We start from the raw sequence: 47,457 nt of genomic DNA on the forward strand, positions 1-47,457 counted from the left end.
CCTTGTCTTCGGCAAAATCAAGCTCAACCGGGTGGATCAGTTCAATGATCTTGTCAACCAATGTTTCGCGCCTGATGAGTATCCGGCCAAAATCATGCTTTAAATAAGCCAGTGCCCAGGTTTGATATGGCGTGTAGGTTACAGCCTTGCCGTGATGATGCCCGATATGTTTTGACTGGCATTCGGTGAACAGCATATAGCTATCGTTATTTTTATTTTTTATAGCGTATGATTCTTTTACACTAATGTCGAGATAGTCTTTGAAAATACTAAACTGCTCTAAATGAAAATCAATATGCCCGGTTTGCTCAATCCTGAATCTGTTTTTCAGGCTGTCCAGGATATCACCGAACTGGTCGGTAGCCGGGGGATACAAACCGGCGTTTTCAATAGTGGATTCCAAATGTTAAAGTTTAGTGTTGTATAATGCTAATACAATAATAACTTTTTTGCTTTGAAATTCAAAAATACAGCTGTTAATAATGATAAGGCTTCATTTTACCGCATGAACAAGCGCAATTAGCATCAGTAATCCCTAATTTCTTCAGGAAAAACTGGTAAAAGCCAATCCTGTCGTTCATCTTATACATGTTTTCGCCCTTATTGCATTCTACTTCGCCGTTCACAATATTAATGGTCATACCAAAACCAGGCGTGCGGCCTGCGGCTTTATCTTCTGCAGTGGGTTGCCATTTGCCTGTCATTACAGCATGCGCCGATGGTTTGTGGGTTTGAGGCGTCATCCAGAAATAGATGGCGGTTTTAAAAGCCATCACCGGGTCGGTTTCTACCATCTCGGGATTTTGGAGCAGTATTTTATCATCGCCTAAAATACAATCCGAAGCATAGCCGTAATTGCCGTTATAGCTCAATTGCATCGGCCCGCGGCCATAGTATTTTTTACCGGCCACAGGTGGGTATTCATCATTTTCGGCAACGTAAGGCAAGCTGGTATTGCTTTCGTGGATCAGCATTAGGCCATCGGTATATGTAGCATTCATGCCATGACGGGTTTCGTGCGCAATGTGCGCAAAAAAGGCAGCGAGTTCCTTTTTATTTACATCGGCACTGTATTCGGTGCAGAAATTGCCATAGTCAATGGTGTAGGTGCTATCTGGTTTGGCTTTGGCCCATTCTTCGTTCCAATCAACATCCTGGCGTACAACGGCCTTTTTGCCTGTTTTTTTATCGGTACGTATCAACTGGTAAACGGATGTTGCCCGGCGGGTTACTTTTATACTGATCATGCCGAGCTCATCGGCTGCTTTGATAAAGGCAGCATAAGTATAAAATTTATCACGTTGCGGAAAAAGATCATTAAATTGTTTTTCGCTTAATAAACTGGCCATGCTTACTTTAGGAGGGGCCGGTTTATCTGCCACCGCCTTGTTACTGTCGCTGCCACTGCTACTTTTACTGTTGCCGCCGCAGCTAAAGCCGGTTGAAAGCAGGATGATAAGCGATAAGGAGAGCAGCTTGGATGATAATATGATCGGTTTCATGAGTTTCACGCTAAGTATGTTTGATGATATCACGGATGCAAGTTTAAGCTAACATATTAAAAATTACACTTTATTGGCAAAAAATATGCTAAAGTGTTATGAAATACAAAATTTAAGATGATAGATTTGAAATAACACCAATCATGAAAAAAAGATTTATCGGGCTTGGTTTTAATTGCTTGATAATCAGAGTTGGCTTTTTTGTAGCCTGATTGTTGGCGGCTTATTTGTTAAATTAAGTATGAAAATATATACTAAAACGGGCGATAAAGGGTTTACCTCATTAATTGGCGGTACGCGCGTGCCCAAGCACCATATCCGCATTGAAAGCTATGGTACGGTTGATGAACTTAATTCGTACATCGGGCTTATTGGTGATCAGGATATTGATGCACATGATAAGGAGGTATTGAAGCAGATACAGGACAGGTTGTTTACAATTGGCTCTTCACTGGCAGCCGACCCTGAGCGGTCACGGATGATTATTCCGGACCTTCACATGAGTGATGTGGAAATGCTGGAAACGGAAATGGATACCATGAATGAAAGCCTGCCGGCGCTTAAACATTTTATTTTACCGGGTGGCAGTAATGTGATTTCATTTTGCCATATTGCAAGATGTGTTTGCCGCCGTGCCGAGAGGATAACCGTTCAGCTTGCCGAAGAAAGTACAGTTGATGAAAAAGTGAATATTTATCTGAACAGGTTGAGTGATTACCTGTTCACTTTGGCCCGCAAAATTGCTGATACTAATAAAATAGCTGAAAATCAGTGGATACCACGGGTTTAAAAAATTGAAAAAAAATATTGATATTCAATTTGAAAATGTTATACTTTTGCGAAAAAGTAAATTTTACTGATAATTATAAATATAAATAAAAACGATGTATTGGACACTTGAACTGGCATCGCACCTGGAAGATGCACCATGGCCCGCAACTAAAGATGAATTAATTGATTATGCTATCCGTTCAGGCGCTCCTGTTGAGGTTATCGAAAACCTTCAGGCACTTGAAGACGATGGCGAACCGTACGAAAACATAGAAGAGATCTGGCCGGATTATCCGACTAAAGACGACTTCTTCTTTAATGAAGACGAGTACTAAACACGATAATGAAACCCTTAGCAATGAGGGTTTTTTTTATTAACCGCTAATTTTGGAATGGTTTTGGTATGGGTAATTACACATTTACTTAACTACTAAAAACATAACAAAATGAGAGGTTTATTGTACATTATCGCTGTTATCCTGGTTATAGGATGGCTGTTTGGAGCATTTATACACCCATTTGGGGGTGGTTTGATTCACATACTATTAGTAATAGCTATCATAGCTGTACTTTTAGGTGTAATCAGACGGGCATAACAAATTTAACCTTGTATTGCAAATCAAAAAAGCCGCAGACTTTATAGCTGTGGCTTTTTGCTTAAAAGCAGTTCGGCAATGGCGATATCTTCGGGGAAGGTGATCTTGATGTTGCTATGATCGCCTTCGGTAAGTTTTATTTCGGCGCCATATTGCTCAACAACGCTTGCATCATCTGTAAACCGGGTATCAAATGGTTGTTCATAAGCTTTTCTTAATAGCGAAGCCCTAAAGGTTTGCGGGGTTTGCACCAGGTAAATCTCATCCCTGACCAGGCTTACCGAGCGGCCTTCTTTTATCTGGCGTATCGAATCGCGGCTTTTAACGGCCACTACCGCCGTGCCATGCTTGGCGGCGCATTGGTAAGCTTCATCAATAATATAGGATGCAGTAAGCGGCCGTACGGCATCCTGTACAGCAACCAGTGCTTCCTGCTCGGTAATCAGGTTAAGCCCGTTTTTGACCGAATGAAAACGGGTTTCTCCGCCCATAACCAACTGATGGGAAATGGTAAATGAATATTCCTGAATCAATTGCTGCCAGTAAGCATGGTAAGCTGCTGGTAAAACCAGTATAATGGCTGGTTTCGCCTCCGATTGCTCAAAGGCTTCAATGGTATGCATTAATACGGGTTTACCGTTAAGCAGTAAAAATTGTTTAGGTACCGCCGATCGCATCCGGCTGCCCGAACCTCCTGCTACTATGATAACGTAGTTTTTGTTTTGAGCTGTGAGATGTGAGATATGAGATGTGAGATTGGAGGCTGTCATGACTTTATTTGACTAATATCTAACAAAATTGCCTGCAAAAAAAATGAGATATGAAACCATGGTCTCATATCTCAAATCTTATATCTCAAATCTAAGAAGATTAGATGATCAGCATCGCATCACCGTAGCTGTAAAAACGATATTTTTCTTTTACTGCAATTTCGTATGCATTCATTACGTGTTCGTAACCGCCAAATGCCGAAATCATCATCAACAGTGTTGACTCAGGGGTATGGAAGTTGGTGATCATTGAGTTGGCAATGCTGAAATCATACGGCGGGAAGATGAACTTGCTGGTCCAGTCGTTAGCAGCTTTCAAAGTTTTGTTTGCCGATACAGCCGATTCAATGGCACGCATTGAAGTTGTGCCAACTGCACAGATCCGTGCTTTGCGTTCAATACCGCGGTTTACAATATCAGCTTGTTTTTGTTCAATGATAAATTGCTCCGAATCCATTTTGTGTTTGGTTAAATCCTCAACCTCAACCGGGCGGAAGGTGCCTAAACCAACGTGCAAAGTAACTTCCGCAAAATCAACACCTTTTAATTCAAGGCGTTTCATAAGCTCACGGCTGAAGTGTAAACCTGCAGTAGGAGCAGCAACGGCGCCTTCATGCTTAGCAAAAATGGTTTGGTAACGCTCTTTATCTTCGGCGGTAGCTTTGCGTTTAATGTATTTAGGCAGTGGTGTTTCGCCTAAAATTTCAACGTTACGACGGAATTCTTCGTCGGTACCGTCAAATAAAAAGCGGATGGTACGGCCGCGTGAAGTGGTGTTGTCAACAACTTCAGCAATCAGCAAATCGTCATCGCCAAAATATAATTTATTACCTACGCGTATTTTACGGGCCGGATCAACCAGTACATCCCATAAACGCAATTCTTTATTCAATTCGCGCAGCAAAAATACTTCGATGGTAGCACCGGTTTTTTCTTTGTTGCCATATAAACGGGCAGGGAAAACTTTAGTATTATTAAGGATCATTACATCCTTATCATCAAAATAATCCAGCACGTCTTTAAATATTTTATGCTCAATTTTGCCCGAATCTTTGTGTAAAACCATTAAACGTGATTCATCGCGGGTGGCAGAGGGTGTATGGGCGATAAGGGATTCAGGTAAGTTGAATTTAAATTGAGATAATTTCATGCTTGTTTTTATGAATTTTCAAGGGCGCAAATGTACGAATTTTTTTGTTAATTTAACAGATTTTTTTAAGAAGCAGTTTTATTACACTACCGTTATATTAATTGCAAAATACTGTAACTTAAATCATGTACTGTTGTCTAAAAAAATATTGGCAGGCGGCTTAACGTATCAGTAATAAAAACGCCCGTTATATTATTATTACCTCCACGCTTTAACCGTGCAATTAGGATTGATTAACAAGTAAGATCAAAATAAGTTATATGCTTTTTTTAAAACTTTTAAGGGAAAGTTTTTTGTTTGCCGGCGATGCCCTGCGGCAGAACAAAACACGTACGTTGCTGTCATTGCTTGGGGTAACCATTGGTATATTTACTATCATAGCTGTACAATCGGCAGTTGATACCCTGCGTAATAACCTGCAAAATAGTGTTAATAAGCTGGGTAATAACAGTATATATGTGCAAAAGTGGCCCTGGGTGGGCGGGAGCGATTTCCCCTGGTGGAAATACCTGCAAAGGCCTGAATCTGACCTTCGCGATTTTAACGAACTTTCGCGCCGTATCACAACCGCCGAGGCATTATCATACGAAATAAATATTGATAACCGCACCATAAAGTATAAAAGCAACACGGTTGAAGGCGCCCAGGTAGACGCTGCATCACAGGATCATGACAAAACCTGGAATTTTGATTTGGAGAGTGGTCGTTACTTTACCGAAATGGAATCAAAAACCGGTGCGCCTATAACCGATATCGGTTATGATATAGCCCAGGCCCTTTTCCCCGATGGCGATGCCGTAGGTAAGCAGATTAAGGTGATGGGGCGGTATGTGACCATTGTAGGCGTGTTTTCAAAACAGGGTAAGGATATGCTTGGTATCTCTACAGATAAGGAGGTGCTGCTGCCCATTAACTTTGCCCGCAACTTAATTGATATACAGAGTTCAAAATATGGTCCTTCAATTATTGTGCGTGGTAAGAAAGGCATCCCGACTGATGATGTTGAAAGCGAAATCAAAGGACTTATGCGTTCTATCAGGAGGCTGAGGCCCGGAGCCGATGATAATTTTTCGCTAAACCGTACAACCATGATCACCCAGCAGCTCGACGATCTTTTTAAAGTGGTTAACATTGCCGGTGCTATCATTGGCGGGTTCTCGATTTTAGTTGGTGGTTTTGGTATCGCTAATATCATGTTCGTATCGGTAAAGGAACGCACCAATATCATAGGGATACAAAAATCATTAGGGGCTAAAAACTATTTCATATTATTGCAGTTTTTAATTGAATCGGTTTTGCTTTGTTTTGTGGGCGGGATCATCGGGTTGTTTTTTGTATATCTGGCCACGTTTGCCGTAAAGGCCGCTTTAGATGTACAGGTAATACTTGATGCTGCTAACGTTACACGGGGCTTAAGCTATTCAATTATAATAGGGGTGATAGCTGGCATTATTCCCGCGTATTCGGCCTCGAGGCTGGACCCGGTAGAAGCTATCCGTACAAACTAATTGTAATATGAAAATAATTAAAGGATTTTGTTTTTTAGCGGCTTTAGCTGTTGCCGCTGCATGTAATCAACCTGCCAAACAACAGGATACTGCTAAAGTGGATACGACTGCTGCTGCCAAGCCTGCAGCCGAAGCCCAGGTTGCAGATACAGGTAACACCAGTGATGTTTTTAAGGCTTATATCGCTTTAAAAGATGAGTTTATTAAATCGGACCCCGCTGGCATAAAAACAGCTGCTACAGCTTTAGAAGGTAAGCTTTCGGATATAAAAGGTTGCAGCGAAACAGCTGCTGTGGCGCACAAGATAAGCAATGCAGCGGATATCAAAGCCCAGCGCGAAGCGTTTTTGGTATTAAGTAAAGATGTTATCGCTTTGGTAAAAGGCGCGAAATTCAAGTCGGCGCCAATTTATGTTGACTTTTGCCCGATGGCCGATGGGGGAAAAGGGGGGTACTGGCTTTCGTCAACAAAACCAATTGTAAACCCCTATTTTCCGGAGCACATGAAAGAGTGCGGAACTGTGAAGGAACAGATTAACTAAGACCGTTGATCCTTCTTGATTACACTGATTAAGTTTATGATATTTAAAGCGATAGGCGATCCCTGTCGCTTTTTTTATTTTGAACCATGATTTTCATGATTGAAGGATTTTATGATATTTTAAAGCGATTTGCATACTGATCGCTTCGCCGCCTGTAGACTTCGTCTATGGACGATTTATGTATGTGGTTGCAAACCAAATACATAGGCTATTGTGATATGATTTAATTAGTGTGTAGGGCTGGAGTTACAAACTCCTGGCATAGTTCACTCGAACTCATAGGCTTCGAATAACGGGGACTTCGAATAGCGGAGGTTTTTAAACCCTTAGCCTTTAACCTTTTACCTTTCGCCTCGATCCCAGATTGAACATCCTAACTCCGAAATTACACTGATTGCCTGATATGTTTTGCCAATTTGCTGTACAGTACTTCAGGAACAAAAGGTTTAGTCAAATAATCACACATACCCGCTTCCAGCGCTTGTTGGTAGGTTTCGGGCATGGCGTCGGCCGTGAGGGCTATGATGGGCAAGTCGGGCTGTGTTTGTTTAATCATCGCCGTTGCTTCAAAGCCGTCCATAACAGGCATCTGCAAGTCCATAATAATAAGATCATAAGAGTTTTGGTTAACCAGGTCGACAGCTATTTGCCCATTTGATGCTTCCTGAACCTGGGCATTCCAGCGCCTTAAAAATTTGCCGGCTATCATCAGGTTCATTTTGTTGTCATCAACAACTAAAATATTCATGCCCTGTAAGTTGTTGTCTGAAGCATTCGCCGCAACAGCAACCGGTTTCATGGCAGCGACCTCAGGAGCGAGGGTAAAGTTTATAGCAAAACTAAATGTGGTACCCTTACCCAGTTCGCTTGATACAGCAATTGTACCTTTATGCAGTTCAACCAGCCGTTTAGTAATAGCGAGGCCTAAACCGGTACCTCCATAGTCATTATCAATTACCTGTTGGTCCTGCATAAAAGGATCAAAAACAATGTTGAAGCTTTCGGGCGAAATGCCTATTCCTGTATCGGTAACCGCAAATTTAATATTAACGGTGTTTGGGGTTATCACATCCTTATCCAACCGGATAATAACTTTACCCGTATGTGTAAATTTAATGGCATTGCTGATCAGGTTATTAAGTACCTGGCTCAGCCGCATGGCATCGCCCATTAAATCTCCGGGAATGGTATCATCTGTTATCAATTCAAGCGTCATTTTTTTTTCGGCCGCCTTTGGCTCAAAAGATTGCTTTATTTTATGGATTAGCTGGTGAATGTTGAACCTTGAGTTATTCAGTTCCAGCTTGCCAGCCTCAATCTTATTATAATCTAAAATGTCATTGATAATGGCCAGCAGGTTTTCGCCCGAAAACTTGAGCGTATTGAGGTATTCCATCTGTTCGGGCCTTGGGTTTTCGTCAAGCAGCAGGTTGGTTGTACCAATAACCGCGTTCATCGGCGTACGGATCTCATGGCTCATGATGGATAAAAATTCCGACTTGAACTTAGACGACTTTTCGGCCATTTCTTTAGCCCATATTAGGTCCTGTCGTGCTTTCTCCTGGTCTGTTATGTCTTCGCCAAGCGCTGTGGTCTCCTTAAAAACGCCGTTTTCGTCATAAAAAACCGTATTTTGCCAGCTTATGATCCGTTGCTCGCCGTTACGGCAAATAATAGGGTTAATGTAATGCGGTAAAAAACTGTCATTTATAAACCAGCTCGTTAAAAAATCTTTCAGATCATCGGGAATAAAATTGTCCATCCAATTCATGCCAATGATCTCGGCCTGGGTATATCCTACCAGGTTTGCCAGGTATTTGTTGCAAAAGGTAACAATGCCACTGTCGTTAACCGTTATTGCTATCATATTAACAGTTTCTAATACCCGCCGGTATTTGCTTTCGACGTTTCTGAAATCAAGCTCAGCCTGTTTGCGTTCTGTAATATCCTGCAGGGTGCCTATAATTTTGCGCACACTTCCGTCTTCATTATAAAGGCGTTTGCCGGCTATAATACTCAGGTGTTTGATATTGCCACCGGGAGTTATAATGCGGTATTCATAGGATGAATCCATGTTGCTTAACTCGTTACGCAATAAGCTCCTGACAATAAACCTGTCGTTAGGATGTACATGCTTAAGCAGCAACTTTATAAAACAGCGCTGGCATGAAGAGGTATCCTGGTCAAGCTCATAAATGACATTCAGCTCCTCCGACCAGGACAGGCGACGCGACGCTACGTCATATTTCCAATTGCCTATTTTAGCAATGGCCTGGGCTTCCATCAGTTCAAGCTGGCTTAGTTTAACTGCTTTATCGGCAAGGCGGGCTTCGGTAATATCCTGGATAATGCCAAATGTGCGCGTAACTGTGGCTGACAGTAATTTTTTTTCGCCGCGTTGGATCCTGATATATTTTAAGTTACCCGCCGGTGTGATAAATTTATGCTCAAGTTGGTTTTGTGCTGTTGTACGGATGGATGCAAGATATTCAAAAACGTTCTCCCTGTCGTCAGGATGTACCAGGCTTATATAATATTGAAAGTGGTTCGTGCCGGTGGGGATATCTTCAATCCCGAGCAGATCATTGAGGTTGGCCGACCAAAATGTTTCCTTACTCTCATGGTCATACCACCAGTTGCCTATTTTAGCAATGTTTTGAGCTTCAAGTAACAAGCCTTCGTTTTCTTTAAGGGCCCGTTCATATTTCTTTTGCTCGGTTATATCCACTACTGAGGCCGAGATCCGGCCGGTATAACCTGTTGTTTTATCAAAAACAGGAGTAAAGTTAGCTGTAAAGGAATGTCCGCTGTCGTAATCAGATAAAAACTCTATTGATATGGGTTTGCGGTTTTCTATTACGTAGTTTAAAGCGCTGTCATACTTTTCGGCTTTTTGCGGGCCCACTACCTTATCGAGCGTTTTGCCAATCGCTATCCGCGGATCAACTACGCGCTCGGTCATTTCATTAAACCATACATTAATACAGGTTTTGTTTTCATCAAACTCAAAAATGATGTCATTTAACGAGTTAATGAGCGCGTTGAGATGATTACGACTTTCACGCAGCTTGGCGTCATTAACCATAAGGCTTTGGTTAAGCTTCATCACGTTATTAACAGCATTTTTTAGTTGGTATTGATAAGCCATCACCACTAAAAATGAGACATAGGCTATTACAGTGAAAACCAAAATAAGTACGATCAGCACTGCGGGCGAAATGGCGAGCCTGGGCGCGGTAAAATAGGCGGTTATAATAGCTGCAAGGTTAGCTTCGCAGATAATTATGAATTCCCTGCTTTTTTTGCAAAAAAGGGTTAACGCAATAAAAATGGTTATTGCGCTAAACAGGTACACATGTTCAAACCCGTTTTTGGCAAGTAAAATGCAGTTGTTTATGACCAGGAAAGACAAAACGGTGGCAAAGATCCCCGCTTTATAAAAAACCTTATTATTAATGAAAGAAAAAAATAGCGTGATAGCACACAAAAAACAGTTTATAGCCCTTAGCCAAAAAGGATCGTAAGAATTGTGGAAGCAAAGATAGTGTAACGAGGGACTTGCAATAAATAAGCCTATGAGTAAAAGGCGATAAACGGTAGCTTGGTTTTGGATCATTACCAATGAGTTACCTTTTAACGACATGTTTTGCAGTAATTTTTTAATCAATTATTAACGTCTATAAGCACAAATACAGGTTGTAAAATAATAAATTTGGCCGAAAATTTTTACAAACAGTAAATTATATTAGCGGTTATTAATACGCAGATTTATTTACATTTGTTGCAGATACAAATTTCTATGGCGGAAACAGCACAACTAAAAATTGGTGATAAAACATTTGAGCTCCCTGTAATTGAGGGCACTGAAGGTGAAAAGGCAATCGATATTTCTAAGCTTCGCGATCAAACCGGTTATGTAACACTTGATATCGGGTATAAAAATACAGGCGCTACCAAAAGCGCCATTACTTTTTTAGATGGCGAGCAGGGAATACTTAAATATCGTGGTTATCCAATTGAGCAATTAGCCGAAAAATCATCATTTATTGAAGTTGCTTATTTGCTGATCTATGGCGAGCTGCCATCTGCCGAAAAGCTAAAATCATTCCAGTACGAGCTAAGCCGCCACACTTTGGTGCATGAGGACATGAAAAAGTTTTTTGATGGCTTTCCGTCAAAATCGCACCCGATGGGGCAGCTGTCGTCATTGGTATCTGCATTATCGGCTTTTTATCCCGAATCATTAAAGCCATCCCAAACCACCGAAGAGCTTAACCAAAGCATTATTAAAATGCTTGCTAAAATGGCTACCGTGGTTTCATGGATCTATAAAAAATCATTAGGGCACCCTGTTATCTATCCTCAAAATAAATACGATTACGTTACCAACTTCCTGCACATGACCTTTGGTCAGCGTACAGAGGAGGTGGAGATCGATCCGGTGGTTATTGACGCTATGAACAAGCTGTTGATTTTACATGCCGATCATGAGCAAAACTGTTCTGCTTCCACCGTTCGTATCGTAGGTTCGTCTGATTCTAATATTTATGCTTCGGTATCTGCAGGCATTTCAGCGCTTTGGGGACCGCTACATGGCGGCGCCAACCAGGCTGTAATAGAAATGCTGGAGAAGATCAAAGAAGATGGTGGCGATACTGATAAATGGATTGCTAAGGCGAAAGACAAAAACGATCCTTTCCGTTTAATGGGTTTTGGCCACCGCGTTTATAAAAACTTTGATCCGCGTGCAAAGATCATTAAAAAAGCCTGCGACGATATTTTAGAAAAGCTGGGAGTTAATGACGAGGTATTGGAAATAGCCAAAAAACTGGAAGAGGTTGCCCTGAAAGATCCTTATTTTGTTGAGCGTAAACTTTATCCTAACGTTGATTTTTACTCCGGTATCATTTACCGCGCCTTAGGCTTCCCAACTGATATGTTCACTGTACTGTTTGCTCTTGGCCGTTTACCGGGATGGATTGCTCAATGGAAAGAAATGAAAGAAAACAAAGAACCTATCGGTCGTCCGCGCCAGATTTACGTTGGCGCCACCTCTAAAGAGTATGTGGAGATAGCAAAACGGTAAAATTTTTGGTTCATGGTTGATGGATCATAAGTAATAGAAGAAGAAAAGACTACATTAAATAAGGAAGCGATGGGGGATGACCTCATCGCTTTTTTTGACCGCTGATTTTTGATTTTGATTAATATGATTACGCTGATTTGCTAATCTTATTATTTGATAATACTAAACGAGGGAATCAGCGAAATCAGCGTGATCATTCGTCAAAAATTAAGGTTCAGATAAAGAAGCCCCGCAGGTTTTCACCGTGCGGGGCCATATAAATAAATCAATCAACTGCAGTGGTTAAGCTTAAAGCTTAGTAATAGTAAAAGTGTTGGCGTTGGCATTTAATACAATTTTGTACGTGCCGCCGGTTGTAATGGTGTAATTAGCTCCGCCTGGAGTGAGTGCACCTGGCGTACCGCCTAAGTTTAAATCCCAGCTGTGATTAAACCTGAATTTTATATCCTTGCCGCCAATTAAAGCAACGGTAACGCTCCATGTTTTGGTGGTAGCGTCATAAAGCATATCGGTATCAGTGCTCCAGCCGCCCGGAGTAGCATCGCCAATAATGCTCCAGAACACAGGGGTAGCCGTAAATGTGCCTTTTGTTTTATCGTTTTGGTCGATAACGGCATGCAGCGCATAGTATCCCGCGGCAGGTACCGAAAGGTTACCGCCGGTAGTACTTATTTTTCCGCTGCCTGCATCACCGTATGCAACGTCCCAAACCTTTTTAGGAGTAAGTTTAAATTCAAGCTTACCAACAGGGAAACCGATATAGCCATCATACACACCATCATTATTTGGTGAAGTGAGGCTGTCGGCAGTTTTGGGATCCCATCCCTGGTAAGCACCGGGAACATAAATATAGCCTGTACCCTGGTATGGTAATACAGTTAATGTAATAATGTTTGAGTAGGTAGCAGCCAGGTTTGGAGCCGCTGATGATTTAATGCGCACCTCAACTTGCGATGGGTTGTCATAAGATAGCTTCAATGCTGTTAACATATCGTTAAGCACACCCACTTTAAGCGTTTGGGTAAGCTTGTCGGTGCTTACTTCTCTTGCGTTTTTAAAACTATTACCTTTTACATCTAACTGTATAGTATAGGTAATGGGGGCATTGTAACCAGTTACCGGGGTTGCGGCCCAGCTAAAGGTAATAGCATCATTATTGGCATTGGGTTTAGATAGTGCGGGGGCGGTTGTTGTTGAAGTTAAAGCACCCACTTTGCCCACGTTTGCTACAACCTTTACTTCATCCTTTTTACATGACGCCAGCATCAGCAGCGCAATGCCACCGAATGCCAGGAGCGTGGTAAATATTTTTTTCATATCCTTTTTAGGTTTTATGGTTTTACGGGAGATACTTTAAGAGCATCTCCCGGTATATTATTAATATCCTGTATTTTGTTTCAGATTAGGGTTAGCTGTAACATCTGCCGATGGTAACGGATATACCGTGCGGAAGCTTTCAACGCTTTTTCCATCTTTTGAACCGCCTTTAAACGGCCACAAATAGGTAGCCTCTACAAACTTTTTGTAACGGATAAGATCCGTACGGCGGAAGCCTTCCCAGTACAGCTCACGTCCTCTTTCATCAAGCAACAAGTCGGTTGTTAAAGCGGTTAACTGGCCGGTGGTAGCACTTTGGTAGGCACGGGCCCTTAATTTGTTAACATAGCTTAAAGCAAGTGTGGCATCGCCGCCACCGCCGCGTGTAGTAGCTTCAGCATAGATCAAATACTGCTCGGCTAAACGGAAAATAGGAAGGTCCATATCTGCATAATCCAAACTTTGCGGGGGGGCACCGTTTATCTTAACATCTTTGAATTTACTGATAGCATAGCCATCGGTAAAGCTACTTATGGTATTGATATCGATATTTTGGCCATCGGTATAAAACTGGGCACGTTTATCAGCACTCGAGGCGCCTCCCGGAAACAGGTTTACAAAAGCTTTGGTAGTACGTAAACCGGCCCAGCCGCCTGAAATACCATAATCAGCAGCAGGCATTGAGCCACCAACGGGGGCATGGGTCATAAATGTGGCACCACCATAGCTTTGGGTATGTAAGCCATCATAGTTAATGGTTAAAATAAACTCATTTTTATTGAGGTTGTTATCAGCGCGCATTAATTTGGAATAGTCACTAACTAATGAATAACCGGCATCAATCACCTTTTTTGAATAGGTTACCGCAGCTGCATAATTAGCTGTACCGGTATAAACCTCAGCATTAAGATAGATCCTGGCTAATAATGCCCATGCAGCCGCTTTATCTGCGCGGCCATATTCGTTAGTGCGGGCATCAGCAAGGCTTCCATCAATTGCTTTAAGCTCGCCTTCAATATAGGTAAACAGATCTTTACGGCTTATTTGCTTAGGCAAAGCACCACCCAAAGCATCGTTTTCGGTAACGAATGGAGGGTTTCCAAATAAATCCATTAAAATCGAATATTGATAGGCTCTTAAAAAGCGCGCCTCAGCAACATATTGATGAACTTTATCAGCATCGGCGCCGGTAATTCCCCTGCTGCTTAGCTTAGCATCAGACGACTGGCGGATAAAATCATTAGCCAATGTAATCTGATACATGCAACGATAGTATAAACCTGTAAGGAACAGGTTGCTTGAAGACCAGGTCATGCTGTGAAAATCCGGCAGCCCCACATCTCCCCAGCCAACAACAGCTTCATCGGTCGGTAATTCCTGGGCACACCACATCAGGCGGAAAAAATCAGACGTGCCTTCGTCAATACCTTGTACGTCGCCGTTGCCGGCAGGCCCTGTATTACCGGTGAGCGCGTATGCTGCATAAACCTTGGCAAATGCTTGTTTGTAACCCTCGGGCGAGCTGTAAACCTGCTCCGCCGTTACATCATTGGTAGGAAGCAAATTAAGCTTCTTGGTGCACGATGTTAAACCCCCGGCTATCAAACCGGTTATTAATATATATTTTAATGAATTTCTTTTCATGTCAATCTTTTTTGCGTTATCAGCTTTATATTATAATGAAAGGTTTAAACCTAACACATAGGTACGCGGCCTTGGGTAAAAATTGTTATCAATGCCGCTGCTAACTTCGGGGTCAAGACCTTTATATTTGGTAATGGTAAATACGTTTTGTACGTTAGCACTTACGCGCAAATTGCCGGTGTTGCCAAACACTTTGCCAAAGTTATAGCCGAGGTTAATGTTATCCATTTTTATAAACGACGCGTTCTGTATGTAGTAATCGGATAGCCTCATCTTATCAGAAGAGCCCACTATACCAGTTTGAAGCAAACTTGTAGAAGCGTTGTTCAAAATTCCGATGCCGTTAAATACGCTTAATTGTGTGCCCGAGCTTGCAAGCACGTTGTTGTAAGCATAATTACCTACACTTGCCCTTGCTGAGAAGCCCGCCGACCATTTTTTATAATTGAAGTTTGAATTAAGACCGAAGTATGCCTTAGGATCTGAGCTTTTATATCTGTAAAGGTCGCTGCTATTGATAATGCCATCCTTATTGCGGTCAACAAAAACGCCGTCAAGCGGTCTGCCATCGGCACCGTAAACCTGTTGATAAACGTAAAAGGAAAGGCGGGGATAATTAACCGAATTGATTTGGATTGTATTACCGGTGCCGCCTGATATGCCCCCCGTTAACACACCGGGATAGCTTGGATCAGGAGCCAGGGTAAGCCGGGTAATTTTGTTGGTATTGTAGGTGGCGTTAAAGCCGATGCTCCAGTTCATATCCTGTGATCTGATCACATCTGCATTAAGGCTTAATTCAACACCCTTGCTGGTTAAATCGCCAATGTTGGCCACAATGGTATTTGAAAAGTTAGTACCTGCTGGCTGGGGTATGCTGTTAAGTAGTTTTGATGTTTTGCGGTAGTAAAAATCAAGGGTACCGGTAATGCGATTGTCAAGAAATCCAAAATCAAGCCCGGCATTTGATGATGCTGTTTGCTCCCAGGTACGTTGTGAATAATATCCGCCCGGACGGTACAGGTTGTATAAAATATCGCCTAATTGATATTGGGCGGCGTTACCACTAAGATTATAAAACGATATCACATCATAGTTACCAATGCCATCCTGCTGGCCGGTTATACCGTAACCCAGGCGTAATTTAAGATCAGATAACGCAGTTATTCCCTTAAACATTTGCTCTTGTTTTAATTTCCAGGCAAATGCTACAGAAGGGAAAGTACCAAATCTTCTATCGGGGTTAAATTTTGATGAACCATCGCGGCGTACAGTACCGGTTAGGATATATTTATCTTGAAATACGTAATTTAAACGACCATAAACGGATATTAACCTGTTTTCTGGTTCATCAAAATTAAAGTTTGGATTAGAGCCTGGTCTTTCGGTTCCGTCAAATGCATAGGATCCGTAAAAGTAATTTTTTGTGCTAAAATCCTGGTATGAGTAACCGGCAACTGCATCAATATGGCTTGCGATGTTTTTTAGATCTTTAGCATAGCTGAAGTAACCTTCAAATATAGTATTTGATTGTGTGCCTCTATACGGGTTTCGCTGGCCGCGGTGAGTGATCCCTTTACTGTCCTGAAATCCATTGTAGTTTGAAGCCGCACTATCAGGAATGTTTACACTGCCCGAGCCTTTAGATACATCGTAGCCTAAGTTAACATTTGCATGCAATTCGGGCAAAAAGTGAAACTTATAATCCAATTGGAGGTTGCCTATACTACGATAAACATTACTGCGGTTGTCTTGCTCTTCAAGTAAGCCCAATGGATTAAGTGTGGCTAACCCTTTAAGCTGGCTTGTAGCCGGTTTTGATGGATCATTCAGCCATTCATAATAGCCACCAAAACGATTGCTGCCCGAGTAAACAGGTTTGGTAGGATCAAAGCTAACTGCCGCACCGATTGCCCCCTCATTGGCAAACCGCTGTTTCACCTGTGAGCCTTTAGCATTCAGGGTTACTTTCAAATGGTCTGTGAAAAAGCTTGGGCTTAAGTTAATTGCGCCGGTAAACCGCTGTAATGAACTGGTTTTTAAAATACCTGTCTGGTCAAAATACCCGGCAGAGACGCGATACGGCAGGTGTTTCGTTGCACCTGATATACTGATGTTATTGTCGGTAGTGATGCCTGTTTGGTAAATTTGCTTTTGCCAATTGGTATTTGCCGTGCCAAGCTGTGATTTTTGTATTGCTGTGCCATTGGCATTCACATAATCGCGTATTTGATCGCCTGTAAGTACGTCAACATATTTGTTAAGCTTACTGGCCGAAAATTGAGTGCTGAAATCGATAACCGGTTTACCGCTTTTGCCCTTTTTAGTAGTGATCAATATAACGCCGTTTGAGGCCCTGTTACCATAAATAGCAGCAGCCGACGCATCTTTCAGAATGGAAAACGATTCAATATCATTTGGGTTAATCAAGCTCAACGGGTCTGCAACGCCCGGTATTTTCGATGTGCCATCACCGTTACGCGGACGATCGATGGGGACACCATCAATTACGATCAGCGGATCATTGCCTGCCGCCAGTGATACACCCGCACGCACGCGAATCGTACTACCTGCACCAGGCGCGCCGCTGTTTGATATTACGGATACACCTGCAACCTTACCGGCAATTAATTGCTCGGGGGTGGTAATAACGCCTTTTTGGAAATCTTTGGCGGTTACGTTGGTGATTGCGCCTGAAAGATCTTTTTTGCGCTGGGTACCGTAACCTATAACCACTACCTCGTTCAGACTTTTGCTTTCGGGAGCGAGGCTGAAGTTTTCGACCGTTGCACCGTTAACGGTTACTGTTTTTTTGATGGTAATATAACCGATAAATTTTACACTTAGGGTGTAAGTACCGGCTTTAACATTGTTAATGGCATAATTACCATTAGGGTCGGTAGTTGAACCAATAGTGGTACCATCGACGGTAACCGTAGCACCGGGGAGGGGCTGGTTGGTTTCGTCAGATACCTTTCCTTTAATACTCCCGGTTTGTGAAAACGCCATGAATGACATCATCAGGAAAGCACAAAGAAGAACATACTTTTTTGAGTAATTTTTTCTCATTTACTTATTGATTTTTATGAATAAAAAAAGGCTTATTTTGCCGTCTATAATTGGTTTATTATTGTGACCGAAACAGCATGCGACTAATTTACATTTACAAATATCAATTGCAAATTTTATATAAAAGATAATTTTAAAGCGTTTAATTAAAGCTTTTTTAACTTTAACGAAATGTTGAAAATTATTAAAGAAGTGGGGAAAAATTATTGTTTTTATGCGAAATTTGGATTTAAACACATATTTGTGAAATAAGTAAGTGTCATGTTTACACAATATGTAATTTTACTTTTATGCAACCTATTTCCGGGAACGTTCCCGGAAACGTTCCCGGTTTTTAGCTTTTTGTCATGATGAAAAAAATAATTTTCTGCGCGTTTTTGCTTTTTGGCCGAAATTTTTTGCTTTTTAGCCAGGTGAAAATCTCCTTTTTTACCGGCAAAATAGCAGCGTTGAAAAGCCCGTCTGAACACCTGTTCCTGGCAGGTGATTTTAATGGCTGGAACCCTGCCGATAAGGCCTGGGAACTGGTTAAAAATGAGAAGGGAAATTACGTGATAAACAAAGACCTGCCGGTTGGTATCGTTCATTTTAAAGTGACCCGTGGCAGTTGGAACTCCGTTGAATGCGATGTTGCTGGTAAGGCCATTGATAACCGCAACCTAAAAATAACCGCAGATACAACTATTAAGCTGGATATTGAAGCCTGGCAGGATAACTTTGGCATACCTGAAAAGAAACATACCGCTACAGCGAGGGTACATGGGATCAGCGAAAACTTTGAAATACCTCAATTAGGCAGGCAGCGGAGGGTTTGGATCTATTTACCGGCCGGTTATGAGGCAGACAAAAAGAAATACCCGGTAATTTACATGCACGATGGGCAGAACCTTTTTGATGAATACACCTCAAGCTATGGCGAATGGGGGATTGATGAATTGATGGAAAAAATACCGGTCCGGCAGGAAAGTATTATAGTAGGTATCGATCATGGAGGGGAGTACCGCATAACCGAGTATGACCCGTATAACTCAAGATACGGAGAAGGCAGGGGAGATGATTATGTGCAATTTTTAATTAACGACCTTAAACCATATATTGACACACATTACCGTACCCAAACTGATGCCGCCCACACAACCATTGCGGGCAGCTCCATGGGCGGACTTATCTCGATGTATGCCGCGCTTAAATACCCCGGGGTGTTTGGAAATGCAGGGGTATTTTCGCCCGCATTCTGGATAGCGCCGCAAATTTATGACCAGGCACAACAGGCTGCAATAAATAAAAATAGCCGTTTTTATTTTGTTTGCGGCGATGCAGAAAGCGCCAGTATGGTAGCCGATATGCAAAAAATGGCCAATTTGCTGAAATCAAGAGGGGTAAAACCCGAAAACGCCCCCGTTACTGTAATCAAAGGCGCATCCCACAATGAAAAGCAATGGAACGGCGACTGGCCTGGGTTTTATAAATGGTTGATGGAGTTTTAATTAACTACCTGTTTTGCGTTAGCGATAGTAGCGGTACCGGCCAAGCGGCTAAGGCCTGCGCAGTATGAGCGGATAGCGCGGGCCGAAGGTAACGCCCACAATGATAATTTGGGATTTCGGATGTTCGATTTCGAATTTTCTTTGCATCTGTAAATCCTTAATTCTATAAATTCTGATTCCGACCTTAACGTTCTATCCATAACCCGCCCAAATTTCCCTTAAATTTAATAGTTTTGAGGTCAGCGTTTACCCATGACCATCGAAGAAATATTAAAACAATACTGGAACCATGACACCTTCAGGCCCATGCAGGCCGAGATCATCCAGTCTGTTTTATTAGGAAATGATACTTTGGCGCTGTTGCCTACCGGCGGCGGTAAATCAGTTTGTTTCCAGGTGCCGGCGTTGGCTAAAGAGGGGATCTGTATAGTGGTGTCGCCGCTTATTGCGCTCATGAAAGACCAGGTTGAAAACCTGCGGGCCAAAGGCATCAACGCGATATCCATAGTATCGGGAATGGGTCGCCGTGAGATAGATCTGGCGCTGGATAATTGCATTTATGGTTCGGTAAAGTTCCTGTACCTGTCGCCCGAGCGCCTGCTGAGCGAATTGGTGCGCGAGCGGGTGAAGTACATGAAAGTAAACCTCTTCGCAGTGGACGAGGCGCATTGTATTTCGCAATGGGGTTACGATTTCAGGCCGCCGTACCTGCATATTGCCGATCTGCGGGAGCTGCATCCCAACGTGCCCGTGCTTGCGCTTACAGCAACAGCTACCGCCGATGTTAAGGCCGATATTCAGGAAAAGCTAAAATTCAAAAATCCGGTAGTTTACCAGCAAAGTTTTGAACGACGCAATATCAGTTATGTGGTGCAGCATGAGGAAGATAAGTTCCGTAAAATGATCAATATCGTACGCGGTGTTAAGGGAAGCGGCATTGTATATGTACGGAGCAGGAAGGAAACTTTTGAGATAGCGAAGTTCCTGACGGATAACGGTATAAGGGCCGATTATTACAACGCAGGCCTGACTGTTGACCAGCGCGCCGAAAAGCAGGAGGCCTGGAAAAATAACCGGGTACGGGTGATCGTAGCTACCAATGCTTTTGGTATGGGGATAGATAAACCGGATGTACGGTTTGTGATCCACAAGGATATTCCCGAAAGTTTGGAAGCCTATTATCAGGAAGCCGGCCGGGGCGGCCGCGATGGTAATAAAGCTTTTGGCGTACTGCTATATAACCCTGCCGATAAGCTGAAACAGGAAAAGATGTATGAGCTTAACTTTCCATCGGTTGAGGAGATTAAGCAGGTATACCATAACCTGGCCAATTATTACCAGGTAGCTTATGAGGCCGGCGAGGGTTTAAGCTTTGATCTCGACCTTGGCGAATTTTGCAGCCGCTTCAAGCTCGATGCTATTAAAACGCTCAACGCCCTTAAGTTTTTAGAGCGTGACGAATACCTTGCTTTTAACGAAAGCGTATTTTTACCCTCGCGTTTTCAGTTTGAGGTAGTTAACGAGCAACTATACAACTTCCAGATCCAGAACGCCGGTTGGGACCCTTTTATCAAAACCCTGCTGCGCTCATACGGGGGGGCTTTTGAAAATTATGTGCGTATAAAGGAGTTTGATATCGCAAGGCGAACAGGTTTAAGCGTTCAGCAGGTTGTTGAAGGGATGTTACAGTTGCAGCAGTATGGATTGCTTAGCTATATGCAGCAAACTGATAAACCCCAGGTTACCTATTTAAAACCACGGGTACAGGGCAGTCACCTCATCGTCGACAGGAAATATATTGAGCAGCGCAAAGAAGTGTGCCGCCAAAAAATGGAAGCTGTTTTTGCCTACGCCATTCATAAACGCTGCCGGAGCCAGATGTTGCTGGCTTATTTTGATGAGCCAAATGGTCGTAAATGCGGGATCTGCGATGTTTGCCTTGAGGAAAAACGCAGGGTAAATCAAGACGAGATCTTCGACAACATCACCACCGAAATAGTTCAATTGCTTAGTATCAGCAACCCCGATATCGGTGGACTGATAACCGGGATCAACATCGGTACCGAAAAAGAAAAAATGGAGGCCGTACGCCTGCTGCTCGATGCAGGGAAGATTAAAACCGATGGCGAGGCTTATTATTTGAGTTGATAGGTTGTATAACAAGGGTTTTCACCCGTCCACCATGCCCAGAAACTCTAAAGGAGAAATAACAATATAAAAAAGGGGCCTGTCACCCTGAGCCTGTCGAAGGGTCGCGCGCAGAGGCCTGCCCACGATGCTTCGAGTGCCTCAGCATGACCCCATTTTTAATTGTGTCGTGCTTCGATCTAATTTATCTTTCTTTCCCTCAAATTCTCCACCCCATTTCACCGGGAAAAATCACCCCTTTACCGACAAAAACCTGCCCTACAGCTAATTAGCCCAAGCCTGCTGTAACGTTTTTTATTTGAGATCGTCATATGTATGTATTCAATGAAATAAAATAATAATCACTTGACAATCAAAATATTAATACCATGAAAACTACATTAACCGCCATCGCTACCGTACTGTTTATGGTACTTGGCTTCGCAAACATCGCATCTGCAAATAATGCTAAAAATGATGCAGGCATCATTTTAACCGACATCAGCAAAATCAACAAAATTGAAGTTTACGGCAATGTTGAACTTTATATATCAAGCGGCCCGGCCGACCAGGTGAAAGTTTACAACCGTTACTATTCTGAAAACGCTCTGGTTCAGTCACAAAAAGGCGTATTGCGCATCTCATCATATAAAGCAGAAAAATTGGTAGTTTGGGTAACTGCAAACCAATTAAGCGCCATTAACGCCTATGATAATGCCGAGATTAAATCATTCGGTTGCCTTTCAGGTATCGAGCTTGATGTTAAATTGAACAACAATGCATCTGCAAATCTTAGCCTGGATACTTACAGCGCGAGCATCACCCTAAGCGGTAATGCAAAAGCCGAGCTTAAAGGTAACACCAACGAGTACAGCCTAACCCGCAACGCAACATCAAATGTAAACAGCAATGGTTTAGCATATGCCCACGCCACCGAAACTTTGAATAAAGAAACCAGGCCGAGGGTCAATGACTTTGCAACTTTATAAGCGCCATTTTTTTGAGTCAATTATATATAGTGTAGCCGCTCCGAAAAGGGGCGGCTTTTTTGCGTGCTTTTGCGTTGCAAACGAGCGCGTGTTAAAAGATGCTTTACTATTATTACCGGTGAGATAACTAAAAAAGTTTTTGTTATGTTGTTGTTTCAATAATAGGCAGCGTTTATTTCAGGCGATATTCGCCATCTGCAACACCTTTATTGATGGTCTCAACAAAGTCTTTCTGCTCTGCTCGATCAGCCTTTGGCGAAGAACTGCCATGGTAATTTGAACTGACCTCAAATTGTTTTCTGGAGCGTCGTTACCTTTAATAGGGTGGCGACGTTTTTTGTTTTCTATTGAATAAAACTATTTTCAAAAAATACTTGCGCAAGTAAATGCTTGCATTTATATTTGCAAGTACTTACTTGCGTAATTATGAAAGCCAGACGAGATGTTTACCAGGCGATAGCCGACCCCACCCGAAGAGCGATTATCAATATGATTGCTGCACAGCCACATAACGTGAATGCGATAGCTGCAAACTTTGATGTTACACGCCAGGCAATTTCACTGCATATCCAGATACTGGCCGATTGCGGTTTGATAAACGTTAAACAGCAGGGCCGCGATAGGGTCTGCGAAGCCCGGCTTGATCAGCTTGGCGAAATATCAGTTTGGGTTGATCAATATCGCCAGCACTGGGAAAATAAATTGGATAACCTTGAGAAATATGTAGTAAACCTAAAAAATGAAAGAAATGGAAAACAATCAAAGTAGCACTGCAGATCGTGAACTGCGCTTAACCAGAACTTTAGATGCCCCGGTTGAGCTGGTATGGGAAGTTTGGACCCAACCCGAACATATTGCCCAGTGGTGGGGGCCCAACGGCTTCACCAATACCATTAGTAAAATGGAAATTAAACCAGGAGGAGAGTGGGATCTGGTGATGCATGGCCCCGATGGAACAGATTATAAAAATAAGAGCGTATTTAAAGAAGTTATTCCACTTAAAAAGATAGTATACGAGCATGTCAGCAGTCCAAGATTTGTTGCAACTATTGAGTTTGACGAACGGGGAGAGCAAACTTTCCTGAGCTGGCACATGCTTTTTGAAACGCATGAGCAGTTTGTACAGGTAGTAAAAACATTTAAAGCTGATGAAGGCTTAAAGCAAAACATCGAAAAGTTAAACCTGTATTTAAAAGATGTGAGGAAGGGATAAACTCTATCGAAGGTCACATAGATATCTTCTTTTGTTAATGTATAAAGCGTTATTGAACAATAACGCTTTTTGCGTTTATAGCAGCCCCAATTAAAGAGGTTTCGAATGGCATTAATAGCACCGTCATCACTTTTCATCTGCACATCTGAAATCTGCACATTTATAATCAAAAATACTTCCGCTTTTTACCGATGATATTCCGCCGTTCGCCGACTAAAACCTGCTGTACATCTAATTTGCCCGAAACCGCTGTAACGTTTTAAAAATGGGGGCGTCTTATCTGTGTATTAAATGAAATAGAAACACAAATAATTGACAATCAAAATATTAATCATCATGAAAACTACAATATTAACAATCGCAGCCTCTTTAGTTTTAGCACTTGGCGTATCAACTGCAGCTAACGCAGCAACCAAAATTGACAACGGCGCAGCCGTAGTTTTAAATAACGTAAGCAAGATCAGCAAGATCGAAGTTCGCGGCAATGTTGAGGTATATGTATCAGCAGGGGAGAATGACAATGTTAAAGTTTATAACAAGTATTATTCAGAGAGCGCATTGGTACAAAACAACAACGGTACCCTACGTATCACCTCGTACAAAAACGAAAAACTGGTAGTTTGGGTAACTGCAAATGATTTGAAAGCCATCAATGCTTATGACAATGCCGAAGTTAAATCATTCGGAAAACTTGCAGCCCTTGAGCTTAACGTTAACCTTTATGACAATGCATCTGTTAAATTAAATGTTGAAGCTTACGCTGCCACCGTAAATGTTAATGACAAAGCTAAAGCTGAATTTACCGGTACAGCCGATGTTTATACCCTGAACCACACCCGCGAATCATTTGTAAACAATAACGCTTTCGCCGCAGCAAGCTTCACCGATAAGGTAACCAACGCTCCTGCCAAATACACTGTTGAAAATGAGTTTGCAGGTCTTTAATAACTTACTTTTGCAAAAGTCTATCATATATTCAAAAGCTATCACTCAAAATGTGATAGCTTTTTTTAATTTTGATGTAACACTAAACTGCCATTCGGCGTCATAACAACCATACTATGAAAAAATACCTTTTTACCTTCACTATAGCAGGCGCGTTAATAACTACAGCCATATTATCATCATGTAATTACAGATGCGTACATGGTTCGGGAAACCAGACTACAGAGAAACGCAAAGCTGAAGACTTTAAAAAAGTCGAGATCTCGGGCGCGTTTAAAGTACACCTGAAACAGGATAGTTCGTTAACTATCGATATCAAAGCTGATGATAACCTGCTCAAATATATTTCAACTTCGGTTGAAGGTGGCGTATTACATATTAAATCAAAAAAGAATTTCTGCGATCCCGGTGATATGGTGATCAACATCGGCGTGAAAAACCTTGAAGAAATTAAAGCTTCGGGCGCGGTTGAAGTTAATTCTGACGGCAAGCTCAACGCTAAAGATTTCAAGCTTGATCTTTCAGGTGCTACTAAAGTAACACTTGACCTTAACGCGGCCAATGTTTCAACCGATGGCAGTGGCGCCACAGAAGTACATCTTACAGGCCAGGCCGCATCACACAAAATTGACCTGAGCGGAGCCGGTAAAGTAGATGCCTTTGATTTTGTTGTTGGTGACTATGATATCGAAACATCGGGCATTGGACATTGCAAAATCAATGTGCTTAAAACACTGAATGTACATACCAGTGGCGCTTCCGAAATTCAATATAAAGGCTCGCCATCTACTGTAAACAACGATAAATCGGGAGCCTCATCTATCAAAAAAGTTGACTGATCGATATTATAATTTAAGTATAACAAAGGGGCCGGGATCTAACTAATTCATGGCTCTTTTAATTTATTAACCACCTATCACTAATTAAAAATAAAAAAGTTTTTAAAATGGACAGCCTATGCAGTTATAGTACTTATCCTGATTGCAATTGCTGGCGTATCGTACATTACGCTGGCCCTCCCCAACGTTGCCCGGCCCGAAGCTATTAAAGTAGATCCAACTCCACAGCGTATAGCCCGTGGTAAATACCTCGCAAATAATGTAACCGTTTGCCTGGATTGTCATTCCACCCGTAGTTGGGATAAATTTGCAGGCCCTTCAGATTCAACGATTTCCGGTGCCGGCGGAGAAAAATTTGATGCCTCAGCAGGTTTCCCCGGTACTGTTTATTCACCTAACATTACCCCGTTAAATTTGAGTGGGTGGACAGACGGTGAGATCTTCAGGGCAATGACCACTGGTGTTAAAAAAGATGGGTCGGCTATATTTCCGATAATGCCATGGCCTTATTATGCAAAAATGGATAGGGAAGATCTTTATTCCATCATTGCATATATACGTACATTAAAACCCAGCGGCAAAAATTATCCGGGCCACCAGATCGATTTTCCGCTGAATGTTATTGTGCATACCATGCCGCAAAAGGCTGCTGGGTAATATCCCCAATCCGGCAGATACGGTAAAATATGGAGCTTATTTATTAAATGCAGCGGCCTGTAAAGAGTGCCACACACAATCAGATAAAGGTAAATTGAATGAGGCAATGGCTTTTGCCGGCGGACAGGGTTATATAGTACCCGGTGGAAGCAAAGTGTTTTCGGCCAATATTACGCCCGATAAGGAAACAGGCATTGGCAGCTGGACAAAAGAGCAATTTGTAAGCCGCTTTACTCAATTTGCCAATGGTAAAATGCAGCCGACACCGGTAAAACCGGGCGAATTTCAAACCATTATGCCGTGGTGGAGATATGGCAGCATGAAAGTGTCCGATCTGGAAGCAATTTACGCTTATATAAAAAACAATAAAGCCCATCAGTAACCATGTTGTAAAATTTGAAAACAATATAAAATCAAGCGCTAATTAAAAATAAATTCATACTTTTGCGCCTCGAATTTTGTATAGCACGGATTAGGTTTTAGGCTATATTTCAAAGGATTAAATTAAATACCCGGTAAAAAGATGAATATTACACAGGAAAAAATTAATGACCTGAACGCAGTTGTTAAAATTAACATCAACCCTCAAGATTACCAGCCACGTGTTGAAAAAGCTATAAAGGAAAACGCTAAAAAAGCAAAAATTCCTGGTTTTCGCCCGGGCATGGTGCCTGCATCGCACATCAAAAAAATGTACGGTAAAAGCATCCTTGTTGATGAGATCAACAACCTGTTACAAGATACTTTAAATAACTATATCGACGAGCAAAAACTGGCTGTATTGGGTCAGCCATTGCCTGCTGCAGATGATAACAAAGAATACAACTGGGATTTTGCCGATAACTTTGAGTTTAGCTATGAATTAGGTTTAGCTCCTGAGTTCAGCATCGACTTTTCATCAAAAGATAAATTAACCCAATACGTAATCAAAGTTGATGACGAAACGCTGGCTTCAAGGATCAAAAATATCCGCCGTAGCTATGGCAAAATGACAAATCCTGACGTATCGGCAGATGATGACGTTCTTTACAGCGAATTGGTTCAACTTTCGGCTGATGGTAGTGTTTTTGAGGGTGGGATAACCAATACGGCGTCTGTACGTTTAGATCAGATCAAAGATGAAGCAATCAAAGCTTCATTGATCGGTTTGAAAAAAGGCGATGTGTTAACATTCGATATTCGTAAAGCTTTTGATAACGACGCAGCTAAAATTGCCGGTTTATTGAAAATTGAAGAAGACGATGCAGCTGATTTAAGAGGCGATTTTCAATTAACTGTTAAAAACGTTAACCGTTTAGAAGAAAGCGACCTTAATCAGGAGTTCTTTGACAAATTATTTGGTGAAGGTACAGTGACTACCGAAGAGGAGTTCACAGCTAAAATTACTGAAGAACTTGAAAGCATGATGGTTCAGGATGCCGACCGCAAATTGCAGGACGACATGTACAAACTGGCTATCGCTAAAGTTGATTTCGCCCTTCCTGACGAGTTTTTGAAACGCTGGTTAAAAGCGACCAACGAGAAATTAAGCGATGAGGAATTAGAAGGCGGTTACAACGATTTTGCTCAAAACCTGAAATGGACTTTGATAGAAAACAAGATCATTACTGATAACACAATCGAAATTAAATATGAAGATGTGTTTGAATTGGCTAAGATCCGTTTAGATCAGCAGTTCAGAATGTACAGCCCGACTGCTATCCCTGAAGATCAGTTAGGCCAGTACACTGTTCAGTACCTGCAAAACAAAGACAACGCTAACAAAATATTTGAAGAGGTAAAAGCATTAAAGGTATTTGATTATATCAAAAATGTGATCACTTTAGATAAGCAGGATATCCTTTACACTGATTTCAGTGCATTGGTTTCTGCAGCGCAGTAAGCCTTAATGGTATTATGCAACATTGCATAATACGCATATATAAAAACACCAAAAGCAACTCACAAGGTTGCTTTTGGTATTTTATGAGGTCTTTACCATATCGCATGCTATTTGTTCTCGCGCTCGTTTGTAACGAGTGCGTAACTGGGGGGCGTTTATAACGCATCCGGCCCGCGCGATACAATCGCGAAACCACTTTAAGCACTCGTTGTAAACGAGCGCAAGAAGCATGCAATAGCCGCAATCGTCGTAAAATAAATCTTAAGTGTAAGTCTCATGTAACTTTTGGACTTTACCGACTTTCGGACCTCCGACTTAAAAGAAGCCCTCATCAAAAAATTACGTAATAAAAACTATCTTGCAAAAAATCTATTGAACTAAAAACTATATTTATCGCGGGTAAGACGCCCGCATTTCCTAACGAACAACAAACAAAAACCATGAGCAGTAATATCGATAAAAACGAATTCAGAAAATATGCTGTTAAGCATCACCGTATTAACAGCCTTTATGTAGACAAATATATTGCAGGTGTTGAAAGAGGCAATATGCCAACAGGCGGTATTACAACCGTACCAACCGGCATGACACCATACATTCTTGAAGAACGCCAGCTTAACGTACAGGCCATGGACGTGTTTTCACGTTTGATGATGGATCGTATCATTTTCCTTGGCGATGCCATTTATGATAATATTGCAAACATTATCCAGGCTCAATTGCTTTTCTTACAATCGGCTGATGCTAAACGTGATATCCAGATCTACATTAACTCGCCAGGTGGTTCGGTTTATGCAGGTTTAGGTATCTATGATACCATGCAGTTTATATCAAATGACGTGGCTACCATCTGTACAGGTATGGCGGCGTCAATGGCTGCAGTACTGTTAGTAGCTGGTACTGAAGGTAAAAGGGCAGCGCTTCCGCATGCAAGGGTGATGATCCACCAGCCATCGGGCGGTGCTCAGGGCCAGCAGTCGGATATAGAGATCACTTATCAGGAGATCACTAAATTGAAAAAAGAACTGTATCAGATCATTGCCGATCATAGCGGTGCACCTTACCAAAAAGTTTGGGATGCATCTGACCGTGACTACTGGATGATTGCAGAAGAAGCCAAAGAATTTGGTATGGTTGACGAGATTTTAAGAGGTAATAAAGGAAAGTAATCTTGAGTCCGCAAGTCCGATAAGTCGGAAAGTCCGGAAGTAAGTATGTTAAAATCAGAAAGTATCGTTGCTTTCGGACTTTACGGACTTCCCGACTTACGGACAATACTTTGTTTTTTGCCACTAATTTTTTAACTTTGAGTAAGAAGACAAATCAGATGAATAAAAACAGCAAAGAGATCAGGTGTTCATTTTGCGGTGCCGGTAAACAGGATTCCCTGATGTTAATAGCAGGACTTGATGCACACATTTGTGACAAATGTGTGAACCAGGCCAATGAAATATTGGCTGAGGAGTTGAAGGTACGTAAAGTGAAGTCATCGCCTCTGGCGCCGGCCCTGCTTAAGCCATCAGAAATGAAGGCACATCTTGATCAGTATGTTATTGGACAGGATGATGCCAAAAAGATACTTTCGGTAGCTGTATATAATCATTATAAACGCTTAAATCAGCGTATTGATAAAGATGAGGTTGAGATTGAAAAATCAAACATCATCATGGTAGGTGAAACAGGTACGGGCAAAACCCTGCTTGCTAAAACACTCGCCAAAGTACTTAACGTTCCGTTTTGCATTTGCGACGCTACTGTGCTAACCGAAGCAGGCTATGTAGGGGAGGACGTTGAAAGCATCCTGACCCGCTTACTGCAATCGGCCGATTATGATGTAACCCTTGCCGAAAAAGGTATTGTTTACATTGATGAGGTTGATAAAATAGCCCGTAAAAGCGATAATGCTTCTATCACCCGCGACGTATCCGGAGAAGGTGTACAACAAGCACTATTGAAGATATTAGAAGGTACCATGGTTAACGTACCACCACAAGGTGGCCGTAAACACCCGGATCAGAAAATGATCACGGTAAATACCAGTAACATCCTTTTCATTTGCGGAGGGGCCTTTGATGGTATTGAAAGGAAGATCGCCAATCGACTGCGTACCCAAACTGTTGGTTACAAGTTTAAGCACGATGAGGGCGATATCGATACTAAAAACTTCTATAAGTATATTACACCGCAGGATTTGAAATCATTTGGTTTAATCCCAGAGCTGATAGGCCGTTTGCCGGTGCTTACCTACCTCAACCCGCTTGACAGGGAAGCATTGCACAATATCCTTACCGAGCCTAAAAACTCATTATTGAAACAGTACAAAAAACTGTTTGAATATGAAGGTGTAAAGCTTGATTTTGAAGACGAAGTACTGGAGTTTATTGTTGATAAAGCAATGGAATTTAAACTTGGCGCGAGGGGCTTACGCTCAATATGCGAAGCTATCATGATTGATGCTATGTTCGAGTTTCCGTCTAAAAAGGATGTGAAACGGTTGAACGTAACATTGGATTACGCACGCGAGAAGTTTGAAAAATCGGATCTGAAAAAGTTAAAAGTAGCTTAACGCACAGTATATAAGCAAACACTTATATTTATTAAAAAATAAAGCGCGCCCTGGTTCTCATACCGGGGTTTGCTGTATAAAAAGAAATCATATGAACGAAGAATTAAACATTAAAAAGGACGGAGATGCCTTACCACCGCCGGTGAAAGAAGTGCAATCGCCCATAAAATCAGGATTAAAAACAAAAGAAGCAATTGTTGCTAACTGGTTACCGCGTTATACCGGCCGACCGCTTGAAGCATTTGGAGAGTATATTATCCTCACCAATTTTTCAAAGTATATCCAGCTGTTTTCGCAGTGGAATGATAACGCGCCTATTATGGGGCTTGAAAAACCAATGCAAAGCGTTACAGCAAACGGTATTACCATTATTAACTTTGGTATGGGCAGTTCGGTTGCGGCTACTGTTATGGACCTGCTCACAGCCATTCACCCCAAAGCTGTCATATTTTTGGGTAAATGCGGAGGCCTTAAGAAAAAGAACAACGTAGGCGACCTGATCCTGCCGATAGCCGCCATCCGTGGTGAAGGTACATCAAATGACTATTTACCGCCAGAGGTCCCTGCCTTGCCATCATTCGCACTGCAGAAAGCCATCTCAACTACCATCCGTGATTATTCACGTGATTACTGGACCGGTACCTGCTACACCACTAACCGCCGCGTTTGGGAGCATGATAAAGTTTTCAAAAAATACCTGAAAGATCTGCGTGCCATGGCCGTTGATATGGAAACAGCTACTATTTTTACCACCGGTTTTGCCAACAAGATTCCTACAGGTGCGTTGCTGTTAGTGTCAGATCAGCCGATGATTCCTGAAGGTGTAAAAACCGCCGAAAGCGATTCGTCAGTAACAGAGCAGTTTGTTGAAACACACCTGCACATAGGTATCGAATCGTTAAAGCAGTTGATCAATAACGGGTTAACGGTTAAGCATCTTAAATTTTAGTCATTTTATTCATTGAGTCATTTTGTCATTAGGTCATTTTTTTAATAGCTTAATGAATAAAAGACTTACGAAGTTTTTGAAACTTCGTAAGTCTGACAAAATGCAAAAATGACTTAATGACCTGATGCCCCAATGACCACTTGTTTCATCCCCTCTCTGCCGTAAAATACCGGAAAATACATCATTTCGGCTTTGGCCGGATTTAGGGTGTATTTACCGTTGTAACGGGGGATGAGATTTACGGTGAATGTATATTTGCCCTGTTTAAGGCTTCGGCAAAATATGCTTACTTTCTCTTTAAAATATTCGCGGTGTACTTCATTGTTGTCCCATTGCTGCTCCTTACTCTCGTACGAGCATCCGGCAGGTATCGGGATCTCTATCATCACAAAATCAGCATCGCCGCGGGCTGTTACTTCTGCTTTTAATAATACAGGTTCACCGCCTTTCAGGGTGGTTATTGTTTTTTCCTTGCGCTCAAACCAGGTATTTACTGTAAAATCTTTACTTACTTTTTCGGGCTTGTTGTTCCAAAACTGCTGATAGCCGGTAATGTATACAGGCAGGCTGCCTGTTTTACTGATACTGATTGTTTTATCAGTTAGCGTTGCCGAATAAGGGAATTTGTCGATCGTTTTTGTATCGGTGCCTGTAAGCCTGATCTGCGATGGTTGAACCTGTTTATTTTCTGTCAACAGATCTGGCAGAATAGTTTCCAGTATCAGCGCCGATTCATAAGTATTACGCCAATCTCCAAGACGGCGTTGTTCAAGGAAGTAGCCGCGGATCTTGGTTAATAGCTCGGGATGCCTGCCTTCGTTTTTGATAATGCGGTAGGCTAATACACTCAACTGTACCGAATTATCAAAAAAGCGATAACCGTCTTCGCCCCAATATAGGTTACCAAACATAGTATGTTTGCTTGTGTTGATTAAACTGTCCATTTTTATGGGTAGGGCAGATTCCTGCCGCAATAACATCATTCTTAACTTATCATAACCCGACAACTTATAGTCGAAGTTTTTTTGTTCCTTAACCTGCTCTTTTTCAATGTCTGTTACATACTTCTGGTAATCAACTTTAGCTTTCAGTTTATGAAGTAACTCAAGGCAAAGTATTTTGTCCCTGCGTTTGTAACTTTCAAGCTGAAAGACGAGATAGTCGGTTAATTTTTGTTTATCCAGTTCAACAGCGTAACCCTCTTTTTGCGCATCTATCAATGCTTCTACCACATGCAGGCTAATCCAGAGTTCTTCGTTACTATCCTTCCACCAGCCCCAGGTACCGTTACTTTTGCGGTTTTCCTGTAGCTTTTTAATTACGTCTTTTATATTTCTCTCGTATTTAAACTCTTCGCCCAAAAACTTTTTAATGTGTCGTTCCATGAGCAGGCCTTTCAATTTTGAAGCCAGCTGCTCATTGCACAGATACTTGTACTCCCTCAGCTTACGGGTTTCTTCAGTCAACGCAGGCAATACAGAAGCCTCTGCCCGGAAAGTGACAGGTCCCAAAGCCGGATCAAATTTCATGTTCACTGTGGTATCGCGGTCAAGTGCCTCAAAAACTCCTTTGGTTTCTTTAACACCCTGCGGCATTACCGGGATCCTGCGTTGCTCGCCGTCAAAATAGCCGTTATCCCGTTTAATGGTGTATTCAAAAGTGAGGCTGTCGGTAGGATTGGTAGAAGCAGCGGCAGTAGCAGTAATGGTAAGTGTGTCAATTTTAGAGTTTTTAACTTCCAGCTCGTCTTGTTTCAAAGTCTGGCCGTTGTATTTAAAAATTCGGGTAAGCTTCGCGGAGGTATTGTTGTAGTTCATTACCTTACCAATCAAGTTCATTTCGTCGCCGGCTATGGCAAATTGCGGTGCGACAAAATTTGCGCTTAATGGTTTATATGATTTGATACTGCTTTCGGTAAAGCCGGTTTGCTTGTTGCCCGTTATGCCGATGATAAATGTTCGCCAGTTGGTGATATCATCAGGGTAATTAACCATGAAACTTGCTTTGCCATGTTCGTCAGTAGTCAGTTTAGGTTGCCAGTAGGCATAATCAGAAAAGTTTTTACGCATGGTTTGCGAACTGCCGGTTTGTGTACTGTCGGCCCTTTGGCCTCCAGCCAAACCCGGTTTAGCTTTGGTCCGGATCACGATGACGCCATTTGCACCACGCGCACCATATATAGCAGTGGCGGCGGCGTCTTTCAATACACTAATTTCTGCAATGTCTTCTTTATTTACGTCAGATAGTTTATCAACAATCTCGCCATCCACCACAATCAGCGGCTGGGCCGACGGTGATGAATTAATGCCCCTGATCATGATATTGGCTTCGTTACCTACTGTCAGGCCAGCAAGCCCGCCTTCTAAGGAAGATACGGTTGCTATCGATCCGGTCATTTCCGCTTTTCGTTGCACGCCATACCCAATAACCACTACTTCCTGCAAGGATTTTGAGCTGGGTTTTAAGACTACCTTGATAGTTGCACCGGGTTGTATGCTTAACTCCTGTGTTTCGTACCCTATAAAGCTTACAATGAGTTTGCCGGTTTTGGGTACTTTTAATTTAAAGCGCCCTGCTATGTCAGTTTGCGTACCTGTTGATGAACCCTTTACCCTTATGGTTACGCCGGGTACAACCAATTTATCATCGCTGGCGGTAACTATTCCGCTCATCATATCGCCGAAGTTGCCGGTATCAAGGTATTTATCATTAAACGCTTCTTTTATTTTCAGGGCATCGTTTTCTATTTCCCGGTCACCGTGATTATAGCCGCCCGTCCTGTTATTGATAATGTTGCTGATCCGCACACCTACCGAATCTTTGCCATGCGTGGGCAACACCGTAAAATTGTAAAAATTAGTACCACCTGTTTTTATGGTTACATTTTCTTTAATATCATAACTATCGCCCTTAAGCAAAAATAAAAGCCTGTAGCTGCCGGCGTTAAGGTTATTAATGTATGTGGTATTGCCGGGATAGATCAATAAAAAGTCCGGGTCATCATATTTATAAACGATCAGGTTTTTAACCAGCAGTTTTTTGCCCTTAGGTTGATCGATGCTCATACTTAGTTTACCTGTTTCGCCGGTGATGGTAGGGTTTACAAAAAGCGATTGCGTGTTGCTGCGCAGGTCAAGATATTGCTGCCAGATACTTTCGGCCTCGGGTTGGGTAAGTACCTGTTGTGTATAATCATCGGCCGGGCCCTGGTATGACGATAGTATGGGGTTGAAGGGATAAGTAGTGGGGATACTTTTTTGTTTAATAAGGCCGGGCTCAAACTGAAATGAATAACCTGGTTCGGCAACAAAACGTCGTGATCCGCTGCCTTGTACATCTAAATTGGCAAAGTTTTCGGCCGACGGACCTATGAGTACACTGTTGTTTCGGTAACCATAGTTCGGGTCGGGATTGATCATGAATACCTTTTCGTTTTGGGTAAGGAGGGCCATCTTCCAGCCAAAATTATTGATAACGGTAATCAGGTAACGGTTGATGAGATCGCATTCATAGGTACTCAATGTATCCAAAACCTTTGTTGAGTGCGCATTATCCGCATTAATGCTGAAGATCAGTTTTTTCGATTTTTGTACATCCACACTATCTACCCAAACGTTTTGATGGCTGGTCCTGAACCGGAACATGTGCCTGCCCGGCGATACCGCGAAGCTGTAGCGTTTAAGCTGCTGTGTTTGGTCGAAGTACACCGGCCGGTCATCAATATAAAGGATATGTACGGGCAGTACATCGCCGTTTTTAATCACAAAAGGCGCCACCTGAGTTAGCGAGTCTTTGGCGTCTTCTTCAACCCGGTAAATTTTGTTAGGGTGAGTAAACTGGTAGTAAGCAATACTGTCAAGCCCCATTTCCTTACTCCAGCGCTTCCAGTTGAGCTGTAATGACCCATCGCCATTTATATTGCCGGTATTAAAACCCATTTTTTGCTTGCGATAAGTAAAACCTTTGCCAAGGTATGGCACATACGGCGCCTTGTAGTCGGCAAACTTACTCGTCATTGACCAGGCCGTTAAATCAGCATTGGCTACAGGCTGGCCTTTGACATCGGTAACCACGATGTCGGTTTTGGCTTGCTGCCCGGGATAAACGGACACAGGCTGACGAACGTTGATGGTCAGCAGCTTATCGCGGTACATGATATCGGTGGCTTCTGTTTTGCTTTCGCCTGCCCAGATATAATGCACCTGAAAGTTTAGGAGGTTTTGATCATTATAAGCACGTACATAAAACAGGTTATTGGCCTGCCCTGCATCAATTAATTTGTTGCCGCCAAATACCGAATACCAAAAATGCAGGTGCCGCGGGTTGTCAACCTTTACAAACACCGAATCGGCGGTGCGGTAGCCCGATAGCGAGATGCCGGCGTTATTATCTTTTAGGTCGAGGTCGGCATAAGCGCTGTCTGTTTCGATATTGTAACTATCGGCATAAGGATTGATGATGGTTTTTGCCGGGAGCATTACCCTGACCCTGGTTATGGTATCATACTTTGCGTTAAGGGCGCTGATGGTAGCCATAGTTTGTACGGCCTTACCATTATCAACGGCGGTACTCATCAATGTATCGCCGTTTAACTTGGCGGTAATACTAAATCGGCTGTACCGGTAACTCATATCGTTATTGGCCGATTGCTGTTCGTTATTACTGTTCAGAAATTCTGAATTAATGGTGTAAGTAATATCTGCCTTAGGAAAGATGGAATCGGGGATAATTAGTTTGGTTTCGCCAACCGGGTCAAGCTGTAGCTGGTGTGTCCAAAGCTGGTCGGGCACAAAAGTGTAGTTTTGCCTGCGCGTGCCGGTGCCACGGGTATTAAGTGTAACAGTAACCCTGCCATCTGTAACCGGCAGGTTATTTTCGTCAACTGCTTTTAAATATAATGTAGCCGGATTTCCGGGCCCGTGTTCTTCTTTATCAACCCTGGTGCTGAAGGTTATTGATTTAAGTTCGTATTCTTCGTATTTAAACCGACCCGTCAGAAAAACCTTGCGTTTGGCTAAAAAGCCCTGATCGTCATTGCCCTCATAATCATCCAATTTGTATTTTTCGCTTGATGGATCTTCGAGCGAGATGGTATAATCTTCATCAAGTGAAAGGTCAAGACTATCTGTGAGGGCGAAACTATATACATAAGCCCCGTCGAGGTAACTGTTTACTTTGCCGATGATCTTACCGTCATCCTCATACCGCTCTTTGAGCCGTACCAAAAGCTGAGCTGCGTTTACAGGTTGTTTTGATTTTTTATTTAAGATGATCGCCTTGAATTTTACCGTATCATGTGGTTTATAAATGGCCTTGTTAAAAACCATGAAGCCTTCATAATTATCTGCGGGCTGATGGCTGTAATATTTATCGTGTCCCTTAAACAGGTTTTTAAAGCGTTTCCAGGTAGCTTTAAAAAAGCTCATATGGCGATACGGATTATAATGATAATAAGATGAGCGCTGCTGTTTTTTTATAGCGTAGTAATTGGTTACGCCCGCGTAATCAACTTTTAGTATGGTATCCCTTTTTGAAGGGTTAGCTATATACAAGCCGGCTTTTGAATCATAAGTAACGGTATGATTATTAAACTGCACTAAAGCGTTGTTAATGGCTTTACCTGTCTGATCAACTAAAATAAAGCGGAGGTCATAGTTATTAGCCAGCAGTTTTAAATTGGCCGAGCGGTTTTCGATAAGCGAATAGCTTAGCACGTTCTTTTTGGCAACTACTTTCAAATAGTTGCTGGGAGGGAGGGTATTGTTCCATTTATCGTTTGTTTTAAACGAATCAATGGGGTTGTGTAATATTTGCTCATCAGGTTTTTTACGTGGGTAGCGGTAAAATTTAAGCACATCACCAGCCGTTATTTTATATATGTAGGTATAATAACTGCTTTGCCGGCTTGGGGTAAGCGGCTTTTGCCCCAATGCAGCAGTTATACAAAAACTTAAGAAACTGAAAAATAATAACGATCTTTTTAGTGTTGCCTGCATGTTTAGGTATGTTTTGTGGTAATTACCACCGGTTTAAATTTATTACATTTATGCTTGTGTGCTTATAGGATGCAGATCTATTTACTTTTCCATAAAAGAAATATCATTTAAGAAACTTATTTTTGAGGCGTAACCCTGCTTTATATACCGGGTTAGTAGAGATTTAAATTATGTGGTACAACAACATACTCGATACCATTGGCAATACGCCGCTGGTAAAACTGAATAAAGTAGCAAAAGATATCCCTGCTACCGTTTTAGCTAAAATAGAGACAACCAACCCCGGCAACTCCATTAAAGACCGTATGGCCCTTAAAATGATTGAAGACGCCGAGAAAAGCGGTAAGCTTAAACCCGGCGGTACTATTATTGAAGGTACATCGGGCAATACCGGTATGGGACTGGCCATTGCGGCCGTTATCAAAGGCTATAAATGTATTTTTACCAGTACCGATAAACAGTCAAAAGAAAAGTTTGATGCTTTACGCGCCTTTGGTGCCGAGGTAATTGTTTGCCCAACCAACGTAGAGCCTGAAGATCCACGATCATACTATTCAGTATCGTCACGTTTGGAGCGGGAAGTCCCTAACTCATGGAAACCTAATCAGTATGATAACCTAAGCAACTCTCAGGCGCATTATGAAAGCACCGGTCCCGAAATTTGGGAACAGACCGAAGGCAAGATCACCCACCTTATTGCAGGTGTTGGTACCGGAGGTACTATATCAGGCATTGCCCGTTATCTGAAAGAGAAGAACCCTGCTATCCAGGTTTTGGGTATTGACACTTACGGGTCTGTATTTAAAAAATACAAAGAGACAGGTGTTTTTGATAAAAACGAGATCTATCCTTACATCACGGAAGGTATCGGCGAGGATTTCCTGCCGCAAAACGTTGATTTTAGCTTAATTGACCACTTTGAAAAAGTGACTGATAAAGATGCCGCCCTCATGACCCGTGAAATTGCCCGTAAGGAAGGTATCTTCTCCGGTAACTCAACCGGATCGGCAGTAGCGGGCTTGCTACAGATGAAGGATAAATTTAAAGAAGGCGATGTGGTTGTGATCATCTTCCCTGACCATGGTACCCGTTACCTGGGCAAAATGTATAACGACGACTGGCTGCGCGACCGCGGTTTCCTGAAAGACGAAAAACTAACTGCCCGCGATATCATCAGCAAAAAAGATGTGCAGGAGATCATCACTATTGATTGTGAGAAGAGCGTGCTGGAAGCCATCAACACCATTAAATCGCTCAATATATCTCAGATCCCGGTTACGCAAAAAGGCATGGTAATTGGAAAGATCACCGAAAGCGATATTCTTGATTCACTAATCGAAAACCCATCCATCAAATCGCAGCCGATCAAGAACATCACTACCGCACCATTCCCGTTTGTTGATCTGAATACTTCGATAGACAGGATCTCGGCCATGATCAATAAAGACAACATTGCTGTGTTGGTTGAAGACGGGCAGGGTAAAATTGAGATCATTACCCAGTATGATATTATAAACGCCATTTCAGCTTAGTTTTTGAGGTAAAAGGTTAAAGGCGAAAGGTTAAAGGTGTTATGTGATAAGCATAGCGCCTTTTTTTATATTTAGAGCATGAAACATTTTTTCGTTTTTACATCCATATTTCTGTTGCCGTTTATTAGTCATTCTCAAAAACACACTATACTCGGTGCCGAGGTGGCAAAGGAAGAACTAAAAAAAGCATTGACGGAGAAAAGGGAACGACAGGTAATTGTTGATAAGGTTATTACAGATAAACAAACTGCTATAGCTGTTGCCGAAGCGATTCTATTTAAAATATATGGAAGAGCGCAAATAGTTAATGAAAGACCTTATGAGACTTATTTTATAAATGGCTATTGGGTATTAAATGGTACGTTGCCCGAAAAAATGTTGGGCGGCGGATTTTTAATTGTGCTCAATGCTAAAGACGGTCGAGTTGTTCGACTAACGCATTATAAATGATCAAAAACCTTTCGCCTTTCACCTCAACTACTCCAACCGCTTCTTCGCCAATTCGGGGCTATACCTTTGATTTAACCGGTAATTTGGTGTAATGATAAACACAGCCGTACCTTTTTCGCGTGCAAGCGGATTGGTTACTTCGCCTACTTTCGTAAAACTGCCTATCATTTTTCCTTTCACAAATTCTGTAATGTTTTTGCCGCCGCCGTCATCTATATAAATCAGGTATTTGCATTTGAGGCTATCGGGTGCCCAAAGGGTAAAGCTGCTGTTCAGTGATATTACATCGGGATAACCGTATTGCTTACGATAATGGTGGATTGCACCGGCTTCACCGTAGTTATCGGCATAGACCATAGTTTGTTTCTGATCATCAGGGTTAAGGCTTTTGTAGGCTTTATCAACCAGTGCGGCCATATCATCCCAGCCCAGCATGTCGGCATAATCCTGGGTGGTAGCGTGCTTTTTCCCATCCTCCCAGGTCATCGAAAAACGAGCAGGTGGGAGATGTTTATCGGCAAATCGAAAAAATGCCAGGGTTTGGTCCATTGGTAAAATGGGCAATAAAATGGGCAGTAACAAAGCATTGGGCAACGTAAACAATATTACCAGGGCAGTACGCAAAACATAGCCGGTGGTTTTTAATAAACGCTCAAAACCAAAGGCGCCTGCAGCAAACAGCATAGGGTAAGCACCAAAAATGTAATAGCTTTTGCCATCCATCATCAGTAAAAAAAAGAAGATGAGCGCATAAGCCAATGCCAGAAACTGGAAATTACGCAGCCTGAATGAAAATATCAGGAACGCCAGTCCGTTAAGCCATACAAATAACGCTATGCCGTTGACCAGTAGTTGCTGCTTAATAAAGTCGGTTGGGGTTATGTAATCCAGCTGCTGCTCGCGCAGGGCTTTCATATGCGTAAATACAGGCATGTGATGTGTTATTTGCCAGATGAGGTTAGGCAGTACGATAACTATTGTTATCAAGGCAGCACCAAGAATATGCTTATTGAACAGTAATTTACGCTGCTTGCTAATAAGAATCCCAATAACCAGCGAAGCTGCGAAAAATAGCATGGTGTACTTGGTAAGTACGCCAAAGCCAACGGCTGCCCCCAGCCAGTACAGGTACCTTACATCGGTAGTGTTGAGGTATTTTACGAGCAGCCAAACGGTTAATACCCACCAAAACTGATCGAATACTACAGGCTGAAAAAGATAGTCACTTGCTGCAAAGGCAGGCGCAAAAATGAGTGATAAACACGCAAGGGTTATAGCAAACTTCTTTCCACCAAATTCTATTACTATAAGTCCGGTGAGCAGCACAATAAGCCCACCAAACAGGGTAGGGAACAATCGCGCCGCAAAAACCGAGTTGCCAAAACAAGTTATAGAAATTTTTGCCAGGATGGCTATAAATGGCGGTACTTCCTTATATCCCCAATCCAGGTGGTCGGCCAGTACAAGGTGCAAAAACTCATCCCTGTGGAAACCAAAATGCGATATGGCGAAAAGATTAAGAACAACTTTAATAAATACAAATATCAGTACAAAATAAACGTAGGTAGATTTCCGGTTTTTGTAAGGCATTGTTTATAGAATGGTTTTTTAAAGGTAGTATTTTTGAGGTGAAAGGTAAAAGGTTAAAGGCGAAAGGTCTTTAAAAAGTAAATTATTAATGCCGCTTTATACGCAACTATTTAAGTATTTCCCGGTTAAGTACTATATTTTGATAGAAAAAGTTCTAAAATAAAAAAAGGTTAAAGGCTTTGCTAAGTGCAGCTACCTTTAACCTTTAACCTTTCGCCTTTAACCTAAAACTTAGATCCGGGTTATATCAGCGCCCAAAGCTTTAAGCCTGGTATCAATATGCTGATAGCCGCGTTCAATTTGTTCAATGTTATAAATGGTTGACTGGCCTTGTGCCGAAAGTGCGGCGATCAATAAGGAAACCCCGGCGCGGATGTCCGGCGAGGTCATAGAGATACCGCGCAGTTTAACCTGGTTATCAAGGCCGATAACGGTTGCACGGTGCGGATCGCAAAGGATGATCTGCGCGCCCATATCCAACAGCTTATCCACGAAAAATAAGCGGCTTTCAAACATTTTCTGGTGGATTAGTACCGAACCTTTAGCCTGGATGGCGACAACCAGCACGATACTTAATAAATCGGGTGTAAAGCCCGGCCATGGCGCATCGGCAATGGTCATGATACTGCCGTCAATAAAAGTTTCTATTTCATAGTGTTCCTGGGCCGGGATAAAAATATCATCACCTCTAAGCTCCAGTTTAATGCCCAAACGCCTGAAAACATCAGGGATCATGCCCAATTCTTTGTATTGAACATCTTTAATGGTGATTTCAGAACCGGTCATGGCTGCAAGGCCGATAAATGAACCAATCTCGATCATATCGGGCAGTAAACGGTGTTCTGTACCGCCCAGTTTTTCAACACCTTCAATGGTTAACAGGTTTGAACCGATACCGCTGATTTTAGCACCCATACGGCTCAGCATTTTACAAAGCTGCTGCAGGTAAGGCTCGCAGGCGGCGTTGTAAATAGTGGTGGTGCCTTTAGCTAATACCGCGGCCATTACCACGTTGGCTGTTCCTGTTACAGAGGCTTCATCAAGCAGGATATAGGTACCTTGCAGGTTGGAGGCATCTACATTAAAGAAACCATTTTCGGGATTGTAATTAAATTGGGCCCCCAGTTTCTCGAAACCCAGGAAGTGGGTATCCAACCTGCGGCGACCAATTTTATCGCCACCCGGTTTAGGGATAGATGCTTTGCCAAAACGTGCCAGCAAGGGGCCAACTATCATGATAGAACCACGTAAGCCGCCGCCCTTTGATTTAAAAGCTTCAGACAAGAAAAAATCCTGGTTGATATCTTTGGCCTCAAAGGTGTAAGTATGCTCGTTGATACGTTCAACAATAACGCCCATATCGCCAAGCAGCTCTATCAGTTTGTTTACATCCTTTATATCGGGGATGTTGCTGATGGTTACTTTTTCTTCAGTAAGCAATACGGCAGATATAACCTGTAAAGCTTCGTTTTTTGCACCCTGCGGGGTTATTTCACCTTTTAGCGGTTTGCCGCCATTTATTACAAATGCGTTAGTCATGCGGAGTTTCGGATAATTGATATAATCACCAATGATAAACTGTAAAAGCTATGATCGGTTTTGCCAAATAATTTATATGGGGCAAAGATTAGAAAATTAATGGAAAAACCTTGCTAAATATCCTGTACCAAAAGATACTTTTATGAAAGAGGGAAAGCAGAAGAAAAGCAAAAGCCCTCCCCTGAAGGGGAGGGTTGGGTGGGGTTAATATTTTTTTGCGCCGCCGTTGTTACGGTTGCGGTTTTGGTTGTTGTTGCGGTTTTGATTATTGTTTTGCCTGCCGCCATTACCGCCGCCACGGTTTTGATTGTTTTGGTTATTGTTGCGGCCGCGGTTGTTATTATTGGTATTGTTTTGCTGAAAGTTATTAGGGCGGAAATCAACACGGTTAAGGTTGATGTTCTCTTCCAGTTTCAATGTACCGCCCGATAAAGCATACAGATCAGACAGGATGCTTTCGTCGCTCACGGAGTCTTTGTTCCATTGTACATAGGCCATTTTCATGAAATTGGCTATAGCCTGGATCATGTGGCGCTTACGTTCAGGTTCCTCAATGGCTTTAGCTTTTTCAATCATCAGCTCAATGGTTTTGCCATAGTGCTTGTATTTGATACGCTGATGAGGATAGTTTAACGGTGCTGGTTTAATATGCACAGCATCCGGCGATGGTTTGGGATACGGTGAATCCACATCAATCTGGTAATCAGATATGATATGCAGGTGGTCCCAAAGTTTGTGCTTAAAATCGGCTACATCGCGCAGGTGGGGGTTAAGGAAACCCATCAGGTCAATAACTACCTGTGCGTAGCGGTTACGTTCTTCTTTAGTTGGCAGCGCTACAATATATTTAACCATATTTTGTACGTTACGGCCATATTCAGACAGGATCAGTTTATTCCTGGTTGAGTTATAATCAAAATTTGCAGGCGTGTTTTCTTTAGCCATGGTAATAATTTTTTAAGAAAGTTGAAAGTTAGCCAGGCAAATTTCCCTGATTGGAAGGGCAAAAGAGGCTAAAATTGAATTGTTACTTGTATTGAAGTAGTGCAAATATAAACTAATACTTATAATACGCAAATTACGTTGGTTAATTGTTGCAAATATTTGTTTTATTTTAGCTTTTAAACATCTACAATTTGGAAAATCAGCAAATTACTATCACGCATACAGAGATCTACCGCTTCAGCATCCCGATGGAGCCCTTTACCATTGCCACCGGAACATTATCTCACGCCCAAAATGTTTTTATCCGTGTGCATACCGATGCCGGTTTTTACGGTGTAGGGGAATGCTCGGCTTTCCCGATGATTGTTGGCGAAACGCAGGATACCTGCCTGATTATGGCGCGTGAGTTTGCCCGCTTATGGAAAGGCAAAGATGCGCTTGATATCGAAGCCCGGCTTGGCGAACTTCACAGTTTTACTGCCGGTAATACCACTATAAAAAGCGCCTTTGATAACGCCCTGTTTGATATAGCAGCAAAAAACGCGGGCTCGCCATTATACCAGTTTTTGGGCGGCGAAAGACGTGTTGTTGAATCAGATATTACGATAGGGATTGCCGGGCATCATACCATGGCTTTAAAAGCGCTTGATTTTAAAGCTTCCGGGGCTAATATATTAAAGGTGAAGCTGGGCAAAAACGCCGTTGAGGATGTAGAGCGCATTAAACAGATCCGTGAAGCCGTTGGCCCGGGTATGAAGATCCGTATTGATGCCAACCAGGGCTGGACTTTTAACGAAGCGGTTTTTGCCTTGCAGTCAATTGCGCAATATGATATTGAATTTTGCGAGCAGCCTATACGTACCTGGTATGATGACCGGCTGCCTGAACTTATGCAGTTGTCGCCGGTTAAGATCATGGCCGACGAAAGTGTGTATAATCATCATGATGCCCGCAAACAAATCAACGCCGGGGCGTGCCATTATATCAATATTAAAATGGCCAAGTCTGGAGGTATTTATGAGGCTAAAAGGATTCACGACGTTGCTGCTTCATACGGGATACCCTGTATGATGGGAGGGATGCTGGAAAGCCGGATAGCATTAAGCGCCAAATTACACTTTGTATATGCCAGCCCCAATATCCGGTTTTATGACATGGATACCTGTAAACTGGGGCATTTGGTTGACCCGTGTGTTGGCGGGGCCATATATGATGGATATCATTTAACCATCGACGACGCGCCAGGCATAGGCGCCGATGCCGATGAAGTATTTTTGGCCGATTGCGAACGATTTACTATTTAACAAATATGCTGATCAGAAAAGCTACCATTGAAGACCTGCCCGTATTGCTTCAATTTGAGCAGGGTATAATTACTGCCGAACGCCCTTTTGATAGCACGCTTAAACCCGATCCTATCAGTTATTATGATTTGAAGGCGTTCATAACCTCAACAGATGTGCAGGTTTTGGTAGCCGAAATTGACGGAGAGATAGCGGGCAGCGGATATGCCCGAATTAAAAAGAACCCGGACGCGTACTATGACTTTGAAAAATATGCTTACCTGGGTTTTATGTATGTGCTGCCTGCATGCCGGGGTATGGGAGTAAACCAGGCCATAATAGAAGAATTGAAGAAATGGACAGTTGAGCAAGGGTTGACCGAAATAAGGCTCGAGGTATATAATGATAATATTGGAGCCATTAAAGCCTATGAAAAAGCAGGATTTAAAAAACGTATGATTGAAATGCGGATAAGGCTGTAATTGAATTATATAAAACGAGCCGGTAAGTTTCCCTTGCCGGCTCGTGGGGTGTTATAAATATCTTATAGCAGAGGCTTTCGCTTCATTTTATTTTCGCTTAAGGCTTTAGTTGTTTTTGTTTTTTCCTGTTTTGATGATTTTAGATCGCGCAACTGCTTAGATGCATCGGTCTTTTCTTTGTCCAATTCTTTAGTTGCCATGTTTTTGATTTTTGTATAGTTAGATAATATCATAAATATATTATTTGTTTTACCCAAATCAAAAAATAACTGCCGTTATCGCGCAAATTAAAGCTTCATGACATTAGTTTGATAACTCCGCAAAGTATTTGTGAAACAGCGGAATGGTTTCTATGCCTTTATAATAATTGTAAATATCATATTTCTCATTAGGCGAGTGCAGGGCATCGCTATCAAGCCCGAAACCCATCAATACAGTTTTTAAACCAAGCTCGGCTTCAAACAAAGCAACAATTGGGATACTACCCCCACCCCGGGTTGGGATAGGCTCTTTACCAAATGATTCGGCAATGGCTTTTTGAGCAGCACGGTAAGCCACACTGTCGGTTGGGGTTACAGCCGGTTCGCCGCCATGATGCGGGGTTACCTTAACCTTAACATAGGGAGGTGCAATACTTAAAAAATGGTCGGTAAAGAGTTTGGTTATAGCTTCTGACGTTTGGTTGGGCACTAAACGCATAGAGATTTTGGCATTGGCTTTTGAAGGCAACACTGTTTTGGCGCCTTCGCCTATATAGCCGCCCCAAATGCCGTTTAGCTCAAGAGTAGGACGGGTGCCTGTACGTTCAAAAGTACTGTAGCCCTTTTCGCCCCAAAGCTCGGCTACATCAAGGTCTTGTTTGTATCCGGCTTCATCATAAGGCGCGCTGTTAAGGGCTTTGCGTTCTGCTTCGCTAAGCGGTACCACATCGTTATAAAAACCGGGAATGGTGATATGATTGTTTTCATCATGCAGACTGGCAATCATCTGGGCCAGGATGGTGATAGGGTTAGCTACAGCGCCGCCGTAAACACCCGAATGCAGGTCGCGGTTAGGGCCGGTTACTTCTACCTCAAGATAGGAAAGGCCGCGTAAACCTGTTTCAAGTGAAGGATGTTCCATGCTGATCATCGAAGTATCAGAGATCAGCACCACATCGGCTTTCAACTTTTCCTTGTTGGCTTTCACAAAGATGCCCAGGTTGGATGAACCCACTTCTTCTTCGCCCTCAATCATAAACTTAATATTGCAAGGAAGTGTACCGGTTTGCATCATCAGCTCAAAGGCTTTTACATGCATGTAAAACTGTCCTTTATCATCGCAGGCACCGCGGGCGTATATTTTTCCATCCCGAACAGTTGGTTCAAAAGGAGGTGTTTTCCACAGTTCCAACGGATCTGGCGGTTGTACATCGTAGTGCCCATAAACCAATACGGTAGGTTTGGAAGCATCTATGATCTTTTCGCCGTATACAATAGGGTAGCCGGCGGTTTGGCATATTTCAACATTATCAGCTCCGGCATCGCGGAGCTTTGCTGCCACATAATCGGCAGTTTTTAATACTTCAGGTTTGTATTTTGGATCGGCACTAACCGATGCTAAACGTAACAGGTCAAATAACTCATCAAGTAAACGCTGTTTGTTTTGCTCAACATATTGCTTTATGTGCTGCATAATATTATTGTTTGCAGCAAATATAGTTAGTTCATTGGTTCACTCGTTCATTAGTTTATTGGTGAATGAAATTAACCGCGAAAACCAGTAATTCACCAATTCAATAATTCCCAAATTGATTATTAATCTGCCGAACCCAGATCTGATTTTGGTGTATTGACAGCCTTAGTGGCAAACTCAACTTTCTCGACTTTTATTTTAGCTTCTTGTTTAGGCGCTTTATGAGTTAATGATACAGCGGTAAGGCCTGTAGCTATTAAAACCGCTGCTGCAATGATGAATTTCTTCATGTTGTCAACTATTCAAATTTTAGTTTATAACATATGATTTTATAATAGAAGAGTTGTTGATTATGCCA

39 protein-coding genes (1 of these 39 only partly in view) are annotated in these 47,457 nt (G+C 42.3%); 23 read left to right on the forward strand and 16 right to left on the reverse strand.

The genetic code is table 11. The features are described from left to right. A protein-coding gene (locus BLP33_RS02330) for a hypothetical protein (RefSeq protein WP_090524491.1) crosses the window boundary here: on the reverse strand, positions 1-403 show its 5' portion. 221 nt of this gene lie to the left of the window's left edge; 403 of the gene's 624 nt are visible here — the first part of the coding sequence; it begins with the start codon at positions 401-403; the stop codon falls past the left edge of the window. Positions 404-476: 73 nt separating this feature from the next. After that, a complete protein-coding gene (locus tag BLP33_RS02335; RefSeq protein ID WP_090524492.1) occupies positions 477-1,502 on the reverse strand; it encodes a chitinase in 1,026 nt (341 codons plus the stop codon). Positions 1,503-1,743: 241 nt separating this feature from the next. Between BLP33_RS02335 and BLP33_RS02340 the strand changes: the two genes are divergently transcribed. The 3 genes from BLP33_RS02340 (at position 1,744) to BLP33_RS27140 (ending at position 2,869) form a co-directional block, all read left to right on the forward strand. Further along, on the forward strand, positions 1,744-2,292 hold the full coding sequence (locus BLP33_RS02340; protein WP_090526166.1) for a cob(I)yrinic acid a,c-diamide adenosyltransferase: 549 nt from the start codon (positions 1,744-1,746) through the stop codon (positions 2,290-2,292). Between the two features lie 94 nt (positions 2,293-2,386). Continuing rightward, complete coding sequence (locus tag BLP33_RS02345) at positions 2,387-2,608, forward strand: DUF2795 domain-containing protein (RefSeq protein WP_002996718.1); 222 nt, start codon at positions 2,387-2,389, stop codon at positions 2,606-2,608. Positions 2,609-2,719: 111 nt separating this feature from the next. Then, entirely contained in the window at positions 2,720-2,869 is a 150-nt protein-coding gene (locus BLP33_RS27140; protein ID WP_110585189.1) for a lmo0937 family membrane protein, read from the forward strand. Between the two features lie 41 nt (positions 2,870-2,910). Here BLP33_RS27140 and BLP33_RS02350 read toward each other — a convergent pair whose 3' ends face one another. Both BLP33_RS02350 and queA read right to left on the reverse strand, forming a co-directional pair. Beyond that, positions 2,911-3,639: a 2-C-methyl-D-erythritol 4-phosphate cytidylyltransferase gene (locus BLP33_RS02350; RefSeq protein WP_090524494.1), complete on the reverse strand. Its 729-nt coding sequence runs from the start codon at positions 3,637-3,639 to the stop codon at positions 2,911-2,913. A 100-nt stretch (positions 3,640-3,739) separates the two neighbouring features. Beyond that, entirely contained in the window at positions 3,740-4,789 is a 1,050-nt protein-coding gene (gene queA / locus BLP33_RS02355) for a tRNA preQ1(34) S-adenosylmethionine ribosyltransferase-isomerase QueA (RefSeq protein ID WP_090524496.1), read from the reverse strand. Positions 4,790-5,049: 260 nt separating this feature from the next. Between queA and BLP33_RS02360 the strand changes: the two genes are divergently transcribed. Then, complete coding sequence (locus BLP33_RS02360; protein WP_090524498.1) at positions 5,050-6,297, forward strand: ABC transporter permease; 1,248 nt, start codon at positions 5,050-5,052, stop codon at positions 6,295-6,297. Between the two features lie 7 nt (positions 6,298-6,304). Then, complete coding sequence (locus BLP33_RS02365) at positions 6,305-6,838, forward strand: DUF3347 domain-containing protein (protein WP_090524501.1); 534 nt, start codon at positions 6,305-6,307, stop codon at positions 6,836-6,838. Between the two features lie 385 nt (positions 6,839-7,223). On the opposite strand, the gene BLP33_RS02370 is transcribed toward BLP33_RS02365, so the two are convergent. Next, positions 7,224-10,505: a PAS domain-containing hybrid sensor histidine kinase/response regulator gene (locus BLP33_RS02370; RefSeq protein WP_090524502.1), complete on the reverse strand. Its 3,282-nt coding sequence runs from the start codon at positions 10,503-10,505 to the stop codon at positions 7,224-7,226. Between the two features lie 132 nt (positions 10,506-10,637). Here BLP33_RS02370 and BLP33_RS02375 point away from each other — a divergent pair, with 132 nt between their 5' ends. Beyond that, a complete protein-coding gene (locus BLP33_RS02375) occupies positions 10,638-11,924 on the forward strand; it encodes a citrate synthase (RefSeq protein ID WP_090524504.1) in 1,287 nt (428 codons plus the stop codon). Between the two features lie 288 nt (positions 11,925-12,212). Here the strand turns inward: BLP33_RS02375 and BLP33_RS02380 are convergent, their stop codons facing one another. The 3 genes from BLP33_RS02380 to BLP33_RS02390 are packed head-to-tail and all read right to left on the reverse strand — an operon-like array spanning position 12,213 to position 17,954. Beyond that, positions 12,213-13,241, reverse strand: a complete 1,029-nt coding sequence (locus BLP33_RS02380) for a SusE domain-containing protein (protein WP_090524506.1) — start codon at positions 13,239-13,241, stop codon at positions 12,213-12,215. A 60-nt stretch (positions 13,242-13,301) separates the two neighbouring features. Then, on the reverse strand, positions 13,302-14,885 hold the full coding sequence (locus tag BLP33_RS02385) for a RagB/SusD family nutrient uptake outer membrane protein (protein WP_090524508.1): 1,584 nt from the start codon (positions 14,883-14,885) through the stop codon (positions 13,302-13,304). 30 nt (positions 14,886-14,915) lie between these two features. Next, positions 14,916-17,954, reverse strand: coding sequence for a SusC/RagA family TonB-linked outer membrane protein (locus tag BLP33_RS02390; protein ID WP_090524510.1), 3,039 nt, complete (start codon positions 17,952-17,954; stop codon positions 14,916-14,918). A gap of 347 nt (positions 17,955-18,301) precedes the next feature. On the opposite strand from BLP33_RS02390, the gene BLP33_RS02400 reads away from it, so the two are divergent. From BLP33_RS02400 to BLP33_RS02435, 7 genes are all read left to right on the forward strand, one after another. Then, entirely contained in the window at positions 18,302-19,441 is a 1,140-nt protein-coding gene (locus tag BLP33_RS02400; RefSeq protein WP_090524514.1) for an alpha/beta hydrolase, read from the forward strand. Between the two features lie 252 nt (positions 19,442-19,693). Continuing rightward, positions 19,694-21,589: a RecQ family ATP-dependent DNA helicase gene (locus BLP33_RS02410; RefSeq protein ID WP_090524518.1), complete on the forward strand. Its 1,896-nt coding sequence runs from the start codon at positions 19,694-19,696 to the stop codon at positions 21,587-21,589. Positions 21,590-21,957: 368 nt separating this feature from the next. Next, complete coding sequence (locus BLP33_RS02415; RefSeq protein WP_090524521.1) at positions 21,958-22,557, forward strand: GIN domain-containing protein; 600 nt, start codon at positions 21,958-21,960, stop codon at positions 22,555-22,557. 426 nt (positions 22,558-22,983) lie between these two features. Next, positions 22,984-23,325, forward strand: a complete 342-nt coding sequence (locus BLP33_RS02420; RefSeq protein WP_090524524.1) for an ArsR/SmtB family transcription factor — start codon at positions 22,984-22,986, stop codon at positions 23,323-23,325. After that, a complete protein-coding gene (locus BLP33_RS02425) occupies positions 23,297-23,770 on the forward strand; it encodes an SRPBCC family protein (protein WP_254780045.1) in 474 nt (157 codons plus the stop codon). The genes BLP33_RS02420 and BLP33_RS02425 overlap by 29 nt, the downstream gene beginning before the upstream one ends. A 336-nt stretch (positions 23,771-24,106) precedes the next feature. Next, positions 24,107-24,715, forward strand: coding sequence for a GIN domain-containing protein (locus BLP33_RS02430; protein WP_090524526.1), 609 nt, complete (start codon positions 24,107-24,109; stop codon positions 24,713-24,715). Between the two features lie 116 nt (positions 24,716-24,831). Continuing rightward, positions 24,832-25,554 (forward strand): head GIN domain-containing protein, encoded by a 723-nt coding sequence (locus BLP33_RS02435; RefSeq protein ID WP_090524528.1) that lies wholly within the window; start codon positions 24,832-24,834, stop codon positions 25,552-25,554. Between the two features lie 102 nt (positions 25,555-25,656). On the opposite strand, the gene BLP33_RS27615 is transcribed toward BLP33_RS02435, so the two are convergent. Beyond that, positions 25,657-25,839 carry a hypothetical protein gene (locus BLP33_RS27615; RefSeq protein WP_217633094.1) on the reverse strand — a complete coding sequence of 61 codons (183 nt, stop codon included), beginning with the start codon at positions 25,837-25,839 and terminating at the stop codon, positions 25,657-25,659. 129 nt (positions 25,840-25,968) lie between these two features. On the opposite strand from BLP33_RS27615, the gene BLP33_RS27620 reads away from it, so the two are divergent. From BLP33_RS27620 to BLP33_RS02460, 6 genes are all read left to right on the forward strand, one after another. Continuing rightward, complete coding sequence (locus tag BLP33_RS27620; RefSeq protein ID WP_217633095.1) at positions 25,969-26,211, forward strand: hypothetical protein; 243 nt, start codon at positions 25,969-25,971, stop codon at positions 26,209-26,211. After that, the gene (locus BLP33_RS27625) at positions 26,171-26,593 is read left to right on the forward strand and encodes a hypothetical protein (protein WP_217633096.1); all 423 of its coding nucleotides are present in this window, start codon (positions 26,171-26,173) and stop codon (positions 26,591-26,593) included. The genes BLP33_RS27620 and BLP33_RS27625 overlap by 41 nt, the downstream gene beginning before the upstream one ends. Positions 26,594-26,734: 141 nt before the next feature. After that, positions 26,735-28,093 carry a trigger factor gene (gene tig, locus BLP33_RS02445; protein ID WP_090524530.1) on the forward strand — a complete coding sequence of 453 codons (1,359 nt, stop codon included), beginning with the start codon at positions 26,735-26,737 and terminating at the stop codon, positions 28,091-28,093. A 440-nt stretch (positions 28,094-28,533) separates the two neighbouring features. Further along, on the forward strand, positions 28,534-29,262 hold the full coding sequence (locus tag BLP33_RS02450; protein WP_090524532.1) for an ATP-dependent Clp protease proteolytic subunit: 729 nt from the start codon (positions 28,534-28,536) through the stop codon (positions 29,260-29,262). Between the two features lie 158 nt (positions 29,263-29,420). Next, positions 29,421-30,659, forward strand: coding sequence for an ATP-dependent Clp protease ATP-binding subunit ClpX (clpX, locus tag BLP33_RS02455; protein WP_090524534.1), 1,239 nt, complete (start codon positions 29,421-29,423; stop codon positions 30,657-30,659). Between the two features lie 91 nt (positions 30,660-30,750). Next, positions 30,751-31,608, forward strand: a complete 858-nt coding sequence (locus BLP33_RS02460) for an AMP nucleosidase (RefSeq protein WP_090524536.1) — start codon at positions 30,751-30,753, stop codon at positions 31,606-31,608. Positions 31,609-31,721: 113 nt separating this feature from the next. Here the strand turns inward: BLP33_RS02460 and BLP33_RS02465 are convergent, their stop codons facing one another. After that, positions 31,722-37,604, reverse strand: a complete 5,883-nt coding sequence (locus BLP33_RS02465) for an alpha-2-macroglobulin family protein (RefSeq protein WP_090524538.1) — start codon at positions 37,602-37,604, stop codon at positions 31,722-31,724. A gap of 170 nt (positions 37,605-37,774) precedes the next feature. Here BLP33_RS02465 and BLP33_RS02470 point away from each other — a divergent pair, with 170 nt between their 5' ends. Then, positions 37,775-39,136, forward strand: coding sequence for a cystathionine beta-synthase (locus BLP33_RS02470; protein WP_090524540.1), 1,362 nt, complete (start codon positions 37,775-37,777; stop codon positions 39,134-39,136). Between the two features lie 78 nt (positions 39,137-39,214). After that, on the forward strand, positions 39,215-39,586 hold the full coding sequence (locus BLP33_RS02475; protein ID WP_090524542.1) for an NTF2 fold immunity protein: 372 nt from the start codon (positions 39,215-39,217) through the stop codon (positions 39,584-39,586). A gap of 27 nt (positions 39,587-39,613) precedes the next feature. Here BLP33_RS02475 and BLP33_RS02480 read toward each other — a convergent pair whose 3' ends face one another. The 3 genes from BLP33_RS02480 to BLP33_RS02490 all read right to left on the reverse strand — a co-directional run bounded on the left by BLP33_RS02480 (position 39,614) and on the right by BLP33_RS02490 (position 43,660). Then, the gene (locus tag BLP33_RS02480) at positions 39,614-41,176 is read right to left on the reverse strand and encodes an ArnT family glycosyltransferase (RefSeq protein WP_090524544.1); all 1,563 of its coding nucleotides are present in this window, start codon (positions 41,174-41,176) and stop codon (positions 39,614-39,616) included. A 231-nt stretch (positions 41,177-41,407) separates the two neighbouring features. Then, positions 41,408-42,715 carry a UDP-N-acetylglucosamine 1-carboxyvinyltransferase gene (murA, locus tag BLP33_RS02485; protein ID WP_090524545.1) on the reverse strand — a complete coding sequence of 436 codons (1,308 nt, stop codon included), beginning with the start codon at positions 42,713-42,715 and terminating at the stop codon, positions 41,408-41,410. Between the two features lie 204 nt (positions 42,716-42,919). Beyond that, the gene (locus BLP33_RS02490) at positions 42,920-43,660 is read right to left on the reverse strand and encodes a DUF4290 domain-containing protein (protein WP_090524547.1); all 741 of its coding nucleotides are present in this window, start codon (positions 43,658-43,660) and stop codon (positions 42,920-42,922) included. A gap of 206 nt (positions 43,661-43,866) precedes the next feature. Between BLP33_RS02490 and BLP33_RS02495 the strand changes: the two genes are divergently transcribed. Further along, entirely contained in the window at positions 43,867-44,964 is a 1,098-nt protein-coding gene (locus BLP33_RS02495; RefSeq protein ID WP_090526168.1) for a mandelate racemase/muconate lactonizing enzyme family protein, read from the forward strand. Positions 44,965-44,969: 5 nt separating this feature from the next. Beyond that, the gene (locus tag BLP33_RS02500; RefSeq protein WP_090524548.1) at positions 44,970-45,425 is read left to right on the forward strand and encodes a GNAT family N-acetyltransferase; all 456 of its coding nucleotides are present in this window, start codon (positions 44,970-44,972) and stop codon (positions 45,423-45,425) included. 62 nt (positions 45,426-45,487) lie between these two features. On the opposite strand, the gene BLP33_RS27315 is transcribed toward BLP33_RS02500, so the two are convergent. From BLP33_RS27315 to BLP33_RS27320, 3 genes are all read right to left on the reverse strand, one after another. Further along, positions 45,488-45,625 (reverse strand): hypothetical protein, encoded by a 138-nt coding sequence (locus tag BLP33_RS27315; protein WP_175489902.1) that lies wholly within the window; start codon positions 45,623-45,625, stop codon positions 45,488-45,490. A gap of 103 nt (positions 45,626-45,728) precedes the next feature. Then, positions 45,729-47,099 carry a dipeptidase gene (locus tag BLP33_RS02510; RefSeq protein ID WP_090524552.1) on the reverse strand — a complete coding sequence of 457 codons (1,371 nt, stop codon included), beginning with the start codon at positions 47,097-47,099 and terminating at the stop codon, positions 45,729-45,731. Positions 47,100-47,221: 122 nt separating this feature from the next. Continuing rightward, positions 47,222-47,389 (reverse strand): hypothetical protein, encoded by a 168-nt coding sequence (locus BLP33_RS27320; protein ID WP_175489903.1) that lies wholly within the window; start codon positions 47,387-47,389, stop codon positions 47,222-47,224. Positions 47,390-47,457: the final 68 nt, after the last annotated feature.

The sequence above is a fragment of the Mucilaginibacter sp. NFR10 genome, assembly GCF_900100445.1.
In the GTDB taxonomy this organism is placed as follows: Bacteria; Bacteroidota; Bacteroidia; order Sphingobacteriales; family Sphingobacteriaceae; genus Mucilaginibacter; species Mucilaginibacter rubeus.

Coding starts and splice junctions, on each gene's coding strand:
- BLP33_RS02335 (WP_090524492.1), bottom strand. CDS start 1,502: ATGAAACCGATCATATTATCATCCAAGCTGCTCTCCTTATCGCTTATC.
- BLP33_RS02340 (WP_090526166.1), top strand. CDS start 1,744: ATGAAAATATATACTAAAACGGGCGATAAAGGGTTTACCTCATTAATT.
- BLP33_RS02345 (WP_002996718.1), top strand. CDS start 2,387: ATGTATTGGACACTTGAACTGGCATCGCACCTGGAAGATGCACCATGG.
- BLP33_RS27140 (WP_110585189.1), top strand. CDS start 2,720: ATGAGAGGTTTATTGTACATTATCGCTGTTATCCTGGTTATAGGATGG.
- BLP33_RS02350 (WP_090524494.1), bottom strand. CDS start 3,639: ATGACAGCCTCCAATCTCACATCTCATATCTCACATCTCACAGCTCAA.
- queA (WP_090524496.1), bottom strand. CDS start 4,789: ATGAAATTATCTCAATTTAAATTCAACTTACCTGAATCCCTTATCGCC.
- BLP33_RS02360 (WP_090524498.1), top strand. CDS start 5,050: ATGCTTTTTTTAAAACTTTTAAGGGAAAGTTTTTTGTTTGCCGGCGAT.
- BLP33_RS02365 (WP_090524501.1), top strand. CDS start 6,305: ATGAAAATAATTAAAGGATTTTGTTTTTTAGCGGCTTTAGCTGTTGCC.
- BLP33_RS02375 (WP_090524504.1), top strand. CDS start 10,638: ATGGCGGAAACAGCACAACTAAAAATTGGTGATAAAACATTTGAGCTC.
- BLP33_RS02380 (WP_090524506.1), bottom strand. CDS start 13,241: ATGAAAAAAATATTTACCACGCTCCTGGCATTCGGTGGCATTGCGCTG.
- BLP33_RS02385 (WP_090524508.1), bottom strand. CDS start 14,885: ATGAAAAGAAATTCATTAAAATATATATTAATAACCGGTTTGATAGCC.
- BLP33_RS02390 (WP_090524510.1), bottom strand. CDS start 17,954: ATGAGAAAAAATTACTCAAAAAAGTATGTTCTTCTTTGTGCTTTCCTG.
- BLP33_RS02400 (WP_090524514.1), top strand. CDS start 18,302: ATGATGAAAAAAATAATTTTCTGCGCGTTTTTGCTTTTTGGCCGAAAT.
- BLP33_RS02410 (WP_090524518.1), top strand. CDS start 19,694: ATGACCATCGAAGAAATATTAAAACAATACTGGAACCATGACACCTTC.
- BLP33_RS02415 (WP_090524521.1), top strand. CDS start 21,958: ATGAAAACTACATTAACCGCCATCGCTACCGTACTGTTTATGGTACTT.
- BLP33_RS02420 (WP_090524524.1), top strand. CDS start 22,984: ATGAAAGCCAGACGAGATGTTTACCAGGCGATAGCCGACCCCACCCGA.
- BLP33_RS02425 (WP_254780045.1), top strand. CDS start 23,297: ATGAAAGAAATGGAAAACAATCAAAGTAGCACTGCAGATCGTGAACTG.
- BLP33_RS02430 (WP_090524526.1), top strand. CDS start 24,107: ATGAAAACTACAATATTAACAATCGCAGCCTCTTTAGTTTTAGCACTT.
- BLP33_RS02435 (WP_090524528.1), top strand. CDS start 24,832: ATGAAAAAATACCTTTTTACCTTCACTATAGCAGGCGCGTTAATAACT.
- BLP33_RS27615 (WP_217633094.1), bottom strand. CDS start 25,839: ATGACAATCCAGGCAAACGGTTACATTATTTGCGAGGTATTTACCACG.
- BLP33_RS27625 (WP_217633096.1), top strand. CDS start 26,171: ATGTTATTGTGCATACCATGCCGCAAAAGGCTGCTGGGTAATATCCCC.
- tig (WP_090524530.1), top strand. CDS start 26,735: ATGAATATTACACAGGAAAAAATTAATGACCTGAACGCAGTTGTTAAA.
- BLP33_RS02450 (WP_090524532.1), top strand. CDS start 28,534: ATGAGCAGTAATATCGATAAAAACGAATTCAGAAAATATGCTGTTAAG.
- clpX (WP_090524534.1), top strand. CDS start 29,421: ATGAATAAAAACAGCAAAGAGATCAGGTGTTCATTTTGCGGTGCCGGT.
- BLP33_RS02460 (WP_090524536.1), top strand. CDS start 30,751: ATGAACGAAGAATTAAACATTAAAAAGGACGGAGATGCCTTACCACCG.
- BLP33_RS02465 (WP_090524538.1), bottom strand. CDS start 37,604: ATGCAGGCAACACTAAAAAGATCGTTATTATTTTTCAGTTTCTTAAGT.
- BLP33_RS02470 (WP_090524540.1), top strand. CDS start 37,775: ATGTGGTACAACAACATACTCGATACCATTGGCAATACGCCGCTGGTA.
- BLP33_RS02475 (WP_090524542.1), top strand. CDS start 39,215: ATGAAACATTTTTTCGTTTTTACATCCATATTTCTGTTGCCGTTTATT.
- BLP33_RS02480 (WP_090524544.1), bottom strand. CDS start 41,176: ATGCCTTACAAAAACCGGAAATCTACCTACGTTTATTTTGTACTGATA.
- murA (WP_090524545.1), bottom strand. CDS start 42,715: ATGACTAACGCATTTGTAATAAATGGCGGCAAACCGCTAAAAGGTGAA.
- BLP33_RS02490 (WP_090524547.1), bottom strand. CDS start 43,660: ATGGCTAAAGAAAACACGCCTGCAAATTTTGATTATAACTCAACCAGG.
- BLP33_RS02500 (WP_090524548.1), top strand. CDS start 44,970: ATGCTGATCAGAAAAGCTACCATTGAAGACCTGCCCGTATTGCTTCAA.
- BLP33_RS27315 (WP_175489902.1), bottom strand. CDS start 45,625: ATGGCAACTAAAGAATTGGACAAAGAAAAGACCGATGCATCTAAGCAG.
- BLP33_RS02510 (WP_090524552.1), bottom strand. CDS start 47,099: ATGCAGCACATAAAGCAATATGTTGAGCAAAACAAACAGCGTTTACTT.
- BLP33_RS27320 (WP_175489903.1), bottom strand. CDS start 47,389: ATGAAGAAATTCATCATTGCAGCAGCGGTTTTAATAGCTACAGGCCTT.